General features: G+C 42.2%; 34 protein-coding genes (1 of these 34 running past the window's edge). 19 read left to right on the top strand and 15 right to left on the bottom strand.

Translation table 11 applies throughout. The annotated features are described in order from the left end of the window. The 14 genes from ACOYVE_RS02425 to pepT form a co-directional block, all read right to left on the bottom strand. On the bottom strand, nt 1-506 hold the 5' portion of the coding sequence (locus ACOYVE_RS02425) for an ABC transporter ATP-binding protein (protein ID WP_014855457.1). 202 nt of this gene lie to the left of the window's left edge; 506 of the gene's 708 nt are visible here — the first part of the coding sequence; the start codon lies at nt 504-506; its stop codon lies off the left edge, out of view. 12 nt (nt 507-518) lie between these two features. Continuing rightward, nucleotides 519-1,679, bottom strand: coding sequence for an ABC transporter permease (locus ACOYVE_RS02430; RefSeq protein WP_014855456.1), 1,161 nt, complete (start codon nt 1,677-1,679; stop codon nt 519-521). 2 nt (nt 1,680-1,681) lie between these two features. Continuing rightward, nucleotides 1,682-2,341: a DUF2318 domain-containing protein gene (locus tag ACOYVE_RS02435; protein ID WP_014855455.1), complete on the bottom strand. Its 660-nt coding sequence runs from the start codon at nt 2,339-2,341 to the stop codon at nt 1,682-1,684. A 42-nt stretch (nt 2,342-2,383) separates the two neighbouring features. Next, nucleotides 2,384-3,298: a double zinc ribbon domain-containing protein gene (locus ACOYVE_RS02440; protein WP_014855454.1), complete on the bottom strand. Its 915-nt coding sequence runs from the start codon at nt 3,296-3,298 to the stop codon at nt 2,384-2,386. A 30-nt stretch (nt 3,299-3,328) separates the two neighbouring features. Continuing rightward, the gene (locus ACOYVE_RS02445) at nt 3,329-3,727 is read right to left on the bottom strand and encodes a DUF1573 domain-containing protein (protein WP_014855453.1); all 399 of its coding nucleotides are present in this window, start codon (nt 3,725-3,727) and stop codon (nt 3,329-3,331) included. A 69-nt stretch (nt 3,728-3,796) separates the two neighbouring features. Further along, nucleotides 3,797-4,222, bottom strand: a complete 426-nt coding sequence (locus ACOYVE_RS02450) for a heavy metal-binding domain-containing protein (protein ID WP_422880655.1) — start codon at nt 4,220-4,222, stop codon at nt 3,797-3,799. Nucleotides 4,223-4,397: 175 nt separating this feature from the next. After that, nucleotides 4,398-4,730, bottom strand: coding sequence for a P-II family nitrogen regulator (locus ACOYVE_RS02455; protein ID WP_422880656.1), 333 nt, complete (start codon nt 4,728-4,730; stop codon nt 4,398-4,400). Between the two features lie 109 nt (nt 4,731-4,839). After that, nucleotides 4,840-8,022 (bottom strand): efflux RND transporter permease subunit, encoded by a 3,183-nt coding sequence (locus ACOYVE_RS02460; protein ID WP_422880657.1) that lies wholly within the window; start codon nt 8,020-8,022, stop codon nt 4,840-4,842. 14 nt (nt 8,023-8,036) lie between these two features. After that, nucleotides 8,037-9,731 (bottom strand): efflux RND transporter periplasmic adaptor subunit, encoded by a 1,695-nt coding sequence (locus ACOYVE_RS02465; RefSeq protein WP_422880658.1) that lies wholly within the window; start codon nt 9,729-9,731, stop codon nt 8,037-8,039. Next, complete coding sequence (locus tag ACOYVE_RS02470) at nt 9,731-11,005, bottom strand: TolC family protein (RefSeq protein ID WP_422880659.1); 1,275 nt, start codon at nt 11,003-11,005, stop codon at nt 9,731-9,733. Before ACOYVE_RS02470 ends, ACOYVE_RS02465 begins: the two co-directional genes overlap by 1 nt. Before the next feature lie 311 nt (nt 11,006-11,316). Beyond that, nucleotides 11,317-13,389, bottom strand: coding sequence for a carboxy terminal-processing peptidase (locus ACOYVE_RS02475; RefSeq protein ID WP_422880661.1), 2,073 nt, complete (start codon nt 13,387-13,389; stop codon nt 11,317-11,319). 61 nt (nt 13,390-13,450) lie between these two features. Continuing rightward, entirely contained in the window at nt 13,451-15,136 is a 1,686-nt protein-coding gene (locus ACOYVE_RS02480; RefSeq protein ID WP_422880662.1) for an AMP-binding protein, read from the bottom strand. A gap of 54 nt (nt 15,137-15,190) precedes the next feature. After that, nucleotides 15,191-16,039 (bottom strand): cation diffusion facilitator family transporter, encoded by an 849-nt coding sequence (locus ACOYVE_RS02485; RefSeq protein ID WP_422880663.1) that lies wholly within the window; start codon nt 16,037-16,039, stop codon nt 15,191-15,193. 68 nt (nt 16,040-16,107) lie between these two features. Continuing rightward, nucleotides 16,108-17,358: a peptidase T gene (gene pepT, locus ACOYVE_RS02490; RefSeq protein ID WP_422880664.1), complete on the bottom strand. Its 1,251-nt coding sequence runs from the start codon at nt 17,356-17,358 to the stop codon at nt 16,108-16,110. Between the two features lie 1,056 nt (nt 17,359-18,414). On the opposite strand from pepT, the gene ACOYVE_RS02495 reads away from it, so the two are divergent. The 19 genes from ACOYVE_RS02495 (at nt 18,415) to ACOYVE_RS02585 (ending at nt 56,943) form a co-directional block, all read left to right on the top strand. Beyond that, entirely contained in the window at nt 18,415-19,992 is a 1,578-nt protein-coding gene (locus ACOYVE_RS02495) for a sodium:solute symporter family transporter (protein WP_422880665.1), read from the top strand. 14 nt (nt 19,993-20,006) lie between these two features. Beyond that, nucleotides 20,007-22,400, top strand: coding sequence for a glycoside hydrolase family 31 protein (locus ACOYVE_RS02500; protein ID WP_422880666.1), 2,394 nt, complete (start codon nt 20,007-20,009; stop codon nt 22,398-22,400). Between the two features lie 7 nt (nt 22,401-22,407). Next, the gene (locus ACOYVE_RS02505; protein ID WP_422880667.1) at nt 22,408-24,204 is read left to right on the top strand and encodes a glycoside hydrolase family 13 protein; all 1,797 of its coding nucleotides are present in this window, start codon (nt 22,408-22,410) and stop codon (nt 24,202-24,204) included. 6 nt (nt 24,205-24,210) lie between these two features. Further along, nucleotides 24,211-25,863 carry a peptidylprolyl isomerase gene (locus ACOYVE_RS02510; protein WP_422880668.1) on the top strand — a complete coding sequence of 551 codons (1,653 nt, stop codon included), beginning with the start codon at nt 24,211-24,213 and terminating at the stop codon, nt 25,861-25,863. 13 nt (nt 25,864-25,876) lie between these two features. Further along, complete coding sequence (locus ACOYVE_RS02515; protein ID WP_422880669.1) at nt 25,877-28,558, top strand: TonB-dependent receptor; 2,682 nt, start codon at nt 25,877-25,879, stop codon at nt 28,556-28,558. Between the two features lie 20 nt (nt 28,559-28,578). Next, nucleotides 28,579-32,232 (top strand): hypothetical protein, encoded by a 3,654-nt coding sequence (locus ACOYVE_RS02520; protein ID WP_422880670.1) that lies wholly within the window; start codon nt 28,579-28,581, stop codon nt 32,230-32,232. A gap of 39 nt (nt 32,233-32,271) precedes the next feature. After that, complete coding sequence (locus tag ACOYVE_RS02525; RefSeq protein WP_422880671.1) at nt 32,272-33,294, top strand: PorV/PorQ family protein; 1,023 nt, start codon at nt 32,272-32,274, stop codon at nt 33,292-33,294. A 42-nt stretch (nt 33,295-33,336) separates the two neighbouring features. Beyond that, nucleotides 33,337-35,172 carry a carbohydrate-binding module family 20 domain-containing protein gene (locus ACOYVE_RS02530; RefSeq protein WP_422880672.1) on the top strand — a complete coding sequence of 612 codons (1,836 nt, stop codon included), beginning with the start codon at nt 33,337-33,339 and terminating at the stop codon, nt 35,170-35,172. Between the two features lie 157 nt (nt 35,173-35,329). Continuing rightward, on the top strand, nt 35,330-37,711 hold the full coding sequence (locus ACOYVE_RS02535) for a T9SS type A sorting domain-containing protein (RefSeq protein WP_422880673.1): 2,382 nt from the start codon (nt 35,330-35,332) through the stop codon (nt 37,709-37,711). 61 nt (nt 37,712-37,772) lie between these two features. After that, nucleotides 37,773-40,655, top strand: coding sequence for an alpha-amylase family glycosyl hydrolase (locus ACOYVE_RS02540; protein ID WP_422880674.1), 2,883 nt, complete (start codon nt 37,773-37,775; stop codon nt 40,653-40,655). 226 nt (nt 40,656-40,881) lie between these two features. Further along, nucleotides 40,882-42,564: a glycoside hydrolase family 9 protein gene (locus tag ACOYVE_RS02545; RefSeq protein WP_422880675.1), complete on the top strand. Its 1,683-nt coding sequence runs from the start codon at nt 40,882-40,884 to the stop codon at nt 42,562-42,564. Between the two features lie 62 nt (nt 42,565-42,626). After that, nucleotides 42,627-43,358 carry a hypothetical protein gene (locus tag ACOYVE_RS02550; RefSeq protein ID WP_422880676.1) on the top strand — a complete coding sequence of 244 codons (732 nt, stop codon included), beginning with the start codon at nt 42,627-42,629 and terminating at the stop codon, nt 43,356-43,358. Between the two features lie 277 nt (nt 43,359-43,635). Then, nucleotides 43,636-44,601: an ROK family protein gene (locus ACOYVE_RS02555; protein ID WP_422880736.1), complete on the top strand. Its 966-nt coding sequence runs from the start codon at nt 43,636-43,638 to the stop codon at nt 44,599-44,601. Between the two features lie 147 nt (nt 44,602-44,748). Beyond that, nucleotides 44,749-46,959, top strand: a complete 2,211-nt coding sequence (locus tag ACOYVE_RS02560) for a glycoside hydrolase family 3 N-terminal domain-containing protein (protein WP_422880677.1) — start codon at nt 44,749-44,751, stop codon at nt 46,957-46,959. Nucleotides 46,960-46,973: 14 nt separating this feature from the next. Beyond that, nucleotides 46,974-48,002 carry a glycoside hydrolase family 5 protein gene (locus ACOYVE_RS02565; protein ID WP_422880678.1) on the top strand — a complete coding sequence of 343 codons (1,029 nt, stop codon included), beginning with the start codon at nt 46,974-46,976 and terminating at the stop codon, nt 48,000-48,002. A 120-nt stretch (nt 48,003-48,122) separates the two neighbouring features. Beyond that, on the top strand, nt 48,123-51,062 hold the full coding sequence (locus ACOYVE_RS02570; protein ID WP_422880679.1) for a carbohydrate binding domain-containing protein: 2,940 nt from the start codon (nt 48,123-48,125) through the stop codon (nt 51,060-51,062). A gap of 178 nt (nt 51,063-51,240) precedes the next feature. Continuing rightward, a complete protein-coding gene (locus ACOYVE_RS02575; RefSeq protein WP_422880680.1) occupies nt 51,241-54,471 on the top strand; it encodes a type ISP restriction/modification enzyme in 3,231 nt (1,076 codons plus the stop codon). 430 nt (nt 54,472-54,901) lie between these two features. Continuing rightward, entirely contained in the window at nt 54,902-55,615 is a 714-nt protein-coding gene (locus ACOYVE_RS02580) for a hypothetical protein (RefSeq protein ID WP_014855428.1), read from the top strand. Between the two features lie 104 nt (nt 55,616-55,719). Next, nucleotides 55,720-56,943, top strand: a complete 1,224-nt coding sequence (locus ACOYVE_RS02585) for a radical SAM protein (RefSeq protein ID WP_422880681.1) — start codon at nt 55,720-55,722, stop codon at nt 56,941-56,943. Here ACOYVE_RS02585 and ACOYVE_RS02590 read toward each other — a convergent pair. Further along, entirely contained in the window at nt 56,921-57,640 is a 720-nt protein-coding gene (locus ACOYVE_RS02590; protein ID WP_422880682.1) for a hypothetical protein, read from the bottom strand. The two genes, ACOYVE_RS02585 and ACOYVE_RS02590, sit on opposite strands and share 23 nt — an antisense overlap. Nucleotides 57,641-57,671 lie beyond the last annotated feature (31 nt).

The following is a 57,671-nucleotide window of genomic DNA, read 5'->3' on the forward strand; positions in this document are numbered from 1 at the left end:
TCGTCCGCCAATATTATCAGAGGATCGTTTACGAGCGCTCTTGCTATAGCGACTCTTTGTTGTTCTCCGCCGCTTAATTCGTGGATTAATCTCTTGGATTTGCCCGTTAAACTTATTTTTTTTATTAAGGCGTCTACTCTTGCTCTTTGTTCTTCGGAACTTAATTCCGTAATTGACAAGGGCATCATAATGTTTTCTTCTACGGTCAGGTAAGGCATCAATTGGAAATTTTGGAATATGAATCCGATATATTCTTTACGGAAGTCGGCGAGACGCGAATTGTTAAGACGGTATATATCTATTTGATCGACAATAACGCTGCCGGATGTCGGTTTGTTTAGTCCTCCGATAGCCGTTAAAAGCGTGCTTTTTCCCGACCCGGATTGTCCAAGCAATATAATGAATTCATTTTTCTGAATATTCATGGAGATGCCGTTTACGGCTCGCACTTCTTCAGCGCCCGTATAATACTGTTTTACAAGATTTTTAATTTCAATAAAATTCATAACCATATTCCTTTATAATGCTCTGAATGCGGCGGTTGGGTCCAATCTCGTCGCTCTGTAGGCGGGATAAAATCCTCCGAGCATACCGAGTAAGACCGAGAAAATAAGTGATAGAAATAAGATATTAATATCGTAACCGACGCTGACGTTTGAATTCATTGAGAGTATTGGAACGATGAATTTAGCCGCTAAAATTCCGGTTATGTAGCCAAGCGCGCCCGCCGTCAGACTTATCATTATCACTTCAAGCAGAATAATCTGCATAATATGAATTCTTCTGAAACCGACAGCTTGAAAAATTCCGATTTCCCGCGTTCTTTCGTTTACCGAAGCGTTAATATTTGTGAATACAATCAACATGCTTATTATAAGTATAATTGCCGATACGCCGAGGGAAAAGTGCTCGAAGCGATGAATGGCTGTCATTTTGGATTCGATAGCTTGTTTGATGGGCGTAACGGATGCGCCCGGCAGCTTCGCAGAAATTTGGCTGACAATTTCGTCGATTGGGCAATCGTAGCATAGCGCAGCTATCTCAATAAGACTGATTTTATTGCCTTTCGAAAAAAGCGATTGAGCTTTATCGACCGACATAAAGAGCATACCGTCGTCTTGTGCCCCGGTTTTTTCTAATACGCCCGTTATTATAAATTTTTCGCCGGATATGGTAAGCGTGTCTTTGACTCTAAGGGACAATAATCCCGCCAGATTAGCCCCGATAAAGATTTCGTCTGACGCGTCTGGTTTTTTTCCGCGCAGCTTCCACCATTTTTTTAGTCTGAATTCCTCATTTGTTTTAATTCCCGCTACAATTACATTTTTCCCTGATATCTCTGTGAGTACAAAAAGTTTGGGCGCTACAATGCTTATGTTCTTTTTGTTTTTTATGTTTCTTATTTTAATAATGTCTTCGTTGTTGAGCTCGTGGGACTCGTACGACGTGCTGCTTATCGAAATGCCAGCGTAATTTAATGAAAGATTGTCCGATTTTGGCGTCACTAGTATATTTGCCCCGTATTCGTCAAGCGCCGCGGCTACATTTTCGTTGATGTTTTTGCTTACCGTCATAATTGTTATTACTGAGGCGACCGAAAGCAAAAGTCCCGCGATTAATAATATATTTTTTGACTTTTTCCTTTTTATACTCTGTAATGCAATGGAATATATTTTCATATTCAGACCCGTCTTCTCCAGTTTGTTACAAATTGTTTCTCAATCTGAATTTCATTCCCGACAATCTTGCTTGGAATGGGGTCGGGAGGATATTTCCCGCATGATCCGCTTATTGCGTCCAGATTATTAAGATCCCACGTGGTGCCGCATGAGTTGCATACGAGGTCGCCGCCTTGTATGTGAAACTCCGTAGAGTTGCAAGGCTCGCACATGCTGATTGCGGTTACTACTTTTCCGTCTTCGGTTAAGTAAGCCAGTATCGGCGGCGTTGATTCAGGCAAACCTGCCACCTGAAAACGCGCAAATTTATTCTCTTTAACGAGTTCAAGCGGTATGATTATTTTTCCGTCTTTTTCAAAGGCGACGGTTATTATATGATCGAAACGGCTCTGAGGATAGTCGACATTGTCGGTCACTCGAGGTTGTTCTTTTATAATTGAATATGCTTTGCTCGGTTCGGAATTGAAGTAATATATTAAGAATATTACGAAAAGAACTATAATTCCCGCGATGTACAGGTTGTTGCCGCGACGGCTCGTTTTACCGATAATACGATCGCGCTTGCTCTCGTCATTATGAATTTTTTTTCCGCAATTTGGGCAATAAATAACCGACTCGTTAATCTTGTTTCCGCATTCGGGACAGTAATTATTAATCGACATGGTTAACTCCGTTGTTATTCTTGATTAAAGACAAATGCGTAATTATATTTTTTTTCCGCCGTATCGTTTATCTACAAGCTCAATAATTTGATCGACGCTATATTTGTTCTCGGCAATCCTATCTCTAATGAATTTTTTGACTTCCGTCGCTCCGTTCGGATGATTGCAATTGCAATCTTTAAGTTCGTCTATGCCGCATTGACCGCAAGGACAATTAAAAGCCGAATAAATATTATTTATGTCGGCAAAAGTTGCGCTTTGCGCGCTCGCGTTAATTCCTTTAGCCGGACTTGAAGGGTATTTTATCTCCGTAGTATTCCAGACTCGCGATTTATCCACATTGTAACTTTTTGCGTATTCAGACTTAAGGTATCCGTATTTATTTGCAAGCGCCATTATTATGTCGGATGAATTCGCATTTTTTTCGACGTATTCTCTGATAAACTGCCTTTCCTCGGCGGCGCGGGGACACGTACAAAGCTCGAGCGATTCTTCGCCGCAGGTGCCGCAAGAGCAAACGAATTTAGAAGCGATCTCGTAAACTTTTGCTTCTACGGCGGGATTGCCGCTCTTAATTTCAAAATTAGCAGGCTTGTAAAGATTGTCTTTATTTATATTTTTATCGATGATAGTGTATATTGCCAGAGAGGCGACGAAAACCCCTATCGTTATTATTAATGGTTTGAAATTCAGTCTTTTCTCGATATTATAATTGTTCGAGCGATGTTTCCCTTTGATAGTCTTTGAGGGATTGCGTTTGTTTTTCTTGGGCCGAAGTTCGCCCTGCTGCACAGCCGCCTTGATTTTGGCTCCGCACGATACGCAATATGTATTTGAAGAATCGTTGTCCGCGCCGCACATGTTGCAAGAGACGGTTGCTTTTTCAAGTTTGACGCCGCAATTAGTGCAAAATTTGTTTTCGTCGTTATTATTGAGTCCGCAGTTGTTACAAATCATAAAAGACCTCTCATAAAAATTATTAAAACGTCAATTGGATGTAATGTTTGCATGTATTGTTATTTTCAGTCTCTTATTAAGAGGGTCGTCCGTTTCAAGATATACGTATTTTAGTTGCTTACCCGATTTTCCTTTTGGGTTGAAAGAAACTTTAAGACTGCTTGTTTCGCCGGGGGCAAGCTTGCGTTTATCCGGTAAAACAGCCGTACACCCGCATGAAGCTCGCGCGCTCAATATATGAAGCGTGTCTGTTCCGGCGTTTTTGATTAAGAAATATGCGGTAACGGTAGAATCGCCTCCGATATCGCCAAAATCATACGCTTGCGGTTCGACCGTTGCTCTGGGAGACGCGGTTTGAGCGACAGCATGATTATAAGAGAGAAACAAGAGAATTATTGCCGCCAGCGGTAATGTGAATTTTGTTTTCATGGTGTTTGCCTTGAATAAATTTCTATTTAAATAAACGGGCAGCCCGGCAAAACGGGCTGCCCCCTTTTTCTATTGTTTTACCTTATAGCCGTGTTCGAGTAATTTTTTCTTAGCTTGATCGAGGGTTGTCTCTTTTAATTTCATTTCGCAAATCGGGCAAAAGCCGGGGTTGTCGGATATTACGTTCCAATCCATTTGGTCCTGAAAGACTTTGCCGTCTTTGTTTTCGTCAATTGCCTCCAGGTCGATTATTCCCTCGCGAATGAGCGGGCTTTTTTTCGTCATATGATGATCGGAACCCCTCATCTTATGCATATCCATGGTTTCGGTGTGCATTGCCGAATCCTTCATCATTTCATGCATTTTATGGTTTTTGTCGTGCATCATTTTATGCTGCGATTTTGTCGAATCTGAGTTGCTTTGCGCAAAAGAAATAGATGCAAAGGCAAAAATTAGCGCCAGTATGGCAGCGTCGATAGATTTTAGTCGTTTCATTTTGTAGCTCCTTTTTTTGTTTGAAGATGAATTTTGTTTTAAAAAATCGTACGTGGATTTTGTAATCCTGGCTTGAACGGGCTTTCCGTCGCGGGCTATATAACTGCAGAAATATTCCCGTTCGCCTGTGCGCTTTTTTACTTTCGCGAATAATGTTAATAATTTATAGTTCATGTTAAATTTTGTTTTTTTCTTTTGTTTTTATTTTTATGGACGTTTCGACGGGGGAAATGAAGATCATTCCGTCGCCGGATTTTCCCGTATGTCCATAGCGTAAAATTATTTCCGAAAGTTTCTCTACTTCTTCGTCGTCGCAGACGATTTCCAGTTTTATAACTTTCGAGTACTTTTCCACGAATTCAATCGAATAACTGAAAGAATCCTGGTCAGCCCATTCGCACAGAGCGTAGACGTCGATAACTGTCATACCCTTAACTCCCGCGCTTTCGAGATTCTGAATTATTAAGTCTGCGCGCTCTCTTCTTATGTAAGCCTTTATCTCTTTCATAATAACTCCGATTTAGTGACAGCAGTCGTTTTTTTTAATGTTCCTTATTTTGATAATAACGGCGGCTATTATCGCCGCCGTCAGTATAGAAATTAATAGAGTTGACATATCAAGCCTCGGTTTTGTCTGAGGCATTCAACATTTTTCTTACTTCTCTTCTTTTAATCGTATAGTAAATTGCAGGATAAACCGTAAGTTCCATTATCATACTGGTTATAATACCGCCTACCATCGGAGCCGCAATTCTTTTCATTACGTCCGATCCGGTGCCGATTCCTATTATAATAGGAAGCAAACCGAGCAGAGTGGTCATTACGGTCATCATCTTCGGACGAATTCTTTTAACCGCGCCTTCAAAAATCGAATTGCGCAGGTCGGAAAGTGATTTCATCATTCCTTCCTTTTTATATTTTTCGTATGCCAGATCGAGATAGAGAAGCATAACAACGCCTGTCTCGGCGTCTACTCCCAGCAGCGCTATTATGCCAACCCAAACGGCAACGCTCAGATTGAAACCTGCGATGTATAAGTACCAGATGGCTCCGACCATTGAAAAAGGAAGCGCCAGCAATACCACGCCCGTTTTCCATGCGGACTTGGTATTCATGTACAGAAGCACTATTACAATTAACAAAGTAAGCGGCACAACCATCATAAGGTGTTTGGAAGATCTTTCCATGTATTCATACTGACCCGACCATTTGATCGAGTATCCCGCGGGCAATTGCAATTTATCACCGATTATTTCTTTTGCCCTGCTAATATATGTGCCCACATCGGCGTCTTGATTCAAATCGACATAAACCCACGTGTTTGGACGCGCGTTTTCGGATTTTATGCTCGGCGGTCCCTTTTTGATTTCAATCTGACCCAACTGTTCCAAAGGTATATTTCCGCCGGAAGGAAGAGGCACGAGCACCCGTTTTAAAGCGTCGATGTTTTCACGGTAATCGCGCATGTAACGGAGATTCACCGGATATCTTTCCAACCCTTCGACGGTTTTGGTAATGTTCATTCCGCCGACAGCCGACATAAATACATCCTGGACGTCACCAACCGTAAGACCGTATCTGGCGATAGCGTCGCGGTCAATCCTGAAATCGACGTAGTTGCCTCCGACCGACCTTTCGGCGTATGCAGAACGCGTGCCGGGAACTGTTTTCATGATTTCTTCAACTTCTTTTCCGAGTTTTTGCAGCACATTTAAATCGGGTCCGGCAATTTTAATTCCTACGGGAGTTTTTATCCCTGTCGAAAGCATATCGATCCGGGTTTTAATGGGCATAGTCCATGCGTTGGTAAGTCCGGGTATTTTAATAGCGGCGTCGAGTTCTTCGACTAATTTATCGGGAGTCATTCCCTCGCGCCATTGATCGCGGGGCTTCAATCGAATTGTGGTCTCCACCATAGTAAGCGGCGCAGGGTCGGTTGCCGTTTCGGCTCTTCCTATTTTGCCGAATACCGATTCGACTTCGGGAAACGACTTGATTATTTTATCGGTCTGCTGCAATAACTCCCTTGCTTTTGTAACGGATATACCGGGCAGAGTAGTCGGCATATAAAGCAAATCGCCTTCGTATAAAGGAGGCATGAATTCCGAACCTAATTTCGAATAAGGATATATTGTAAATAAAATTATTACTAACGCTCCGGACATTACCCACCATCTTCTCCGCATTACAAAATCGACTATGGGATGATACAGTCTGACGAGAACTTTTGTAATAGGATTGTCTTCTTCTTTTCGCATGCGCCCGCGCACAAAATAACCGAGCAATATAGGAACGATTGTAACTGCAAGAATTGCCGCGCCCGCCATAGCGTACGTTTTTGTAAACGCCAACGGTTTGAACAATCTTCCTTCCTGCTGTTCCAATGTAAAGACAGGCAGAAAGGAGATGGTAATTACTAGAAGCGAGTAGAATATCGAAGGTCCTACTTCTTTGGCGGACTCGGCAATAATCTTCCAGTGAGGTCTCTGCTTTTCCGGAGGCTTGTCATACTCTTCGGATAAGTGCTTCGCGGCGTTTTCAACAAGAACAATCGACGCGTCCACCATAGCGCCTATTGCAATAGCTATGCCTCCGAGCGACATTATGTTTGCGTTGATACCCTGCAGTTTCATTAGTATGAACGATACAAGAACGGCTGTGGGCAGCGTAAAAATTGCCACGAAAGAACTCCGGATATGGAGCAGAAATGCAATTATTACGAGGGCAACTATAATCGTTTCTTCAAGTAATTTCCCTTTGAGGTTGTCGATGGCGCTATTAATCAATGTAGAACGGTCGTAAGCGGTTTCTATTTTAACGTCTTCGGGCAATGATTTTTTAAGTTCATCGAGCCTTTCCTTTACTTTGTTTATAACGGTAAGAGCGTCCTCGCCGTAACGCAATACTATAATTCCTCCTACTGTTTCGCCTTCGCCGTTCCAGTCGGCAAGTCCTCTGCGAAGTTCGGGACCGATGTTTATTGTAGCTACGTCTTTAAGATAAATAGGCGTTCCTGTTGTCGGAGAAACTCCGATCGAAACGTTTTTCAGATCGTCTACGCTTTTTATATATCCGAGACCGCGCACCATAAACTCGGTTTCGCCCATTTCAAGGAGTCGTCCGCCGACGTCGTTGTTGCTGCGCTGTATCGCCGTTTTAATTTTCTGAAGCGGTATATTGTAAGAAGCAAGTTTCGTAGGGTCAACGTTGACCTGATATTGTTTTACGTATCCGCCGATACTTGCAACTTCGGATACTCCCGGAATCGAAGAAAGCTCGTACTTGAGAAAATAATCCTGAATCGAACGGAGTTCCTGAAGACTTCTTTTGTCGGAATTCAGTACGTATTGATAAATCCATCCCAAACCGGTAGCGTCCGGACCCAATTCTGGCGACACTCCCTGCGGCAGAGAACTGCGGAGACCCGACAGATATTCCAGAACCCGGCTCCTTGCCCAGTAAATATCCGTGCCGTCTTCAAATATTATATAAACCATCGAAAACCCGAAAAAAGAATAACCGCGCACGTCTTTTGCGTACGGCACAGACAGCATTTTGGTCGTAAGAGGATATGTTACCTGGTCTTCTACTATTCGCGGTCCCTGCCCCGGATATTCCGTATAGATAATAACCTGAACGTCGCTCAAATCGGGAATGGCGTCTATTTTAGTGTTTACAACAGACCAGATTCCTCCCAGGATCAAAGCCACGGTTAAAAGAATAACCAAGAACTTATTATTCAAAGACCATTCTATTAATTTGGCAATTAAACCTTCTTTTTGTTTTTCATCGGTAAACATCTGGAGCTCCTTATTTACTTAACTTGGAAACCGTGTTCGATTAAATTTTGTTTTGCTTCTTCGATAGTTACTTCGGACAGAAACATATTGCAAACCGGGCACCTTCCGGGTTCGTCCGATATAACATTCCAGTCCATCAAATCCTGATATACTTTTCCGTCTTTGTTTCTGTCGATCGCTTTCAAATCGATAACGCCTTCCCGGACAATCGATTCCTTCTTTTTCCCTTTTTCCATGCCGGCGTTGTTCATGTTATCATGCGAGTGAGCATCGTGCGTTTCGCCTCTCTTCATTTCGATATTCATATTGTGGGATGCAGTAGTATCCTGCGGGGATTTGGTTTCTTCGGCCGAACCGGATGTAAACTGGCTGACAGCCGCTCTTAGATTGCTTTCGGAATCGATGAGGAACTGAGCGGATGTAACTATAGTAGTTCCTTCTGTTAAACCGTCGAGAACCTGATAATATCCGTCTGCATATCCGCCGAGTTTTATCTCCTGCGGTTTGAATTTTCCTTCGCCCAACGCTATGATAACGATATCTTTTCTACCGCTGCGAATTACGGCATTTTCGGGCGCTACGGGCTTAATGCCCAGGTCTTTGCCGTAAATCGTTACATTTGCCAGCATGGCGGGTTTTAACAAGTCGTATTTATTAGGTATGTCGAGCCTGACTTTTGCCGTTCTTGTTTTGGGCTCGATTGTCGGATAAATAAAGCTTACTTTGCCTGTAAATATTTTATCCGGCAGAAAATTAAAACGGATTTCGGATTTCGAGCCTAACTCTATTTTTGAGAGTTCGTATTCGTAAATATCCGCGGTCAGCCACAATAACGATAAATCCGAAATCTGAAGCAGCGGCATGCCTGGCATAACTTTTTGTCCTTCGAGCGCATTTTTCGAAATTACGGTTCCGTTTTTCCGGGCGTAGAGAGTAGCGTAGGTTTTAACTTCTTTCGTCTCGATCAGTTTTTTAATGTCCGAGTCGGACATTTCAAGAAGCTCCAGTTTCCTGATAGCGTTCTTGATGAGCATATCGCCGCTTTCGAGAATATCGTTTACGTCCGTTTTGATGACGGCGTTTTTATAGGCGATAGCGGACAATAATTCCTGCTGGGCTGCGACAAGTTCGGGCGAGTAGATGTCCATCAGCCGGTCGCCTTTATGCACTTTTTGTCCGGTATAGTTAATATACAATTTCTCAATCCATCCGTTGACCCTGGTAGTCACTATGTAATCGGTTTGTTCGTTTGTCGTAAGAATTCCGTTTGTAACGACAATGTTCGAAAGTCGCGTCGATTTTACTTTTTCGGTCTTAACGTTCATGTTTTGAACTACCGCCGGGTCGATTGTAACTATCCCGGAGGAGCCGGCTTCGTCTTCGTAGACCGGAACCAGATCCATTCCCATTTTTGATTTGCCGGGACGGTCGTAAATTTCATTCGGGTCCATCGGAGCGCGCCAATAGAGAATTTTCCTTTCGCCGCTCGATTTGCCCGTTCCTTTTTTAGGAACTAATTTCATACCGCAAACCGGGCAGTCGCCCGGCTCTTCCAGAATAATTTCCGGGTGCATTCCGCACGTCCAGAGCTGCTTTTCTTCCGTTTTATTTTCGGTTGTTTGAACGCTCTTTTCCTGCGTAAACAAAAAATATCCGGCTGCCGCTATTCCAAGCGCGACCAATGCGATTAATATTATTTTCTTATTCATCAGAATTGCTCCTTATTGATTCTTTTGCCGATTAAGAATTCGAGTTGAGATATTTCCTTAAAAAAATTAGTTCTTATTTTGTAAAGATTGGTTTCGATTTCATAAACTTTATTTTGAGCGTCGAGAACGTTAATAAAATCGATTTCGCCGACCTGATAATTTGCCAGCGCGGCGTTCAATGACTGAACGGCTTGCGGCAGCAATCCGTCCTCGATTAATTTTTCTCTTTCCTTGAACTCGTTTAGTCTTGCCAGCGACGCTCCGAAATTTTTATAAAGCGTTTGAAGAGCAAGATTATACTGATCGGCATAAAGTTGCTGCATTAATCTTGCTTCTTCCACTTTGGACGATTTTTTTCCGCCGTAGTCGAGCGGAATGTTCAATCCGACTACAAAAGAAAGAAAATCGTTCAATGGCGCGTTCGTAGCAGCAATTTTGTCCCGCTGAGAGTATTGAATTGAAAAGTTGAAGTTCGGATAAAATTCGTACTCATACAAAGCTTCCGTCAGTTTCGATTTTTCTTTTGCCAGAAGAATCCCTTTTAAAAAAGGTCTGTTCTCTTCGGCGGTTTTAACCAGTCCGTTAAAATCAATTGAGTAATTATGAATTCCGGGAATTGAATCGGTCTCGATTGGAGAAGCCGGCTCTTTCAACAATAGCGAGTTTAACGCCGTTAAAGCCGAATTTTCCATGCTTTTCAACTCTTCGATTTTATCGTTTATTTTTGTTATTTCCACTTCAATTTGTATCAGGTTTTGTTGACTGGCTTTCGAAACTGCGTACTTTGTTCTTACAACCTCTGCGATTTTGTCGAGCAGATTTTTGCTTTTCTTTGCAATGCGTATGGCTTCGCGATAGAATCTGAGGTCGTAATAGTTTTTTTGAACTTCGTTGATAATTTCGTTTGCCGCGTCGTCAATTTCCTGTTGATTTATTTCGACGTCCTTAGCCTGCGCTTTTCCTGCGGCGCTCAATTTACCGGGGAACGGCACGGCTTGACTCAGACCGATAATTTTGGAAGTCATCGGCTCCTGAGTGAATTTAAATGAATTAACCGGAAGGTTCATTGCGCCGAATGTAAGCGTCGGATCGGGCAGATTGGAAACCTGCGGTATTCTCGATTCCGACACGCTTTGTTTGACGCGGAGCATTTTTAGTTTGGGACTTACCCGGATAGCCTCGTCGATAAGTTTATCGAGATTCGAGTCGTAAGATTGAGCGGCAAGTGGATAAGTAAATAATAGCAAAATTAAAAGCAATTTGGTTCTTGTCATAACAATTTCCCGTAATTATTTTTTACCGATTTTTGTTATCATAATGCATAATACCGCTATCAAAGCGATATAGAGCAGCATTAAAGAAAGTTGTATGTATTGGTCGTTAATCATAGGCGGATATAAATGCAAAAGCCGTGCCGTCCGGGAAAACGCCCAAATGAAGCAAAAATAAAAGATGAGGCGAGTCGGATTTAAAGAAATTTAAATTCTTTTAAATTTTTTTAAGAGGGAATTCGATGGAAGTTAATTTTGGAAAAGCAAGAAACGCTTTCCCGAAATATTCAATCGATTCCGGGAAAGCGTTCGGTTTAACCGACTTTGGCTAAAATGAAATCCGCCAGTATTCTGCCGGTCTCTTTTAATTCGTAGTCTTTTATCCAGGAGTCTTCCGTGGAAGTTTCTTTCTTTTCCTTTATGTCAATGCCGAGCAATTTGGCTTTTTCTTCTTCTCTTCTTTTTTTCTCGGCGTCGGCTTTTTCTTTTTCGGCTTTTCTCTTTTCGAGATTCAGAGTGAACAGTTTTTTCTGTCGGTTCTTTTTGAACTCTTTTATTTCTTCAAGAAGGAATTGATATTCGGGGTCTTTTTGAGCGCGGTTCTCGTGTTTCTGTTCCAGTAACGGAATTAAGTTCGTCAGATTATCGTACGGTTCGTACTGCACGGGATTGATTGTATCGTAGGGGAGAGCCCTGTCGTAAGCGCTTTCTCCGAAATCTTTCGATTCGTAAGGCGAAGGGAATTCCACGTCGGGTTCTACGCCTTTGTTCTGAGTCGAATTGCCGGTAACTCTGTAAAATTTTGCAATCGTTAATTTCAATTTGCCCAGTTTTTTGTCTTTGATCGGAATTTGACTGTTCAAATCGAGGAGATTTTGAACCGTGCCTTTTCCGAAAGTATTTTCTCCGATTACAAGTCCGCGTCCGTAATCCTGAATTGCGCCAGAAAGAATTTCGGACGCCGAAGCGCTGAATCGATTGACGAGCACTGCAAGCGGACCGTCGTAATAAATATTAGAATCGCGATCGCTGTTGACTTCGATTATGTTCATAATATTTTTAACCTGTACGACGGGTCCGGCTTTGATAAATAATCCTGTGAGATTAATCGCTTCCTGCAACGAGCCGCCGCCGTTGTTTCTCAAATCGAGAATTACGCCGTCGACTTTTTCTTTCTTAAATTCGTCGAGTATCTTTTTTACGTCGCGCGTGGTGCTTCTGTAGTCTTTTAATCCTTTCTGTTGCGCTTCGAAATCGCTGTAAAAGGAAGGAAGTTTTATTACGCCCAGTTTGAATTTGAGTCCCTCTTCCTCGATATTAATTATTTCGCTTTTTGCCGCCTGCTCTTCGAGTTTCACTTCGTCGCGTACAATTTTAATTTCAGTCGGTTGAGCGTTGGCTCCGTCTTCGGCTTTTAAAATCAATAAACGCACGAGAGTGCCTTTTTTACCGCGAATTAATTTAATAACGTCGTCGAGCCGCCATCCTACTACGTCGACCATTTCGCCGTCTTCGCCCTGAGCCACGCCGATAATTTTATCGTCGGCGCGCAAAAGTCCGCTTTTATCTGCGGGCCCTCCGGGCACAATGCTAACGACTACGGTGTAATCGTAGTCCTGACGCAGAGTGGCGCCGATTCCTTCGAGCGAAAGCTTCATGCTGATATCGAAATTATCCGACGCAGAAGGCGACAGATAATCGGAATGCGGGTCGTATACCTGACTTACCGAATTCATAAAAACGGAAAAAACGTCTTCGGACTCGTATTGTAAAATGATTTTATGATAGTTTCTGTAACGTTTTAACAAAACGTCGACGGCGCCTTTCCAATCTTTACCGGAAAGTATCAAATTCAACGCGTCGTTTTTTAAGCGCAGTCTCCACAATTCATTTAATTCTTCTTCTGTCAGAGCCCAGTCGGCGCTGTCCCTGTCGGGCCGGAAATATTCGTCTTTAGTAAAATCGAATTCATGCTCCAGGATTTTTTCAACGTATTTTACGCGTTCGCCCAATCTTTTTTTGTAGAGATTGAATATTTCGAACGGCACGTTCAGATTTCCGCTCTCCAGATAATTGTCGAATTCGCGGCGATATTTCTCGAATTGATTTATATCTTGTTTGAGAAAATAAAGCTTGGAATTGTCCAGGTTCTTAATGTACTGGTCGAAAATTAACGAAGAGAGAGTGTCGGAAAGAGGTTCTTTTCGAAAATGGTACCGGCTTAGAATACTCGTTATTACCTGAGCCACCCGTTCGTTTGTTTCCTCGGGAAGCAGCACTTTGTTAGAATCGATCGAATGATCTTTGTTGATAACTTCTTCAACGTTTTGAGCGTTGATAAAACCGGACAAGAATGCGAAGCTGAGCAAAAGAATTAATTTTTTCATTGAGTATTCCGAATTATTTTGTATTCATACATTGACAAATTGAAATTGTTTCTTTCTCTTTTTATGTATAGAGATATCTTTTGATTTTTTGCGTAGGAGTTTTTTCGAACGGCTCCTGTTGTTCTACGATTTTATTTAGTCGGGAAAATTTGTTGACGCGGGAATTAACGTTTGTTTTAATTTCTTCGAGTATTCCGGTAATGAATTGCCGCGATTGCGAATCGTCCATGTTTTCGGTCTCTTTGTCGATAACGTCGTAGTTGAGATAGACGCGGGCAATCAGTTGACCGTTGCTTTCCAGTACGAGCGATTCCAGCGCGTAAGTCGATTCGTTAATAAGCGCCTCGATTTCTTCCGGATAAATGTTCTTACCGTTCGGACCGATAATAACGTTTTTCGAACGACCTTTAATAAACAAGTAACCTTCTTCGTCGATATAACCCAGGTCGCCGCTCCGGAACCACCCGTCTTCGGTGAAAACTTCTTTTGTTTTCTCGGGGTCTTTATAATAACCCTTCATAACGTTCGGTCCTTTAATCAATACTTCGCCTTCTCCCGTAACAGGGTCGGGATTGTCGATCTTAACGCTTACGTTCGGCAAAGCTTTGCCTGCCGACCTGAATTTTACAAGTTCCGGTTTAGTGCCCGTTGCCAGAGGCGAGGTTTCCGTCAAACCGTAGCCTATTGCGTATGGGAAATGCGACTCTTTGAGGAAAAGCTCTACGTCCGCCGCAAGAGCGGCGCCGCCGATGCACATCATCTTCAATTCTCCGCCGAATGTTTGCATCAGTTTTTTGCCCGCAACCGTATTGATCTTTTTCCTGAAATACGGAATGCCGTACAATTTGCGCGTAATAAGTTTTTTATTTATTTCGGGCAGAACCCTCAGTTTATAAATTTTTTCGATAATAAGCGGTACCGCAAGTATAATTGTCGGTTTTACTTTTTGAAGCGCGGGAAGCAATACGGTCGCCGTCGGCGGCTTGGATAAATATGTTATCGAAGCGCCCGCTATAAACGGGGTGACGAGACCGAGAGTCGATTCGATTGTATGGAACAAAGGCAGTATCGACAACATTCTGTCTGTGGAAGTAACTTCCACAATCGAAAGCGTGTCGAGCGCATTCGAAACAATATTCTTGTGAGTTAACAATACCCCTTTGGAATGACCCGTCGTGCCCGATGTATAAAGTATCAACGCCGGCGTTTCTTCTTCAACTTCCTCGGCGATTATCCCGACGAATTTGAGAGCCGCTTCTTTGATCCTTGAAAATTCTTTTTTGCCGCTGTTGAGTATCTCTTGCAGGATATCGCTTTTGGCGTTTTCCGGTATAATCGAAAAATCGTCGATCAAAATTCGGAGGGATAAATTTTTGTTGTCGAAGTCTTCTATTTTGGAAAACTGTTTGGACGAAACAAAAATAGCTTTCGATTCGGAATGCCTGAGTACATGCTGAACTTCCGAAGCGCTGAATTCCGTCATTACGGGCACGGCTATTGCGCCCATGGTGGTAATTGCAAAATAAGTAACCGCCCAGTTCGGTTGATTCTCGCTCAAAATTGCCACTTTGTCGCCCGCTATAATGCCGTTTGATTTCAGATATGCGGAAACGGTTTCTACTTTTTCTTTGAATTGCCTGTATGTGAGCGGGGGTTGATCAATATACGCAACGGCATTGTTGCCGGCGTACTTTTCGCAGCTTGTTTTAAGTACTTCCAATAACGTTTGTTTTTTCAATTTTCTCACTTCTTTATAAATATTGACACAAATAATAACAAAAATTATCGACAAAAATTCAATTTACACGGGGTCGACGTGTACGAACACTTTTTGAATTTCGTCGAGTTCCTCGAGCGTTTGACGCACTTTATTGCCGATGTCGTGGGAAATTGAAGTCGGAATATCTTTATCTACTTCGATATGAATTTCGATGTGATATTTGTCGCCTACGAAGTGAGAGCGGAGGTCGTTAATACCTTTGACGCCGTGTATTTCCATTGTAATTTTTCTGAGTTCTGAATCGAATTCGGCCGGAGCCGATCGACCCATTAAATAATCGATGTTTTCGCGACCGACTTCGTAACCTGATTTAAAAATGAACATGGCCACCATAATGCCCGCAATGCTGTCGAAATATTCGAGGTTGTATGCGCTGCCCCCAAAACCGATCAAAGCAATGGACGACGCCAAAACGTCGTTAATGCTGTCGACCGAAGCGGCTTTTATAGCCGGACTTTTATATTTTCTGCTCACGTTTATCTGGTAACGGCTGAGTATTATTTTGGTTATTATCGTAACAATAAGCACGATATAAACTTCGGGTATCGGATCGATCGGTTGAGGTTCTATCAATCTTTTAATCGATTCTTCGACGATATTGATTCCTACTACAAACGCAAAAACCGCCAGTATGAAAGCTGCAATCGGCTGCGCCGCATTATGTCCGAATTGATGTTTTTGATCGGGTTTGTCTTTCGAAATTTTAACGGCTATTTTGATTCCGATTGAAACGAGTATGTCGGTAAAAGAATTGAGCACCTCCGAAATTACGGCTATCGAGTTCGACATTACTCCCACGACGGCTTTGATAATAAAAAGGAAAATGTTTATTCCGAGAGCAATATCGGTCGCGCGCTTGAGTTGCTTCATTTTTTCTTGTTATAAATAATTAAATGACCGCAGCCGTCTTTTTGCCAGACGGCTGCAAAGTAAAAATCTTACGATTTCTCCGCCCAGATTTGAGCGAGAGTAACAATCATTTTAACCGCAGCTTCGATATCCTGTACTGCAATATATTCTGTGTAGGCGTGGAAATTGTGTCCGCCTGCAAAAAGATTCGGCGTCGGTAGTCCCATATAACTCAACCGGGCTCCGTCGGTGCCGCCTCTGATTGCCGATTTGATCGGCTTGATTCCCAAACGATTCAACGCTTCGATAGCGTAGGCTTCGACCTGAGGATGCTGGTCTAATACGTATTTCATATTTCTGTATTGTTCTATCACTTCGAAATCGAAAGAAGAACCGGGATAATTTGCAACGGCTTTTTCCGCCAGTTCTTTCAACATAGATTCGTATTCTTTTAATTTATCGGCGTCGAAATCCCGAATGATAAATTTTATCACGGTTTCTGTTTCGTTGCCGGTAACCGATGTCGGGTGAACATAACCTTCGCGTTTTTCGGTTGTCTCGGGTGAAAGTCTGTCCTTCGGCAGCATATCGATAAAATTTGCCGCTATTTTAATAGCGTTGATCATTTTGTCTTTTGCGTATCCGGGATGCACATTTTTGCCGTGAAATTTGATAACTACGGCGTCGGCGCTGAATGTTTCAATTTCTACTTCTCCGCGCGTTGAGCCGTCGATTGTGTATGCGTACTTAGCTCCGAATTTTATAACGTCGAATTTTTCGGTTCCTCTTCCGACTTCTTCGTCGGGAGTAAAGCATACTCGTATTTTTCCGTGTTTGATTTCGGGATGTTGAATTAAATAGTTCATAGCGTCTATTATTTCGGCTATGCCCGCTTTGTCGTCGGCTCCCAGTAGGGTCGTTCCGTCGCTTGTTATAATGTCGAAACCGATCATATCTTTCAGTTCGGGATTTTCATCCGCCTTGATTATTTTCGAAGGGTCGCCCGGCAATACAATATCGCCTCCCTGATAGTTTTTGTGAATTACCGGTTTAACGTCTTTTCCGCTTACAGCCGGCGACGTGTCGACGTGAGCAATAAAACCGATTGCCGGAACGTCTTTATCGACGTTCGAGGGCAATGTAGCCATAACATAACCGTATTCGTCCATCTCTACGTCCTGCATTCCAATCTCTTTTAATTCTTCAACCAGGAGTTTTGAAAGTTCGAGTTGTTTCGGGTCGCTCGGGAATGTTGTCGATTCTTCATCGGAAGTGGTTTCGATTTTCACGTATTTCAAAAAACGATCGACCGCCGTGAATTTGTAGTTCTCGTCAAACATTTTATACCTCTTTCATTTTTCATTGAAATTTGAACTCTAAGTTAAAAGAAATTTTTTCAAAAAACGAGATTAATCAATAAATCAGAACAGAAGAATAGACAAATCTAACGTCGGGGAAAAAATATGTCACCCCCTCCGGGGTTTTGTTTCTTATTGAGAATTCGGCGCTATAATAATGTCAACCCTCCGGGTTTTTATGTTTCTCTCAGAGTTAAGACTAATCTGTAACGAAAAAAGATAAATTAATTGAGAGAGCCGATACCTGCAAAAATGTTTTTTCTTGCAATGTTAAAATGCTCTAACCCCGAAGGGGTGGCATTATTGTAAAACAACAACCGAATAACAAAACGAAACCCCGGCGGGGCGACATAACAAACATCGGGGAGCAATATGCCACCCGTCCCGGGTTCGATGCCCGTTGATAATGCCATTCTATAATAATGTCAACCCTGCGGGTTTGTTTTTTTTGTGTTGACGGTTAGTTACAAAAATGCCACGCCTCCGGCGTTTATCCTCTTGATGATTTATAATCATAACTCCGATGGAGTGATATAATTATAGAACATATGACAACGGGTGAATTAAAACCCCGAAGGGGTGTAATTATTGTAACACAGCAATCCAGCCATAAAACGAAACCCCGAAGGGGTGGCATTATTGTAAAACAACAACCGAATAACAAAACGAAACCCCGGCGGGGTGACATAACAAACATCGGGGAGCAATATGCCACCCGTCCCGGGTTCGATGCCCGTTGATAATGCCATTCTATAATAATGTCAACCCTGCGGGTCTTATTTTACAACAGGGTTTATACTATATGAAAACGAAATGAGAAAGGTATTTTCGAGCAACGTAATTTTATCAATCGCCAACCCCCGAAGGGGTGAATAATTGTAACAAAACACTGTGAAAAAACTCTCTGCCTCTTATTATTATAATAACGCCCGATTATAAATATAATAATCGATTTTAAACTCCTTTTTTGAAAAAACGCCCCTATTGCCGTTAAAGCCGTTCGTAAGTTGGTATTTAATTTGATTGTAATTGTTTCCCATGAATAATGTTATAAATATATATGACGGAATAATAATAATCGGATATCTTCTGGTAATTATAGCCGTCGGTCTTTATTCAAAATTCAAAGACAAGGGAGTAGACGATTATTTCCTGGCGGGCAGGAATTTAAATTGGGTTGTAGTCGGTTTTTCGTTGTTTGTTACGAATATTTCGAGCGAACATTTAATCGGATTGGCTGAGTCGGGCTCTCAAAGAGGACTGGCTGTAGGACAATACGAACTGATAGCCATTTTCCTTCTTGTTCTGTTGGGATGGGCGTTGGCGCCTTTGTATAAAAAGTCGGGCGCGCTGACTTCGCCTCAGTTCTTCGGAATTGTATACGGAGAAAAAAACAGGAAACTTTTTGCGGGACTGACAATTTTCTCTCACTTTTTTACTAAAATACTGGTGACACTTTTTGCCGGCGGAATTTTGTTAAATGCAGCGCTGGGATGGAGTTTGTTTTCGTCGGCAATTATAATAATCCTCGCCAGCGGAATTTATACTTTGATCGGAGGCTTTTCGGCTGTAATAAGAACGCAGATTTTTCAGGGAGTTTTGTTCCTTATAACTTCGGCAATTTTTGCCTTTGTCGGGTTGAAGGAAATAGGCGGAGTGGATCAGTTGTTCCAAAAATTACCCGCAGACTATTTTCAGATGTTTAAACCGATGGACGATCCGGAATTCCCTTGGACGGGCATTCTGTTCGGCGCGCCGATTATTGCTTTCTGGTATTGGTGCGCGGATAATTATATAGTTCAAAGGATACTTGCCGCTCGAAGCGTTGAAGACGCGCGCAAAGGCACGCTCTTTGCCGGATTTCTTAAAATCTTTCCGATTTTTCTGTTCGTAATTCCCGGTATGACGGCGGTAGTTCTTTATCCCGAATTGAAAGGGAATTATGCTTATACGTCGCTACTGGTGAGCGATATTATACCGGCAGGCGTAAAAGGATTAATAATAGCCGGATTTTTTGGCGCCATGATGTCGTCTCTGTCGGCTGCATTCAACAGTATAGCGGTTGTCTATACGATCGATTTTTATAAACCGTCTCATCCGGACGCCACGGAAAGAACTCTGGTTCTGGTTGGAAGGATGACCACCATTATTGTGGTCGTATTGACTTTGGTGCTGGTGCCCTTCGTAAAAATAATTAATAATCAGATTTATCTGTTCCTTCAGAGCGCTCAGGCTTACGTGAGCGCGCCGATTACAGCCGCATTTATAGCCGCGCTTTTTGTGAAAAATATTAATGTTAAATCGGTTTTCCTTGCTCTTGCGGCGGGCGAAATCGTCGGCTTGTTACGTTTTGCGGTCGAATCGATGGACAGAGGCGGTTATATTAGCAACGGCGCTCTGTTATTTCTGATTAATATCAACTATCTCCATTTTGCAATATTACTTTTTGTTTTCACTTTGACGCTGATGTTTCTCTTAAACGCAATTTTAAAATCGCGTTATGCAAACCCGATTTTTCAATTTACAGCCGCGAGCGGAGTTTACGATAAAAAAACAATCGTTCTCTCGGGTGTGGTTCTCTTTCTTACAATCGGCATCTGGTTTTTTTTCAGTTGAAATAAGGAGACGTAATGAAAAAATTTACAGTAATACTTTTATTATTCCTGGTTGCCGTTGAAATTACGGCGGAATTCAAATTTGCGGGCAAAATTAAAAATTATAAAAAGTTAGATAATCGCATCGAATTTACGCTGGAAAATGCAAAATTCAATCTTTACGTTCTCGACAGGAATATAATCAGATTCAGATATACCCAGAAACACGATTTTGATCCGGCGCCGTCATACGCCGTGATTTATGAAATGCCCGAAAAATCCGATTTCAGCTTTCACGAGTCGAACGATGAATTTATAATTGCCACTGCGGAATTAACCTTAAAGATTGCCAAAAATCCCTGCCGCGTTTCGATTTACGACAAAAATAATAACCTCCTCAATGCGGATCACAAAAGCTTCGGAGTGGCTTTTGACGGCGACGATATAAGATGTTTCAAAGAGTTGAACGCAAACGAAAAATTCTACGGACTCGGCGAAAAATCCGACGGACTCTTAAAAAACGGTAAACAGTATACGCTCTGGAATACCGATTTCCCTGGTTACGATACCCGTAAGGACGAATTGTATCAATCTATACCTTTCTTTATCGGAATCAATAATTACAAAGCATACGGAATATTTTTCGATAATCCTTACAAATCGCATTTCAATTTCGGCGCTAGCAACAATCGTTTTTACTGGTTCGGCGCGGAAAAGGGCGAAATGGACTACTATTTTATTTACGGTCCGGACGTTAAAAGAGTTATCTCAGATTATACGAAATTGACCGGCAGAATGGAACTGCCTCCGAAATGGGCTATCGGATACCAACAGAGCAGATACAGTTATTATCCCGAGTCGTCGGTGCGCAGAGTAGCGCAGGCGTTTCGCGATCGCAAAATCCCGTGCGACGTGCTCTATCTCGACATTCACTATATGGAGGGCTACCGCGTTTTTACGTGGAATAAGGAACGTTTTCCGCAACCCGAAAAAATGCTCTCGGACTTGGAAGATATGGGATTTAAAGTCGTTCCGATAATCGATCCCGGAGTTAAAGCCGATCCCGACTATTTTGTGGCAAAAGAAGGACTCGAAAACGATCTTTTTGCAAAGTATCCAGACGGCGAATACTATCAGGGCGAAGTATGGCCGAGCTGGTCGTACTTCCCGGATTTTACCAAGGAAGAAACACGAAAATGGTGGGGCGACAAACTCTCGCTTTTGCTTGATCAGGGAGTGGACGGTTTCTGGAACGATATGAACGAACCTGCCGTATGGGGACAAAATTTCCCGGATATCGTTCTCTTTGACGACAACGGTTTTACCGCAACACACAAAAAAATACATAACGTTTATGCATTGTCGATGGCGCGCTCCACGGCGGAAGGATTAAAAAGACATTCGAATAAAAGGCATTTTATATTAACGCGCGCCGGTTATTCCGGAATTCAAAGATATGCCGCTGTCTGGACGGGCGATAACGTCGCAAACGACGAGCATCTAATTCTTGCCTGTACAATGTCTCTCGGTATGGGCTTAAGCGGAGTTCCGTTTATCGGTTCGGACGTGGGCGGTTTTATCGGCGAGCCATCGGATAATCTTTACAGAAGATGGTATCAACTGGGAGCATTTACCCCGTTTTTCAGAGGACATTCCGCGGTCGACACGCGTCAACGCGAACCGTATAACTACAGCGAATTTGTCGAAAAAGACGTGCGCAAAGCGATCGAAACGAGGTATCGTTTGCTGCCGTTCTGGTATAACGAATTTTATAATTCGTCGGTAACGGGCTTGCCGATTATGAGGGCTATGTTCGTTAACTATCAAGACGATGCTAACGCTTACAGTCACGAAGCTCAATATCAATATATGTTGGGCGAAAATTTGCTGGTTGCGCCCGTGTTGATTTCTTACGATAAATTCAAAAAGCTTTACCTGCCCGACGGAAAGTGGTACGACTGGACGAACAACAGCGTTGTCGAAGGAGGCGGATGGATAATTAAAGAAGTTCCGCTCGATGAAATTCTGCTTTTTGTAAGAGCGGGAGGTATTATTCCGATTCAGGAAGTCGTTAATTATGTTGGCGAAAAAGAGATCGACTCGCTCCGCTTTTTGATATTCCCGGCGGCAAGCTCCGAATATAAATTCTACGAAGACGACGGCGTTTCTTACGAATATAAAAACGGCAAGTATGCTGTTACAAAGTTTATACTTGACAAGAAAGATAAAAATATCATTCTCACTACAAATAAAGAACATAAGGGCTACGAAAGCGGCGTGAAAAAATACGAGTTTCTCTTTGTGGGCGTCGAAAAACCCGCCGAGGTAATAGTCAACGGAAGCATGACGGATGAGTTTAATTTCGACAACAACCGGTTGAGTATACAAACGCTGGCTTCGGACAACATAAAAATCGAATTAAAATATTAGGCATAATATGAAAATTTTTACGACGGCATTAATCTTCATTTCGGCAGCGCTTGTGTGCGGACAAACAAAATTCAACGAGCCGCCGCAGTGGGCAAAAGAAGCGGTCTGGTATCAGATCTTTCCCGAACGTTTCAATAACGGCGACAAATCGAACGATCCGAAACCCGAAGATATGGAAGGCGCCTGGCCTTATTTTACGCCGGAAGGCTGGCAAATTCATCCGTGGACTTCCGACTGGTACAAACTTCAGCCGTGGGAAAAGAAAACCGGTTTCGACTTTTACAGAAACGCCGGCTTGAGAAGATACGGAGGCGATATTCGGGGAATTATCGACAAACTCGACTATTTGAAAGAGCTAGGCATAACGGCAATTTATCTCAATCCCGTTTTTGAATCGCCGTCGCTCCATAAATACGACGCCTCGATGTACCATCACATCGACAATAATTTCGGACCCGATCCCGAAGGCGACAAAGCAATCTGGGAGAAAGAAAATCCGGCAGATCCGTCTACATGGCAATGGACTTCGGCAGACAAGCTCTTCCTTGAATTGATTAAAGAAGCCCATAAAAGAGGCATTAAAATTATTATCGACGGAGTTTTTAACCATACCGGAAATAATTTCTGGGCTTTTAAGGATATCGTTAAGAATCAACAGAACTCCAGATATAAAGATTGGTATACGATTAAAAAGTGGGACGACCCTAACACTCCGGAAAACGAATTCGATTATGAAGGCTGGTACGGAGTAAAAGATTTGCCTGAAATAAAAGAAGACGAAAACGGTATTGTCGAAGGTCCGGCTGAACATATTCATTTAATAGTGAAAAGATGGATGGATCCGAACGGAGACGGCAATCCGGAAGACGGAATCGACGGCTGGCGGCTCGATGTGGCTGAAATGGTTAATCATAAATTCTGGATGAAATTCAGAAAATGGGTGAGAGAAATCAATCCCGACGCTTATCTGGTCGGAGAAGTATGGTGGAAAGATTGGAATAATTATGAAATGTTCAATGCCGCGCCGTGGCTTCAAACTCAATTCGACGCCGTAATGAATTACAGGTTTACAAGAGCCATTAAAGACCTCGTTTTTTCTGAAAAATATTTTACAGGCGTTCGCGGCTTTATCGACACAATCAAAACTATGATGAATCAATACGGCGTTAATTATTATGCAATGATGAATTTGATGGGAAGTCACGACACGGAGCGCCACGCTTCGTTGATTGTCAATCCCGACAACATGTACGACCATTCGGGCAATCCGGGACAAAATCCTGGCTTCGACGTAAGAAAGCCGAATGAAATCGAAAGAGAGAAACAGAAACTTGCCGTTGCTTTGCAATTTACGCTGCCGGGCGCGCCTCAAATTTATTATGGCGACGAAGCCGGCATGTGGGGCGGCGACGATCCCGACTGCCGCAAACCGATGGTATGGGAAGAGTTTAATTACGAAGTCGAAAAATCCCATCCGCTCGGAAAGGATCGTCCGGCGGATTCAGTCTTTTTCGACAAACAACTTTTCGATTGGTACAAAAAAATGGCCCGCATTAGAAACGGTAATAAAGCCTTGTCGGTCGGAAAAGTAATTTTTATGGAAGAACTTGAAACGCAAAATATACTAGCATATAAAAGAATCCTCGATGGAGAAGAGATAATTGTTATTGCCAACATTAAAGGCGAACCTGAAAAGTTTGATATCAACAAAGCGGGAACGATGAGAGACCTCGTTTCGGGAAATAAAATTAACTGCAGCGAAAAGATTTCATTAAACGGTTATCAGATAATGATATTAAAGTAAGGTGTAATGAAAAAGAAATTGATAAAATATTTAACGCTACTTGCTGTCTTATTAATAATATTCGAACAGACAGCCGCACAAACAAAAGATTCCGTCCTTGCAATTGTGGGCAAGGAGACTATTTATGCCGATGATTTTGTCGCACGTTACGAAGAATATCTGTTGGCATCTGGCATAAAAGATAATATCGTTACCCGGAAAGCCATTTTGAACAATATGATTAATGAGATAACTCTCTATCATTATGACGATAACAAATCAATATTTAATAATCCGGAATACATTAAAGAACTCGAGTGGGCGCGTAAACAGACAGTATTGGCTTTCTTAAAAGATCGTGAAGTTTATGCGAAAATTACCGCTACGGAAGAGGAATTGCGGGACGCCTTTTTAAAGACGAATCAAAAAATAGCCGCGAGACATCTTTTCGCATTTACTAAAGAAGAAGCCGATAGTTTATACAAACTCGTTCTCGCCGGCGCTAGTTTCGACTCCCTGGCAAAGGCAGTTTTTACCGACACGCTTTTGGCAAATAACGGCGGATACCTAGGGTATTTCAGTTGGGGCGACATGGACCCGGCATTTGAAGACGCTGCCTATAAAATGAAAATCGGAGAAATTTCCGCCCCGGTTAAGACAAAGTATGGATATAGTATCATTAAGCTGGAGGACAGAGTTACAGCGCCGATAATCACAGAGTGGGAATTTCAAAAAAAGAAATCGCATATGATGCAGGTAGTCAGATTACGTAAAAAGAGAGACGCAGAATTAAATTACATAAACAGTATGATCGATTTTGATAAAATAAATATGAATCAGTCTGCCGTTAATAAACTTTATAATTTAATTCTGAATCCTGATAACAAAGAGTCAATAAACGGTATGAAAGAGGATATATGCGCCGAGTATAACGGAAGAAATTACACCATTGGGCAATTATATAACGAGATAAATTCTATCCCCGGTTACCATAGGATGAAGATAACCGATGCGCATTCGCTTGAAACAGTGATTAAAGGAATTATTCTGCAGGGAATATTACTTGACGAAGCCGTTGCCAAAGGATATGATAAAGAGCCTGAAGTACTAAGCGTCGTAGAGAAATACCATAAAAATATTTTTCTTAAATATAAAAGAGAAGAAATTCACAATGCGTATAAATTTCCGGATAGCGCCGTTTATCGTTTTTATCTCGATAATCCTCAGCACTTCAAGAACGAACCGCTGTTAAAAATTCAGGAAATAGTTGTTGAAAGCAAAGCGTTGGCGGATAGCATTCGCAAAAAGCTCGATAATAACGGCGATTTTAGCGAACTTGCAAAAGCCTACTCGACTCGAAAAAGCACTGCCGCAAAAGGAGGAATAATTGATTTTACAGGCGCTTCCAATTTGGGAATGATTAAAGATTTGTTGTTAAACTCGGAGCCGGGAGACCTTTTGGGTCCGTTGAGAATCGGAGGGGGTTATGCTATTGTTAAACTTTTGGGCAAGAAAGAAGGCGGTCTTATGCCGTATGAATCGGTGAGGAAGATTGCGGAAAGATTGCTCAAAAAAGAGAAATCGAAAATAATTATGGAAGAATATATCAACGGCCAAAAGAAAGATGTCTTCGTTAAAATTAATGAAAAATTATTGAGTGAAATCGAAATTGAAATCTAACAGGAGCCACATTATGAAAAAAATATTATCAATTGTGTTACTAATGATAATATCTATGACGCAGGTTGTTCGCGGGGGAACGACCGGTAAGCTCGTAGGAAAAGTTACAGACAAAAAGACGGGGGAGCCGCTTCCGCTTGTTAATATTATTCTGGAAGGCACCACAATCGGAGGAGCGACTGATATCGAAGGGAATTATATTATCCTTAATATTCCTCCCGGAAAATACAGCGTTAAATATCAGTTCGTAGGCTATCAGACGGTAATTGTCAACGACGTTCAAATTTCAATCGACCTTACAACAGTACAAAATGTAGAAATGGAAGAATCCGCCGTTGCATTGGGCGATATCGTTGTTAGCGCGGATGTCTACGGTATTCAAAAAGATATTACTTCCAGTCAGGCTAAAGTTACTTCCGATGAAATCAGCAATTTGCCCGTGACCGAACTGAATGACGTTTTGCAGCTGCAGGCTGGAGTTACAAAAGGAGCCGGCGGCGAATTTCATATCCGCGGCGGCCGTTCTTCGGAAATTGCTTATTGGGTAAACGGTATTTCTGTTACGGACGCTTTTGATAACAGCCGCGGTATTGAAATCGACAACAGCAGCGTTCAGGAATTGCAGGTGATAAGCGGTACTTTCAACGCTGAATACGGACAGGCGCTTTCAGGTATTATTAACGTCGTTACTAAGGAAGGAGGTTCCAAGTACGATGCAAATGTAAAAGTTTACAGCAGCGACTATCTCTCCAATTTCACAGAATACTTTACCGGAATCGACAAATTCAATCCGGTAGCAAATTATAATTTCCAGGGCAGTTTGAGCGGCCCGATCCCGCTTACTAATAATAAACTAACTTTCTTTTCCAACTTGAGATATGTTTACGACGACGGCTATCTGTACGGTATCCGAAAATTTAATCCCGACGGCTCGCAAGGCGACGAAGAATTGGTGCCGATGAGCTGGAGCAAGCGTTTGATAGGCCAGTTAAATCTCAGCCTGTGGGCTTCTTCGGCAATTAAAATGAACGCCGAATTGCTCTATTCCACGGAAGATTTCAGGGATTACAACCACTTCTTTAAATTAAATCCCGACGGAGACGTAAATAAATTTTCCGACAGCTACAATGCTACTTTTACGCTTACGCACACTCTCTCAAGTAGATCGTATTATACTGTTAAAGTATCCAACTTTTATAAAGAGTTCAACGAATGGCTTTATGAAGATCCGTTAGATCCTAGATATTTGCACCCTGATTCCTTGATAACCGTTAGTTATGCCTTTGCTTCGAAAGGCACAAATCTCCACAGATTTTTCAGAAGCACAAATACGCTTATCGGCAAGTTCGATTTTACGAGCCAAATAACGGACAAGCATTTAGTAAAAATCGGAGTAGAAGGGCGCTGGCATCAAATCGATGTGGACGATTACAACTTGGAACCACTGAGAGTCAACGGCGTGCCCGTGGAACCTTTTGTTCCTTCAATACCGGCTGAGAACACTCCTAATAGAACGAAATATTCAAATAAACCGTATGAATTCTCGGCGTATATTCAGGACAAAATTGAGTATGAAAGCGTGATAATTAACATCGGTGTTCGCCTCGATTACTTTAATTCGAATGCAAAGGTTTTGGTAGATCCGACAGACCCGAATATCTATTTACCGTTAAGAGAAGAGCTTGCGTCTTTAAGCATTGAAGAAAGAGAGCCATATTTTTATAAAGATGCAACCCCTAAGTGGGCAATCGGTCCTCGTTTCGGAATTGCATATCCGATAAGCGACCAAGGAGTGTTGCACTTTTCATACGGACAATTTTTGCAGGTGCCGACGTTCCAGTATCTGTACAATCGCGGACCTTATTATGTGCCAAATACGGGCAGCGCTTACGGACCCTACGGCAATCCCGACCTGAAACCTCAAAGCACAGTAATGTATGAAATCGGGTTCAGGCAACAGTTCTTCGACGATTATACGGTTGATATTACAACATTCTATCGTGATATTCGTAATTGGATAACTGCCGGACCTCTCATAATAACCCGTAATCTTGTAAGCTATTCGACATATATTAATAAAGATTATTCCAATGTGAAAGGAATCACCTTAAATCTTAATAAACGATTCACTAATCATTACGCAATTGATCTTAATTATACATATCAGGTAGCTGAAGGTAGCAATTCGAATCCGGAAGACGAATTTTATGCACAGCTTGGCAATAATGAACCGACGTTATATTTGGTTCCTCTCGATTGGGATCAGCGCCATCTCGTTAACCTCTCTTTCTTTGTCGGAGATAATGACTGGGGAGCTTCTCTGATTGCAAGATACGGCACCGGGTTGCCTTATACTCCCGCAATCACTCAATATATAGCAGACAGGGGAATTACTTCGGGATTACAACGCAACAGCAGGCGCAGGCCGACGCAACATGTTTTCGATCTTAGATTGCATAAGACTTTTGACATAGCCGGTATTTCGGTCACTTCGTTTTTGAACGTATTCAATTTGCTCGATACTCGCGTGGTTGTTAACGTATTTGGGGATACAGGCAAACCTGATTATACTACCGAAGGAAGAAATGTAGGCGACGACCCGAATCGCCCGAATACGGTGCAGGAATATTTGCGGTACCCGACTAATTACGGTGAACCGCGTTTAATTCAATTTGGTTTAGAATTATCATTTTAATGGAAAGCAGGAGAATTGATATGAACAAGAGCATCAAAATTTTATGCATAATTGTTTCCATGATGATGACTGTTAATATTTATGCGCAATATACGCCGGGTAAAGAGAGAGGCGACCCGACCAAAAGAACTAAAGGTCAGATGGAAGGAAACCGCATCAGAACTACGGTATTTAATTTCGGAATGACCGGAAGAGAAGGCGGTCAGTATCCCATTTCCGTTCAAACTCCCTACGAATGGCCGAAAAATACCGGTCAAGTTTATTTGGCTATGCAAGGCGTTTTTGTAGGTGGCGAAGTTATTGATAATGCGGGTGAAAGACAAAGAATAATAGACGTTTTTAATTTCCGCCAGTCTCCCGAAGGCAAAACGTGGAATTTCGAACCGGTTCCGGGTTATTTTAACGAAAAGAAAAACGAAATTGCTACGAGCGTCGACGAAGAAACTTGGCCCGCATTCTGGCCGGATAAAATGAACGACGAAATTGACCCGGGTTGGCCAGGCGCCTGGAACGGCTATTTCGGTAAAAATGTATTTAACGCCGACCAGGAAATGTTCTACAGAGCCTCCGACGATAAATATGACCGTTATGTTAATTACTTTCCCGATACAACCGATTTAACACGTAAAGGTCTTGGCATTCTGCTCGACGTTCGCGCGCTTGCATGGTCGCAAGTGCTTGTTGAAGACGCTCTCTATTTATTGCATTATGTTAAAAACGACGGAACCAGAGATATCAATAAGGTCGGCGTGACGGTATGGTATGCCGATTTTGTGGGAGGTGACGGAGATTCTCAGGACGACATTTCCGAATTCGACTTGATAGAAGATATTGCATGGTCGAGAGACAACGACCATAAAGCTCCTACATTCGGTTCCAACCCTGTCGGTATTGTTGCGGTTGCTTTTCTCGAAACTCCCGGCAACGCCACAGACAGAATTGACAATGACGGCGACAGCCCCGAGTTAAATAATTTTATTACCGCCGAAATGATAGAAGGTGAAATTCCCGATAATCTTATCGACGATAACGGCAACGGACTTATAGACGAAAATCAAACTCACATTCCATTCGGGGTTCAACGCGGCGTTACCTACGCAGACCGAATAGCTCAACCGGTAGATCCTGAATTTGTAGCCAAACATCCGCGTTTCAAAGTGGAAGCTAATAGCCCGGTTGTTACTCAAGATATGATTAACGATGTATCGGGCGTAAAATGGAATATTTGGCCGCCGTTGGATGATTTCCAGAAAGGACAAATTCATTTGATTATGGTTACTCAGGATAAACTGGGGTTGCCGTATAAAGACGGTATTGACAACGATAACGACGGTGAAGAAGGCAGCCCTGTAATTACGCAACAAATGATTGACGCAGCGGCTCAGGATGCCCCATATTTCAGATACAGGGTTAATGATAAAATTATTCTTTATAACGTAGTCGCTTCTACTCTGGGAATGAAATACGCCGATGGAATTGACAATAACAACGACGGCGCTATCGATGAAGGAATAGACGACGGCATCGACGTTTTAATCGACGAAGCTCGCAACGACGGTATCGATAATGATTACGATTGGGATCCGATGAGAGACGACGTGGGATTGGACGGCGTGGCTCAATCAGGCGATGCGGGAGAAAATGATTCCCGTCCCACATCAGGCGCTCGATTCGGATTACCCGGCGAACCAAACATTGACGTAACAGACGTTACAGAAACTGACCAGATCGGTATTACAAATGCAGACTATGTTCCCGCCGGCGGGCTGAATATTAATAGCGACGCTCAAATGTGGTTCGATTTTATGATACCAGGTAAATTCTATGATCCTCAAGAAGTCGTTGCCGGCGAATATGATTTGTTCGTATCATCGAGTCTTTTCCCGCTTAAAGCAGGCCAAACCGAACCGATTTCATTGGTTGTCTTGTTGGCTAATGGTCCTGTTCCAGACCCGAACGGACAATTCCGTAAACAAGAAATTCTGCGCAAAAGAGTGCGCGCTCAGGAAACTTATAATAACGACTACCGTTTTGCTAATGCGCCGCTCATACCGACTCTTACTGCTATTCCGGGCGACAACAAAGTCACGCTATATTGGGACGATGTTGCAGAATCTTCTTTCGACCAATATATTGATGCGATTGGAGGTAACGGACACGACTTCGAAGGTTATAAACTTTACAGATCTTCAGACCCGGCTTTTCAGGATGCCGAAAATATTACAAACGGTTACGGAAACAGACAGTTTAAAACTCCAATAGCTCAATTCGACCTTGTGGACGGCATACAGGGTTTCGATCCTGTTGGAATTGACGGAGTTAGATATTTCTTGGGAACCGATTCGGGTATTAAACATTCGTTTGTGGATACAACGGTACAAAACGGATTTACGTATTATTATGCTCTTGTAGCATACGACTTCGGCTATCCGGAAGGTCAAATTATTCCTTCGGAGTCGCCCATCCGAGTTTCATTACAGCAGGACGGAAGCGTTAAACTTGGTTCGAACGTTGTAAGGGTTACTCCAGAAGCTCCGGCTGCCGGTTATGTCGAACCAACTTTGGGTACAATAACTCGAGTCGAAGGCTCTACTTCCGGAACAATATCTTATGAAATAATCGATATAAACAAAATCAAGGAGGGGCATGTTTACCACATAGTATTTGAAGACACTATCAAAGCAGCGCAGAGACCAGGACAACCGGACACATTAACAACAAAAAACTATTCGCTTATAGATTCTACTGAAAACAGAATCGTTATAAACAAGTCGACGCAAATTAGCGAAATTTACGAGCAGCCGATTGTAGACGGTTTCAGATTGAAATTTAAAAACGAAAGCAGAGTTGAATTAAACAGAACAGAGTCCAAGTGGAGCGACTCGACAATTGTGAATTATCAATTCGAAAAATTCGTTTGGCCTACAGGACTGAAAGGCGAAGAAAGGCCTAATGATTACAGGATTGAATTCGGAGACCTCGGATTCGGAATGTCAATAGAAGGCAAACTTGGCAATAACGTTTTCCCTGCAAAGCCGGTTAATTTCAAGGTGTTCAATCTAAGCCGTAATGAATACGTCGACTTTATATTTGTGGAAGTTGACGGCAACGATGGCATTTTGTCGACCAACGGCGCAAGACGCGACAGAATTATCTTTGTCGAACCCGACAAAAATAATACACCCGTATATACATGGTGGTTCTATCTGCTTGACACCCCGAATCCGGCGAACGGAACGAGACTGCCTCAAACCGGCGATTTTATTACGATCAAACTGAAAAAACCGTTCCTTTCTAGCGATAAATTTAGATTCGTAGCAAGGAAAGGATATATTGATCCCGACAAAGCAAAGATGGAACTCGATAAAATTAAAGTAGTGCCTAATCCGTATGTGGCTACGGCTTTATGGGAACCCAGAAATCCGTATTCGAGCGGAAGAGGTCCGCGTTCTATTCACTTTACTCATTTGCCCAATAAATGTACAATACGAATTTTCACGGTAAACGGCGAACTTGTCGACGTTATTGAGCATGAAAGCCCGATTAACGACGGTTCGGCAGAATGGAATTTGCTGACTAAAGACAATCTCTCGGTTTCATACGGAGTTTATATCTATCATGTGGATGCGCCGGGAATCGGCAGCATAACCGGTAAATTCGCCATAATTAAATAACTGGGAGTAAGCGAGATGAAACTTTTAAGGAGAATAAGCGTGAATATAAAATTTTTGTTGATTGCAATAATGTTAATCATGTTTGGCGTTTATCCGCTGCAAGCTCAGAAGGTTACTAAAACCGGCACAACAGCGGCTAAATTCCTTAACATCGGAATCGGACCAAGAGCGAATGCTATGGGCTCCGCATACAGCTCTGTCGCCAACGACGCTACCAGTATGTACTGGAATCCGGCAGGAATATCGTATATGAATGAAGTTCAGGCGACATTTACTTATACAAAAATGTTTGCCGATTTGAACGTGAATTATTTCGGGGTCGTTATACCGGCAGGAGATTACGGTTCTTTCGGTTTCAATGTGACGGCATTGAATATCGGCGATATGGAAGTAACGACCGAATACTATCCCGAAGGAACGGGAGAAACTTTCAGTGCGGGGAGTTACGCTTTCGGATTTTCTTACGGTAGATTTATCACACAAGATTTTGCAATCGGTGTTAATGTAAAATACATAAGAGAAAATATTTTTAACTCTTCGGCGGATGGAATCGGTTTTGATATCGGCACAATTTTCAACACTCCGTTTTACGGAATTAAATTCGCCAGCAGTATAACAAACTACGGTTCTAAAATGAAAATGGAGGGCGAAGACCTTCTAATCCGTCACGATTCCGATCCGCAACGCGCGGGCAATAATGAAACTCTGGATGCCTACTATAAAACCGAAGAATTTGAATTGCCCTTAAGATTGCAGATCGGCATTTCCAAAGAATTTGAATTTCTGAACGATCAGAAATTTGTTTTGGCGGTAGATGCAATACACCCGAATGACAATAATCAATGGGTAAATATTGGGGGAGAACTCTCGCTGTTCAATAATCTCTTCAGCCTGAGAGGTGGATATAAAGGACTCTTTCTGAAAGATAATCAGGAAGGGCTTACTTTGGGTACGGGTATTAACTATCATTTCGGAACTTTGAGAATTATGGTGGATTACTCGTATCAAAAGTATCGTTATCTCGATAATATCCACAGCTTTGGAGTAACGATTGGTTTTTAACACTAACTAAATAATTATTTCACAACGTATCATGGAGGTACAATGAAAAAACTAATTCCATTATTCTTAATGCTGTTTGTCTTTGCAACTATGAACGCTCAGACGTATAATGTAACGTTCAAAGTGGACATGAGCGTGGAAATTGCAAAAGGCAAATTCGACCCGGCCTCTAATCAAGTATCCGTAAGAGGCAGTTTCAATGAATGGGGAGAAACGCCAATGGCGGACGAAGACGGCGACAAAATTTATGAAGTCACCGCGCCTGTTCCCGCCGGAAAACTCGAATACAAATTCTTCCATAACGGCGCAGGAGCTACAAACGGCGGCTGGGAATCGGTCGATAACCGTGTGGTAGACAACGTTGCTTCCGATCTGGTCTTGGATGTAGTTTATTACGATAATGTTCCAATGCCGTCGGGCAGTCCCGCGCAGGTTACATTCAAAGCCGATATGAGATTGCCTATTAAGCAAGGCGACCTTGTGCCCGGCTCCGGACAGGTCTTCGTGGCAGGAAGTTTTAACGACTGGAGTACTACCCAAGATGAATTAATCGACGACGACAACGATTCTGTTTATACAAAAACCGTTGAAATCAATTCGGGACAAACAATCAACTATAAGTTCCTCTATACCAATAAGTCCGGCGGCACAACATGGGAAGGAGATCCGAACAGAACTTTCTTTGTTGACGACGGAGAAAACGTTATTGAAAGATTCTTTAACGATGTAAATCCAAACGTTCAACTCGCTGACGGCAATATCACCTTTAATGTGGACATGAGCGTACTGGAAGAGCTCGGCGTATACGATCCGGCAGTCGATCAGCTGCAAGTAAGAGGCGGATTCAACGGCTGGAGCGACAGCGACCCCGCGCGCTCGCATATGAACCAGGACCCGCTCTTCCCGAGCAATTGGTTCCTGCAGGTGCCGTTTGAAAAGTTCGAAGTTAACTCCGTACTTCAATTCAAATACTATGTATTTCTTGCCGATACAGCCGGAGAAATTTGGGTTGACGGCTGGGAAAGACCTCTCTCAATGGGAGGCGGAAACAGAGAAGTAGTATTCGAAGGTTCCGACAACCAAGTTCTCGATATGGTTTACTATGACGACGTTTATCCGCAATTTGTTGTTCCCGAAGGTCAGCAAATTTCTGTTACTTTCCGCGTTGACATGACCGACGCTATGGATCCCGACAAAACCGGCGAACCGATGCAATTGGGAGACAAAGTATACTGGATAAGCGAACAACCCTTGTTTAGTAAATTAATGGGCTGGAAAGACAGCGACGAACAAACCTATTTCGAATTGACAGACCCGGACGGCGATAAGATATACGAAGGAACTTTAACTGTTACAGGTCCCGGCATCGGAGCGTTCGAATACCGTTATGCATTCCAGAGAGCCAGCGACGGCACATTCAAACAGGAAACAGCCGGGTTCGGTAAAAACGCATATCGCGTTCGTTATTGCGCTATGACTGGTTCGCGCCAATTCGTTCAGCCTTATACTGCTCCGCTTGACAAATGGACTGACAAAGAAGATAAATCAGATCAGGTCGAAAGCTGGCCGGAAGGATTGCCGACTGATATTCGCGAAATTGAAACGGGTATCCCGAACAACTTTACGCTCGAACAAAATTATCCTAATCCTTTCAATCCGACTACCCGTATCAGATTTACGATACCAAACAGCGACTTTGTTACGCTGAAAGTATATAACACTTTGGGCGAAGAAGTAGCCGTGCTGGTAAATAAAGAAATGAATGCCGGAAGCTATGAAGTTGATTTCATTGCATCGAAACTCAGCAGCGGTATTTATTTCTATACACTCAAAACTTCTACATTTACCAGAACTATGAAAATGCTATTGCTTAAATAACTAAACAATTTATCGTGCTTAATAGTCAGCCGGTACATAAAGATGTACCGGCTGATTACTATGATATCGAAAGAAAATATATTCATTCGATTTTAATATTCTGCTTTTGTTAATAGCATTTGGCAAATTAAGCAAAAAATATATGGGAAGGCCGAGCATGAAAAAAAATAAGTATCACTCTATTTTTATAATGGCATTATTTTTATTAATTCTTCCAGGTCATAGCAACGCTCAAAACGATGTAATGATGCAGGCGTTCTATTGGAATGTACCTGTTGATATTGTTAATAAGAATGGCACATGGTGGGATTCTTTAAGAATTAAAATGAATTATCTTAAAAACGCTGGTTTTACAGGCTTATGGGTGCCTCCACCATCTAAAGGCAATTGGGGAATTGAAGATATGGGGTATGGACTTTATGACCACTATGATTTAGGGGCATATAATCAAAAGGGTACTATTGAAACAAGATTTGGCTCTAAACAGGAATTATTGAATATGATTTCTGAAGCTCATAATACTTCTAATGGGAAAGCATATATGAATATTTACGCTGATGTCATTCTAAACCATATCTACGGTGCCGAAGAAAATTTACAAAGTAATCCTGCTGTCAAACAGTATGTTAGAGACGAAGCCTATCGTAATGGTACTCAATATAACGCCTATCCTACTAACGAAATTACATGGGTAATTCCTAATGCTTCTGCCGGTGATTACTATATACAAATAAAAGGTTATTTGCTTGACTGGAATGCAGATTATACTCAACGAGGCTATGACGTTTATATAGATTGGACAGGTGCTGGTTATAATGGGACTGATACTTGGGAATATGAGCCGAACGACGGCAATGGTCAGTATAATGTTTTCCCAGGTTCAGGTAGAATAGTTAGAGGTCATGCAAATTATCAAGGAGATATTGATGAATATAAGGTTACTGTAAGCAGTGCACACGATATAGTGATTAAATTAACAGCGCGTAAAGAAGGTACTAATTCCGAAGGGCAGTGGGAGTGGCAATGGGAAGACCAAACTAAAGGCTACTATCCTGTTAGTATTTGGTACAACGGGAGTAACCTTGCTCTTACCAGTCTGCAGGCAAGAACTATGACTAATATTACCTATCCAACGCATACAGGAACTGAAGAGCCTAACTATAGTTGGACTTATACAGATTTTCATCCTGTAGATAATTACGATTGGTTAGGGTGGCCTGGCACTGATGAAATAATACCCAATACAAAATTTTTTGGTAATGATTTAAATACCTATAGCACTACTGTTAAAACACGGCTTAAAAACTGGGGAGTTTGGTTATCAAGCACAATCGGATTTGATGGATACAGATTAGATTTTGTGCGTGGCTTTCAGATTGATTTTGTAGCCGACTGGGTAAAAAATCTTCCTTTATTAAATGGTCAGCAGAGATTTATTGTAGGTGAATATTGGGGAGCAGATCATCGTATACGTGATTGGGTTAATGGCGTAGCATCTTACGGCGCTGATGTTGATGCTTTTGACTTTCCGTTAAAATTTACGTTAAAAGATATGTGCAATGGCAATGGTTCGTCGTTTGATATGCGTTGGCTTAATAATGCAGGCATGGTTCGAAATAATTCTGGTAATGGCTTGCCTGGCACTTCTATTGTAACATTTTTAGATAATCATGATACTGGGAAGGAACACGATAAATGGGTAACTAAAGATTTTAAGATAGGCTATGCCTACATTTTAACTCACGAAGGACGGCCATGTGTTTTTTATCCCCATTACTACTCAATTATACAATACGACGCAAATAATCCTTCGCTTTCAGTTCAAGCACCCTCTACACTAAAAGAAGATATAAATAAGTTAATTTTTGTCCGTAAAAACTATTTGGGAGGTACATTAACAGTACTAAGTCAAGTAGGAAATCCTTATCCATCAAGTGATGCTTATAATGTTTATGTTGTAAGAAGACAAGGGAATGGAGTACGCGACGGTGCAATTATTGTAATTAATAACCACGACACACAAACGATGGGACTTTGGGTTGATAGCTCACCATCTGGATTTACAAATTGGAGTAACACAACTTTAGTAAATGCTTTTGATCCTAACCAAACTACTTATGTTTACGCAGATGGCAGAGTTTATGTTTCTGCTCCTCCTCGTGGGTATGCTATTTGGGTAAAACAAAGTGATTATATAGCATATACTTCGCCATCGCCTTTGATAATTTCTAATCAACCTTATGAATTTGAAAACGTAGTAGCAGAACAACTACCTCTTGAATATAAGTTATACGATAATTTCCCAAACCCTTTTAATCCGTCAACTATAATCCATTACCAAATAAAGGAAGATGGTTTTGTATCCTTAAAGATTTATGATGTATTGGGGAATGAAATTAAGACATTAGTATATGAATTAAAATCAAAAGGTGTTTATTCTGTTACGTTTGACGCCTCTGGACTTTCCAGTGGAATTTATTTTTGTGTTCTTAATGTAAATGGATATAATTCTATTAAAAAAATGATGTTATTAAAGTAATAAGGATTTACCAGGAGCCCTGAGACAGGGCTCCTTTTTTATATAACAAATGTGAATTGATATGAAAAAAAATCTACTTGTTTTTGTTTTTTTATTAACTGGTTTGATTGTTGGGCAAAATGGAACAGGTACGGTATTTTATACAGTCCCTCAGTATCCCGTACAAACCGACACAATTACAATCACCTTCGACGTAACCAACGCAACGCACCCAAATAAGATTGCCGGATATCAGGGCGACGTTTACGCTCATACCGGCGTTACTTTGAGGGATGAAAACGGAAACGTATCGGCGTGGCAAAATGTAATCGGCGACTGGGGAAATAATTCGGTTCAACCGAAATTGAGCAGGGTCGCGGAAAATGTCTACAGGATTACTATAGAAAACCCGAGAAAGTTTTATAATGTTAATAATCCCGCCGTGGACATTACTCAACTCTGTTTTGTATTAAGGAGCAGCGACGGTTCGAAACAAACCGAGGATATATTTGTCCCGATCTACGAGCCCGGAATTACAGTAGTTTTAAATTCGCCGGCGGTGAACAATTATTACGGCGATCCGATGCGCTCGCCTTATTTCATTCCAGATAACAATCCCGTACTGATATCAGCCAGAAGCGCCGCCATTGGAACTTCGACAAAGAGGATGAGTTTGTTTATAAACGATCAGTTGCTCGCCGAATCAAACGCTGATTCCATTGTGTATTCTTTCGTTCCGGATCCGAATATTCATACAAATATAGCGCGAATAATTGCCGAAGGCATAACAGGGCTTAAGGATACCGTTGAGTTTGCCATCGTTAATGTCCCGCCAGTTCCTGTAAGCCAAATGCCCGAGGGTATTCAACACGGAATTAATTACAAAGAAGACGGAATATACCTTGCTCTTTTTGCTCCTTATAAAAAGTTTGTTTACGTGCTGGGCGATTTTAACGACTGGAAAGTCGACGACAAGTATTTGATGAATAAATATGAAGCGAGACCCGATAGTGTAATTTATTGGATTAAATTAAACGATCTTACGCCCTCAACCGAGTATGCCTTTCAATATTTGGTGGACGGCGTTATTAGAATGCCTGACCCCTACTGCGAAAAAATCCTCGATCCGTGGAACGATTCTTACATTCCGTCAACCGTTTATCCGAACCTGAAAGAATATCCTTACGGTAAAACCGAAAACATTGTGGGAATAATCAATACTACTCCGGCAAAATATAATTGGAAAGTAACGGATTTCGAGAAACCTCCGAAAGAAAAACTCGTAATCTATGAAACGCTCGTAAGAGACTTTGTAAAAACCCATAGTTTTGCTACTCTAATCGATACAATCAGCTATTTCAAAAAGCTCGGAGTAAATGCCATCGAGCTAATGCCGGTAATGGAATTCGAAGGCAATTCGAGCTGGGGATATAATTCGATGATGCATTTCGCTGTCGATAAATATTACGGAACGGCTGAAAAGTTGAAAGAATTTATCGATTCGTGCCATTCAAACGGAATTGCCGTAATACTCGACGTGGTTTTGAATCATGCGTTCGGTCTGAATCCGCTCGTCAGGATGTATTGGGATACCGCGCAGGGAAGACCGTCCGCAGACAGTCCGTGGTTTAATCAAGTTTCGCCTAATCCTGTATTTTACTGGGGCTACGATTTCAATCACGAAAGCAACAACACAAAGTATTACGTTGACAGAGTTACATCATATTGGCTTAATGAGTTTAAAGTGGACGGATTCAGATTCGACTTTACCAAAGGATTTACTAACACTCCGGGAGACGGAGGCAATTACGACGCAACGCGTATCAAAATATTAAAGAGAATGGCGGATAAAGTGTGGCAGGCCGACCCGGAAGCGTATGTGATTTTGGAACATTTTGCAGCCGATTCGGAAGAGAGGGAATTGTCCCAATACGGAATGATGCTGTGGGGCAATCTTAATCATAATTATTCGGAAGCCGCTATGGGATGGAACGACGCGGGCAAATCGAACTTTAACAGAATTTCTTATAAGGCAAGAGGATTTTCGAATCCGCATTTGGTAGGATATATGGAGAGCCACGACGAAGAGAGACTTATGTACAAAAACCTACATTGGGGAAATTCTTCGGGCGATTACGACATCAAAAAACTCAACTATGCTCTTGGAAGAATTAAACTGGCGGCGGCATTTTTTATTACCGTTCCCGGTCCCAAAATGATGTGGCAGTTTGAAGAACTGGGTTATGACTATTCGATTGATTATAACGGAAGACTGGGCGAAAAACCGGTCAGGTGGGATTATTATACCGCGCCTGAACAATCCGAACGCCAAAAACTTTTCCGTTTTTTTGCTGAATTAATAAAACTCAAAAAGAGTTTTCCGGTCTTTTCTACCGATGATTTCAACATGAATGTGACCGGACCGACAAAGGAGATTACTCTGCTGGATTCCGCGATGAATGTTAAAATAATCGGCAACTTCGACGTTGTATCCCGATCTGTAAATTTTTCTTTCCCTGAGGACGGGTATTGGTACGATTACTTTACGGGCGACAGCATATCGGTGGAAAACGGCAGTTTGTTTGTAAGTTTACAGCCGGGTGAATTTCATCTTTATACTTCGGTAAAATTGCCTGTTCCGCCGGACGGAAAGGAAATTATTACAAAAACCGAATACGAGGAAAATTTCCGGACTAATGATTTTACAGTCAGTCCCAACTATCCAAATCCGTTTAATCCGGGAACTACGCTCGAATGGCGTCTGCCGGAAAGCGGCAGAGTCGCGGTCTCGCTTTATAACATACTCGGTCAAAAGATCGCAGTGCTTCTGGACGAGTATCAATCGGCCGGAAAACACTCGTATTATCTTAATGCCGATAAATTTAATTTGTCGAGCGGAACTTATTTTGTTAATTATAACCTGAACGGATCCGTCAAAACGCAAAAGATAGTTTTAATCAAGTAATCGTTGCGGATTAACAGAGACAACCGAAATAGTTTATACTATTTATTATATTAAGTTTCGCGGCGTGTAAATAGTTTTTTCACGTTACACGCCGTACTTTTTTTAAATTACAGTCCCTTGTTTGAAAACTTTTGCCATTAAATTACTTTGCATGCGGGCGTTACTTATTATCGATATTTTTAATTATCTTTGAAAAAGTTTAACGCCAAATTTTACGGGGTTTATCATGAACAAGACGGTTTTTTTACTTTTCTTTTTTGTTTCGTTATTAGCAAAAGCCGGCGGTTTTTCGATTAATCAGGCGGGATATTTAATCGATGCGCCGAAGTATTTTTTTATAAACGAGCCGGCGGATTCGTTCTATTTGCATGACGTTGTAGACGACAAGTTAGTATTTAAAGGCGCAATTGAACTAATAACCAAAAACGATCCCGCCACCGGAATGGATGTTTATAAAGGAGATTTTTCAGGTTTTGAAACGCCGGGTAAATATTATATTGCGCTTGCCAACGGGAAAAAATCGCCGCAGTTCGAAATATCTGATACCGTTTATAATAATTTATTCAACGCGTCTTTAAAATCGTATTATTATCAAAGATGCGGCGTAGGGCTCGAAAGTAAATTTGCTGGAGTATATGCTTACGGAAAATGTCATACAAAAGACGCGCAGTTTCATCCTTTGACCGGGGAAGGCTATAAAGACGTTACAGGAGGCTGGCACGATGCGGGCGACTACGGTAAGTATGTAGTTAACGCGGGCGTTACCGTTGGAACATTGTTGATGGCATACGAATTTTTCCCCGCTAAATTTTTGAGCGACAGTTTGAATATCCCCGAAAGCGGAAATAAAATTCCGGATATTTTAGACGAAGCGTTATTCGAAATCGATTGGATGCTGAAAATGCAGAGGGAAGACGGCGCCGTTTTTACAAAAGTGACTAAAGAAAAATTCGAAGATTTTGTAATGCCCGACAAAGACGTTGAGGAAGGACGTTTGATTTATCGCGTCTCTTCGACGGCGACGGCAGACTTTGCCGCAGTTCTGGCTAAAGCGTCCAGACTAATAAAAGATTACAACAAAGATCTTGCGAAGAAATATTTGGATGCTTCAATTTTGGCATGGAAATTTTTGTCCGACAATCCGGAAATAGTCCCGGCGGGAGGATTTAAAAATCCCGATGGCACAGTTACTGGCGAGTACGGCGACGTAAACGATTCCGACGAAAGAGCGTGGGCTGCCGCCGAATTATTTATGTCCACGGGCGACAGGGAATATCTCGATTATTTTATGAAATACGCCCGCAAAAATAATTTCCATTTTAAATCGATTAGCTGGTCGCAGTTGAACGACCTGGCATATTTTACTATCCTCGTAAACAGCGCCAAAAGAAATATACCGGAGGAAATTACAGATAAGATTAAAGCCGAACTGCTGGCTTATTCGGACTATCTGGCAGCCAAAAGTAAAAAAGACGGTTACGGCGTTACTATTCTGCCGGGAGAATATCGATGGGGCTGCAACTCGGACGTTTTGAACAATTCGCTCATTTTAATTATCGGTTATGAAATAACCGGCGATAAGAATTTTTATAATCTTGCGCTCGCACAATTAAATTATATCCTGGGCGCAAACGCCCATAAAATTTCTTTCGTTACCGGAATCGGCGCGCATTACGTTCGTAATCCGCATCATCGACCGACTGCTTCCGACGGAATAGAAGAACCCGTGCCGGGATTTTTGTCAGGAGGTCCGAATCAAAACCTTCAGGATCCTGTCCTCGTAAAATTATTCGACAAAAATACTCCTCCCGCAATGTGTTACGCGGACGATACTGGCAGCTGGTCGTCAAACGAAATTGCCATCAATTGGAACGCTCCGCTGGTTTTTGTAAGCGGCTATTTCAAATAATTTATATAAACCCGGTTCGGATTTGCGTTGTCAAAAAATACAAAGACTGAACCGGGTGAATTATGAAAAGTATAAAATCAGGAATAATCGTTTTAACGCTGCTAATATCCGCGTGTTCTTCGGCTATACTTCTTGAAAAGAGCGATGTTACGGATATTACTGTCGACGCTAATCCTTCCGAATGGAACGGCAGATTTTTTAATTTCGACGACAAAAACATAGGAGTCGCCTACACGAACGACAACGAGAATCTGTATCTCTGCTTTGCCTTCAGAGATTTCAGAAGTTTTTTCCCCGTGTTAAGAGGCGGACTTACGCTGTGGATCGAATCCGATAATCGCAAAATCGGTTTGAAATTCCCGCTGGTCTACAGAGAAAGGAGACGCGAAGATTTTAACAGAGATATTCTGAGAAACAGAAACGAGATGAGGAAATTATTCGAAGAAAGGATTCAAAAATTTCTGGAGAATCAAAAAGAAGTCCAAATAATCAACGAAGAAAATTATCCTCTTGCGTTGATTAATAAATCCGATAATACTTATGGTATTAAAGCAGAGATTAACAAATACGATCCGGAGATTATTTACGAGCTGAGAATACCGATTGGAACGGGATTGATTAATCCGGGAAAAGATAAAATCGTGTCGATGAAACTTGAAACAGAGGAACAGACTCAAATGCCGGCAAGGATTGATTCGGGAATGAGGGGAAACAGGGACGGCAGCCGTATTCAGAGATTTTCAAACATAATTGAACCGATTGAACTGGAATTCTCACTGAAACTGTCCCGGTGATTTTCGTTGTAAACGACGGTTGTCTCGATACTTTTTCGTCCGTTACCGAAAAAACTCGAAAACCTTTATATTGAGGACGGTTATCGAGTAGCGAAGCGTATCGAGATAACCGGAGCCCGCCCGAAAATTTATTAAATTAATAATCATTTGTATTAATTTAATAACCGGAATTTTCTTTTTGCTCAAAATACGCCGATTTCAATACTCGCTAAAAGGCATAAAATTTGTTTAATAATTTGGTTTAACCAATACTTCGGATTACTGGAGAAATATGAAAATGAGTAAAATTCAGATGGTAATGGGAATCGACGTGGGGGGGACAAATACCGCATTCGGATTCGTCGATAGGAAAGGGAAGCTGATTTACGACGCTTCGCTGCCGACAAAAGCGGAATTGGACGCGCGTCAATTATTCGAAAGAATATTTAATGCAGCGGAAAAGGCATTTAAGAAATTTGAAAAAAAATATGAATTAGTAGGAATAGGCATCGGAGCGCCGAATGCAAATTACTATAAAGGCACGGTCGAAAAACCGCCCAATTTGAATTGGGGCAAGATCAACGTTATAAAACTTATAAAAGAATTTTCCGATTTGCCCGCTGTTATCACAAACGACGCAAATGCTGCGGCTTTGGGCGAAATGATTTTCGGAGCGGCAAGGGGAATGAAAAATTTCATAGTCATTACGCTGGGTACCGGACTCGGCAGCGGCATTGTCGTCGATGGGAAATTGGTTTACGGAAACGACGGCTTTGCCGGAGAATTGGGACACACTACTTACGACCCGAACGGCAGATTGTGCGGTTGCGGGAGACTGGGCTGTCTCGAAACATATGCCTCGGCTACGGGAATCAAAAGAACGGCTCTCGAATTAATGGCTAAGTATCCGTACCCGAGTTCGCTGAGAAAACTGAATTGCGAAAAATTATCTGCAAAGGATATCTATAATGCCGCGGTCAAAGGCGATAGACTTGCTCTCGAAGCGTTTGACTATACGGCAAAAGCTCTCGGATTCAAATTGGCAGATACGGTGGTTCATCTGAGCCCGGAAGCAATAATACTATACGGCGGACTGGCTCTTGCGGGAGACCTGATTATAAAACCGACGAAAAAGTATATGGAAAAACAGATGCTGAACATTTTCAAAAACAAGGTTAAAATTATTCCTTCGGCTCTACCCGGTAAAGGAGCGGGAATTATGGGCGCGGCGGCGCTTATCTGGAACGAATTGGAAAAAATTTAACGGGGTTTCCCGATTGCGCTTTGCGGTATGTGGTGATTTAAAGATTTTATGTAAACGGGCATTAAAAGCGAAAATAAACTTAAGCGTTAGTTTATATCCTGTTCGGAAGGATTCTATTTGTTTTAAAAAATCTATAGGATTAAAATCATGAAAAAATATCTCCTATTGTTTTTCGTCGGCGCTCTTGCCTTCGCGCAGAATAAAACTCTCGATCAAAAAGTCGATTCGGTTCTTGCTTTGATGACTCTCGACGAAAAAGTCGGTCAGCTCGTTCAATACAGCGCGGGATGGGATACGGGAACGAGAACGAGAAAACCGAAAGAAGGGCACGAAGAATTAATTAAGCAGGGAAAAATCGGTTCGTTTTTAAATATAGTGGGAGCCGAGCAAACCGAACGGCTTCAAAAAATAGCCGTCGAAGAAAGCAGGCTCGGGATTCCGTTGATTTTCGGACTCGACGTTATTCACGGATATAAAACAACATTCCCAATTCCGCTTGCTGAAGCTTGCAGCTGGAATCCGGAATTGGTCGAACTTTCGGCGCGCATGCAGGCAATTGAAACATCGGCTGCGGGCGTCCACTGGACATTCAGTCCCATGGTCGATATTGCAAGAGACCCGAGATGGGGACGTATAATGGAAGGCAGCGGCGAAGACCCGTATCTCGGAGCGGTTATGGCCGCCGCCAGAGTTAAAGGTTATCAGGGGAAAAGTTTGAGCGATATCAATACAATACTCGCTTGCGCGAAACATTTTGCCGGATACGGAGCGGTTGAAGGCGGGAAAGATTATAACACCGTCGATATATCTGAACGTACGTTGAGGGAAATTCATCTGCCCCCTTTCAAAGCCGCAGTCGACGCGGGAGTCGGTTCGTTAATGTCGGCTTTCAATGAAATTGGCGGAGTCCCTTCCTCGGCAAACAAATTATTGCTGACTCAAATACTCAGAAACGAATGGCATTCGGACGCATTTGTTTTAACCGATTGGAATACGATCGGCGAGTTTATGATTCACGGAATCGCTCATGATTTGAAAGAGGCGACTAAAATTGCAATCGAAGCCTCGGTAGATATGGACATGGAAAGCAACGGTTATCATTATCATCTGGCCGAGCTTGTTAAAGAAGGAAAAGTTGACGTTAAATACGTCGATGCGGCTGTAAGACGAATCCTAAAAGCAAAATTCAGACTCGGTTTATTTGACGATCCTTACAGATACTCCGACCCTGCGCGCGAAGCCGAAGTTACGTTGAATGACGATTTGCGAAAAGCGGCAAAGCAAGTTGCGCTTGAATCGGTGGTTCTGTTAAAGAACGAAAATAATCTTCTTCCTTTGGATAAGAATATCAAGTCGATAGCGTTAATCGGCGAGCTTGCGGCTTCGAAAGACGATCCGCTCGGTCCGTGGTCGCAGCAGGGAACGCCAGAAACGGTTGTATCGATACTGGAAGGATTGAAAAATAAAGTCGGCGAAAGGATTAAGATTAATTACGCCGAAGGGTGCAAAGTGCGCGGCGACGATAAATCGGGTTTTGCGGAAGCAGTCGAAGCGGTCAAGAAATCCGACGTGGCGATTGTGGTTGTCGGAGAAACCCGCGATATGAGCGGCGAAGCGCATTCGAGAGCCACTCTCGATCTGCCGGGAGTTCAGGAGGAACTGATAAAAGAAATACACAAAACCGGCAAACCTGTAATTGCTATATTGATGAACGGCAGACCATTGACTATTAATTGGGTCTCCGAAAACATACCTGCAATTATCGAATCGTGGTATCTCGGCTGCGAGCACGGCAATGCACTTGCCGATATTCTCTTCGGCGATTTCGTGCCGTGCGGTAAACTCACGACGACGTTCCCTAAAGGAGTCGGTCAAATTCCGCTCTATTATAATCATAAAAATTCGGGTCGTCCTTACAATCCGGAGAACCCGAGATACACTTCGTATTACATCGATTTCAGTCTGGAGCCACTCTATCCGTTCGGCTACGGTCTCAGCTATACTACATTCGAGTATTCTAATTTGAAATTGAAAACGGACAAAGTTCGAGCCGGCGAAACCGTGCGGTTCAGTGTGGATGTTACCAACGCCGGAAAATACGAAGCTAAAGAAATAGTGCAGGTTTACGTAAGAGACCTCGTGGGAAGCGTTACGCGTCCGGTTAAAGAGTTGAAAGATTTCAGGAAAATAAATTTGAAACCCGGAGAAACAAAAACGGTCGAATTCGAACTGCCGGTCGAACGTCTGAAATTTTTCGATATAAATATGAATTACGTTATTGAACCGGGTAAGTTCAAACTTATGGTAGGACCTAATTCCAAAGAATTGATGGAAACGGAATTCGAATTAATTCAATAAAATCCGGAGCGATAATGTCTATTAAAAATATCCTTCTTCTTTTAACGCTAATCTCCTTTTCCTTTTTCAATTGCAAGGATGAAAGCCAGGCGGTTACCAATCCCCCTGAGGATACGGGTCCTAAAACAATTGTCGAATTGATTGGACCGCTGAAAGTTTCGGGCAATAAAATTGTGGGCAAAGCCGATACGGCGGTTGTGCTGCGGGGCATGAGTTTATTCTGGAGTCAATGGGGCGGTAAATACTATAATGAAGAGTGCGTCAAATGGTTAAGAGACGATTGGAAATGTACGATTGTAAGAGCCTCTGTCGGAGTCGAAAGCGGCGGATACCTTTCCAATCCGGATGCGGAAATGCAAAAAGCCGAAACTGTTATAAACGCAGCGATTAATCTGGGCATTTATGTAATTGTCGACTGGCACGACCATCACGCCGAAAATCATCTTGAAGAAGCCAAGGAATTTTTCAAGGCAATCGCCCAAAAATACGGCGACAAACCGAATATCATATACGAAATTTACAACGAACCGATGCAGGTGTCGTGGAGTAAAGTCGTTAAGCCGTACGCTGTGGAAGTAATTAAAACCATCAGAGAATACGACCCGGACAATTTAATCGTCGTGGGCAATCCCACATGGTCTCAGGACGTAGACGTAGCGGCAAAAGATCCGATTGACGACGTAAACGTCGCTTATTCGCTCCATTTTTATTCCAGCACTCACAGGCAATACAACAGAACAAAAGCTTCAAACGCTCTCGCAAACGGCGCGGCTCTATTTGTAACCGAATACGGTTTGAGCGAGGCTAGCGGCAACGGCAATATCGATATGAACGAAGCAAATCTATGGTTCGACTTTATGGAACAAAATAAATTAAGCAATTGCAACTGGTCTGTAATGGATAAAAACGAGAGCTCGGCCGCTTTGGTTCCGGGCGCCTCTGCCACAGGCAATTGGAGCGATTCCGATCTTACCCTCTCCGGCAAAACTATTCGAGATTATATACGTTCCAAAAACGCGCCGCTGTTCGAACTGATAAAATAATTAAGAAATTATAAAGATCTTATTTGGGGGAATCGCGCGGCGATTCCCTTTTTGTACGTTCGGTTTTACAGGCTGATTTCTTTTTGTTAACTTGCAATAAAATAATCGGGAAGAAGTTCAATGCGTAAAAATTATTTTATAGCTCTGTTTTTAATCGCAGTTATTTCGTCTTTTGCACAAAACTTTACGGGCGGATTTAATTTTTATCTTCCTTCGGAAGATACTTCGTCGCAAAATTTTTTCCCGAAATATCCCATAAGTGAAATAAATGATTTTATTACGATAGACAACGACGGGCATTTTAGTCTCAACGGGAAACGGATACGGTTCTGGGGAACGAATCTGGGCGCGGACGCCGCATTCCCGCCGCTGGACAAATGCGAACTGCTCGCAGGAAGGATGCGCAAATTCGGAATTAATCTCGTCCGTCTGCATCATCTCGACAATCCCTGGTCAAACAGGAGCCTTGTGGGAAAAACTTCGACGCGCGAACTCAATTCCTATTACCTCGACATTCTCGAATTTCTTATCGATAAATTGAAACGCAACGGCATCTACGTCAATATGAATCTTCATGTGTCGCGCACTTTCAGAATAAACGACAACGTGCCGGCGTACGATTCGCTTCCGGAATTCGGAAAGGGGGTAAACTTTTTCGATCCTTATATAAAAAGTCTTCATAAAGAATATGCCCGACAGCTTCTTACGCATGTAAATCCTTATACGGGTTTGCCTTTGAAAGACGACCCGGTTATGGCAATGGTTGAAATTACAAACGAGAATTCGCTCTATCGTTTTTGGCGGGATGATAATCTCAAACCGATTTCCGAAGGAGGCGAACTCCCTTATGTCTATTCGAAAAAACTCGACAGTTTGTGGATAGAATTCCTTAGAGAAAAATATCAAAACGACGAAGCGTTAAAAAACGCCTGGAACAATTATACAAAAGAAGCGGGTGCGGGCGAGCAAATCGAAGACGGCGGTTTCGAATCGGGATCGAAAGGGAAATGGCAGCTCGAACAACATTCCGGCGCAACGGCTCTTTTTACGATCGATTCGAACGAGTCGTACAAAGGCGGCAAGAGCGCAAAAGTGGAAGTGACAAAATCTTCCGATCAAAACTGGCATATTCAGTTCAAATATCCGTATGCGACAGTTAAAAAGGATTCTACTTACACGGTCAAATTTGCCGCCAAATCGAGCGCTCCCGTTCAAATAAGCGTAAGCGTAATGAATGACGGCTCTCCTTATAATTATTACTCCGGAATAACAATTAATCTAACTCCGGACTGGCAGGAATTTTCGTTCAGCTTCAGAGCGCCGGAAGACAATAACGGGCGCGCACGACTTTCGTTCAACCTTGGATTGGAAAACAATACATATTGGTTCGATGATTTTAGTTTCGCTACGGCGGGAATAGAAGGGCTGCGCGAAGGCGAATCGCTTGCGTCGGGTAATGTGGGACGTATCGATTACAGCAAAGCGGTTCAATTTTCCGCGCAACGGGTTAAGGATATGTCGGAATTCTATATCAATCTGGAACGACAATATTTCAAAGAAATGACCACGTATCTTAAAGATACGATCGGCGTAAAAGTTCCGATTGTAACTACCAATTGGAATGCGGGAACGGCTGATTTAGCCGCTATGTCCGACGGCGATTATGTGGACAATCATGCTTACTGGGATCATCCTCAATTTCCGAACGAGCCGTGGTCTTCGACCGACTGGCTGATCAATAACACGCCGATGGTAAAGGATATTAACGGCGGAACTGTTCCCGGGCTTTATGCTGGCGTTCCGATTAAAGGAAAACCGTTTACGGTCAGCGAGTATAATCACTCATTCCCTAATCGTTATCAGGTTGAGTCGGTTCTATTTTCAGCCGGATACGCTTCGTTCAACGACGCCGACGGTTTTATGTATTTTGCCTACGACGAAGCTTACGACTGGGGCGTCGATAAAATCAATAATTATTTTGCAATCAACAGGAACTCCGTCTTGATGTCGTTCTTTCCTACGATTGCATACGTATTTCGTAACGGCATCGTAAGACCTTCTTCCGAGCCGGTGTATCTTTCTTACACAGCCGACACAATATACGCGCTGCCGCGCGAAGACGCTTCCGGCTGGACGGGTCCGACTTATTTCGACAGAAAACTCGCTTTGAAACATTCTGTTAAAACCGAATCGTATTTCGGGAATCATACGACCGATTTTAGAGCTCTGGAAGCCACTCCTGTAAATCCGTACAAAACCGATACGGGCGAAATCGAATGGGATGCCGATAAAGGAACGATAAGCATAATTACAGACCGCTTTGTGGGATACGGAGGTTTCTTTAACGGTTTATTGAATAAAGACGCGGGAGGCTTAAAGATTGTTGATACGCGCGGCAACAGCGACTTCGGGGTTATTACATGGCTTTCGCTCGACGGCGACTCGCTTTCCGAATCGAGAAAATCTTTGATTACGATTGCGTCCCGGATTCAAAACAGAGGAATGATCTGGTACAATAATAACACGACTCTCAAAAACAGCTGGGGCGGAAGTCCCACCGAAATTCTTCCGCTCGACTTGACGCTCGAATTGAACATCCTTGCCGATTCGATTAAAATTATTCCGCTCGATACGAAAGGAAAAGAGAATTATACGAAAGCTTTTACGGTTCTTCCTAACGCAGGCGGCAAGTTCGTTGTCGATTTGAATCAATCGGTTCTTAATACCCTCTGGTTCGGAGTCGAAGCTTACGGCGAAGGCGTTCCTACTTCAACTAAAGACGAAAGCGTAATAAATTACGATTACAATTTAATGCAGAATTATCCGAATCCGTTCAATCCTTCGACGCAAATCGAATACAGCGTGGGAAAAGAAGGCCTCGTAACGCTGAAGGTTTACGACGTGCTCGGCAGGGAAGTAAAAACTCTCGCCGAAGGATATCACAAACCGGGCGGCTATAAAATTTTATTCGACGCTTCGGAACTCTCCGCTGGAGTTTATTTCTACCGGCTCGCTGCCGGCAATGCTGAATTTACAAAATCGATGCTTCTGGTGAAATAAATATTGCGCGATTTAATTGAAATTATTAAGTTCAAACCTCAGTAAATAAATTATAGGGCAAAGAGGCATCCTAAAACGAATGATTTTATTTGTTGCGTTAAATGTAATTGGCAAATCATTTTTGAGATAAACGTAAGTATTAAAATCACAGATTCAGTATTAATTCAGGATTCGGTTAGTGAAAAGTCTTCTCGAAGAATATCTTAAAAATCTAACAAAATCCTTAGATAAGGGAGACGCCAGGGAAGAAAGCTATTATAAGCATCTCGAAAATCTAATAATACAGTTCGCTTCGCTTAAAGAAATTAAGAATGTCGATGTTACAATTCTCCCCAAAAAAACAGAGGCGGGTAATCCCGATTTTAGGATTTGGGACGGTAAAAATCATATTACCGGTTACATTGAAGCCAAAGAGCCTTCGGTTACAAATCTTGATTACATTGAGGATACTGAACAACTGAGGCGATATCTTTCTACGTTTCCCAACGTAATATTGACAAATTTTTACGAGTTTAGATTATACAGGGACGGCGAACGCATTAAGCAAGCGATGATAGGCCGTCCTGTAATTGCAAAAAAACTTAAAACGGCTCCGCCGGTTGAACAGGTAAAAGATTTTGAAGAACTATTGGAATTATTCTTTTCTTATTCTTTGCCTAAAGTTCAATCAGCGCAAACTCTTGCTGTGGAATTAGCAAAGCGCACCCGTTTTCTGAGAGATGAAATTATTTCCTTGGAAATGGAGGAATCCGGCGCAGAGAAGGGAAAAAAAGAGCAGAATAAAATTGCGGGTTTTTATGAAGCTTTTAAAAAATATCTGATAGCGTCTTTAACGGAAAAACAATTTGCTGATTTATACGCGCAAACTATTACATACGGTCTTTTTGCGGCAAGAACGAGAGCCTCGGATGAATTTAACCGCAAACTTGCATTTGATTATATTCCGCATACAATAGGAATACTCCGGGACGTCTTCCGTTTTATCTCGCTTGAAGACCCGCCAAAATCGCTCGAAATAATAGTTGACGATATTTCGGAAATTCTTAACGTTGCCGACGTATACAAAATTTTGAGAGAATATCACGGCAAAGGCAAAGATCCGCTAATACATTTTTATGAAACTTTTCTGGCTACTTACGATCCCGAAGTAAGAGAACGCCGGGGAGTTTATTATACGCCCGAACCGGTTGTAAACTATATTGTACGCGCAGTCCACTCGATTCTAAAAAGCAGGTTTCAACTAAACGACGGACTTGCAAGCGAAGAAGTAAAACTGCTTGACCCAGCCGGCGGCACTCTCACCTTTCCAGCAGAAGCCATACGTATTGCTGTCGATGAATTTAAAGCGAAATACGGCCACGGCGGTTTGCACCGCTGGATTAAAAAACACATTCTTGCCAATTTTCATGCCTTTGAACTGATGATGGCGCCTTATGCCATAGGTCATTTAAAGATAGGATTTATCTTTGAAGAACTTGGTTACAAAATGACCGATGATGAGCGCTTTAAGCTCTACCTGACCAATGCGCTGGAAATGGAAGAGATTGAGCAAATTGCCATTCCCGGACTATCCTCATTGAGTGAAGAAAGCCATCTGGCGGGCAAGGTGAAAAAAGAACATCCGGTACTGGTTATTCTGGGCAATCCGCCCTATAGCGGCATATCTGCAAATCCAAGTGAATTAAAATTGAATATAAAAAAAGGAAGAAAATATATTTCCAATTATTTTTGGAACGAACGAGAAAATTGTGTCGGAAGGAGATTTTTAATAGCAAAAAAGGACATTACTGTTAATCAGAAGACCTTTGTTGGTGATATATTAATGGATTATTATTTTGTCGACGGCGAGCCACTTGGCGAAAAGAATCCAAAATGGCTGCAGGACGATTATGTTAAATTCCTGCGCTTCGCCCAGTGGAAAATCCAGACATCCGGTTACGGCATCGTGGGCATGATTACCAATCACAGTTATCTGGACAATCCCACATTCCGCGGTATGCGCCAGAGTTTGATGAAAACTTTTGATGAGATTTACATACTCGACTTGCACGGCAACAGCCTGAAAAAGGAAACAGCGCCGGATGGCAGAAAAGATGAAAATGTGTTTGATATCCGCCAGGGCGTGGCAATTGCTCTGTTTATTAGAAACAAGAATCCTAAAGAACCAAAGGTCTATCATGCTGATTTATACGGCTTGCGGGAAGAAAAATACAATTGGCTTGAAAATACTAAGTTCAAGAAAGAAAACTATATAAAAATCGAGCCCCAAAGCCCTTATTATTTCTTTGTAAGAAGGAATACTGAAAAAATCAAAGAATATTTGAATTGGAAACAAATCAACGAGATTTTCCCTGTGAACAGCGTTGGGATTGTCACTTCACGTGATAATTTTGTTATAGCTTTTGATAAAAGAGAGTTAAAGAACAGGATAATGCAATTTCAGAACCTTTCTCAACCTGATGAAATAATTTTACAAGCATATGATTTAAAAGAAAATTCAAACTGGAAAATTAAGATAGCAAGGCAGGAGATATCTAAAGTCTCGGACCTAAATGAATATTGCAAAGAGATATTATATCGCCCATTTGATGAAAGATATATTTTTTATCATCAGGCATTAATCGAGAGAATGCGTCCCGAAGTCATGCGCCACATGCTGGAAGAGAATATTGGATTGATCACGGTAAGACAGGTTGCGGAAGGTGTTTTTAATCATTCTTTTATTACTGAAAACATTGTTGAAAGTAGAATAACATTAAGCAATAAAGGAATCGGTTATTTATTTCCATTATATCTTTATCCCGACAAAAACAAAAAAGACCTGTTCAACCAGCACCAAACTGAAAAAGAACCCAATATTCCGGCTGAAATCTTTGACAAGTTGCAGTCGGTTTACGGGCAAAAGCCCACACCGGAAGAGATTCTTTATTACATCTATGCCGTGTTTTACAGTAATATCTACCGCGAAACCTACGCCGAGTTTTTAAAAGTTGATTTTCCGCGCGTGCCCTTTACTACGGAATATAAGTTATTTAAATCGATGTCAAAATTAGGCAACGAGCTCGCCGATTTACATCTCTTAAAAAGCAAAACGCTGGATAAACCGATAGCTAAATATCAGGGAAGCGGATCAAACGATAAAATCGAAAAGGTTATTTACAAAGAGGAAGAACAACGTATTTATATAAACGACGAAAAATATTTCGAAGGCGTCGATCCGGAAGTCTGGAATTACCAGATAGGAGGCTACCAGGTTTTGAGTAAATATCTGAAAGACAGAAAAGGCAGAATAATGGACGACGCCCCGCGTTACTGCCGTATTGTCACTGCATTGAGCCGTACTATCAAATTACAAAAAGAAATAGACGAAATTTATACCGATATAGAAAAGAAGGAGAAAATAATTTAACGCGTATTACTAATCTTTCGCCTCGGCTTGATTGACATTAAAATATATTTTATGTTTGACTTCAATAAGAGAAGGCAAAATTAAAGGGCGTTATATTCGATACAAATAATAAATCCGGTTACGGCAAAACGGGATGTTTAAAAATAATTCATAAGAGAAAATTCGGGTTAACGCTCGGAGCGGTTTCCGCGCTGCTTTTGATTGCAAATCATTATTCGAATACCGAATGGCTTGACATGCTTTGCGGTTTCGTCGCCGGTGTTTTTACCGGAGCGGCGATAGGAAGCAAATTCTGGACGGGCAAAACTAAGTAACTCGAAATCAATAAATTTATTACCGGGCGCCTGGCATTCTTGCAATTAGAAAATAAACTAACCGCTCCGAATCCCGACATGACGAATTTTTTCCTTAGTCCATTAAACGGAAAGTTATGAAGCAGCATGATCAGGTAATTGAAGTAATGAGAAAAAACGGCGGCTATGCAACGTTGGGCTTCCTATATCAAAATGTCGACGTTTCGAATTGGGCTACTAAAACTCCGTATGCGTCGATACGCAGAATTGTTCAGGACGGCAGATTCTTTTTTAAAATAAGACCCGGTTTATGGGCTTTAAAAGAATGTCAGTCAGACGTATTAAACAAATTCAAACTGGAAGAATCTTCATCGGGAAACGCCGATTTTAATCATTCGTATTACCAGGGGCTGCTGCTCGAAATAGGAAATTTGAAAGGCTTCAAAACATACGTCCCTCCGCAGGATAAAAATAAAAAGTTCTTAAATACAAAACTGGGCGACATTGCGGCGTACGACAGAATATTAAATTTCTCTTATCCCGAAATTGTCAGAAGAGCCGGAACTGTCGACGTTATTTGGTTTAATTCCAGAAAACTTCCGCATTCTTTTTTCGAAGTGGAACATTCGACCGATATTCAAAACTCTTTGCTAAAATTCGCGGACCTTCAGGATTTCAATGCCGGATTTTACATCGTCGCTGCAAATGAAAGGAAAAAAGAATTCGAAGCGAAAATCGGATACTCGGCTTTCAAAGAAATTAAAGAGAGAGTCGAGTTTCTGGATTATGAATCCGTTTCCCGGATTCATTCGAAATCTTTTGAGCTGGCTGCGCTCGGTTCGCAATTATGAAGTAGGGAAAATAGTTTGCTTTTGATTTATTCTTAATCGGCGTTAGCGCTGTTCTTCGGGTATAACGAAATAGATATTGTCAAATATAAATACGGGGGTAAAAAATGAACGGTCAGGAAGTAAATCACAGGGAATTATACCGGCTGCCGTGGAATCTGGCGGACAACGCAATATCGTGGCTTGAACCGACGGCATTGTGCAATCTAGCGTGCGACGGTTGTTATCGCGATAACGAAAAAGATTCTCACAAAACGCTCGACGAAATCAAACGCGAGCTCGACGTATTCCAGTCAAAAAGAAATTCGGATTGCATTTCGATCGCCGGAGGCGACCCGCTGCTTCATCCCCGGATTGTGGAAATCGTAGCCGAAATAAAAAAGAGAGGCTTGAAACCGATACTCAATACAAACGGCGCGGCGCTCGATAAATCTTTATTAAAGGATTTGAAAAAAGCAGGCGTTTTCGGATTTACTTTTCACGTGGACAGTAAGCAGGGCAGAGGCGGAAAATGGAAAGGAAAAAATGAAATTGAACTGAACGAATTGAGATACGAATACGCGCGCATGTTAGCCGACGAGGGCGGCATCGCCTGCTCGTTCAATTCGACTGTTTACGAGGACACGCTTCAATATCTGCCCGAAATGATTAAGTGGGCGGAAGAAAATATCGACATCGTACATACAATGGTTTTCATAGCCTTCAGGCACGTAGTACCGAATTTGCCGTTCGATTGGTATGCCGGCGGACAAAAAATCGACTGGCAAGCGATTGCATACCATTCGGACAACGAACGCAAGGTCGATATCCTTTCGACCGATATGGTCGCCGAAGCGCGGAAAATCTATCCCGAATTCAGTCCTTCCGCATATCTCAACGGAACCGAAAAAGTCGATTCTTTCAAATGGCTGTTGACCGAACGCTTCGGCTCGAAAGGGAAAATTTACGGCTATGCCGGCGCTAAGTTTATGGAAATGGTGATGACTTTCCATCATCTTCTGAAAGGAACGTATCTTTCTTATGCTTCGCCGGGTCTGGCGTCGATGGGACGCTCGACAATGCTGATAAGTTTTCTTTTCGACAGGGGAGTGCGTAAAGCTTTTGCCAATTATCTCAAGAATCCGTTGAATATTTTCCGCAAAGTGCACATGCAGACAATCCTCTTCATTCAACCGGTCGATTTTATGCAGGACGGACGTCAGAGCATGTGCGACGGCTGCCCCGATATTACGGTTTGGAACGGAGACCTCGTCTGGTCGTGCCGCCTCGAGGAACAAAAGCAATTCGGAATGTTTCTCCGTTCTGTGCCTAAGCGGCAAGGAAACGAATAAATTTCCGTTTTGCCACGGGCAGCACGGTTTCGTTGAACGGAAAATCCACGTCCGTATCCAGATTGTACGTAGCCGGATTCGGCAAATCGGGATACTTCTTGATCAGTTCGAGTTTGATTGCTTCCGGCGGCACTACCGTCGCTTCTTCTTTGAAAGCTTCCAAAAAATTTGTCTTAAGCGACTGGAACGGCACATTTGAATTGACGACTTTTGCCATCGAAAATTTATAAATATAGAGCATCCGTTCCCGGTTGTCCCTTACGAAAAAATAACCCTCGTCTTTGTATATCGGAAGCAGCCCGATTTCTTTGATTTCGATATTATTTTCAACAAAGTCGTAAACGGCGGCTCCTTCCTCGAGAGTTTCTTTTATTTTAGGAAGAGCCCGTTCGATAAATGAAAATACTCGCGATATCTTTTCCTCGCTAAGATTTTCTTCCGTGTATTCGTATATCAACTGCTGATTTTCCAGATCGATGCCCGTAATCTTTTTCGAACGGAGTTTGTTGAATTCTTCTTTGCTGTTGATTAACTGATGCAGCTGGTTGCTCACTTCCACAATTTCGCCGAAGAACGGATAGAGCCTGTATTTGTGAAATTCTTCTTTATAATTTTTAAGAGCCGCCAGCAATTTATATTCCGCCAATTCGGCGTCGTCTGCGGATGTAATGAATATGTTTAAGTCCAGGTGTTCCATAAAACCTCCACCGGATAAAATTAATTTCTGA

Source organism: Melioribacter sp. (assembly GCF_049325435.1).
GTDB lineage: Bacteria > Bacteroidota > Ignavibacteria > Ignavibacteriales > Melioribacteraceae > Melioribacter > Melioribacter roseus.

Coding starts and splice junctions, on each gene's coding strand:
- ACOYVE_RS02445 (WP_014855453.1), bottom strand. CDS start 3,727: ATGAAAACAAAATTCACATTACCGCTGGCGGCAATAATTCTCTTGTTT.
- ACOYVE_RS02570 (WP_422880679.1), top strand. CDS start 48,123: ATGCGTAAAAATTATTTTATAGCTCTGTTTTTAATCGCAGTTATTTCG.
- ACOYVE_RS02475 (WP_422880661.1), bottom strand. CDS start 13,389: ATGAAAAAATTAATTCTTTTGCTCAGCTTCGCATTCTTGTCCGGTTTT.
- ACOYVE_RS02470 (WP_422880659.1), bottom strand. CDS start 11,005: ATGACAAGAACCAAATTGCTTTTAATTTTGCTATTATTTACTTATCCA.
- pepT (WP_422880664.1), bottom strand. CDS start 17,358: ATGTTTGACGAGAACTACAAATTCACGGCGGTCGATCGTTTTTTGAAA.
- ACOYVE_RS02535 (WP_422880673.1), top strand. CDS start 35,330: ATGAAAAAAAATAAGTATCACTCTATTTTTATAATGGCATTATTTTTA.
- ACOYVE_RS02580 (WP_014855428.1), top strand. CDS start 54,902: ATGAAGCAGCATGATCAGGTAATTGAAGTAATGAGAAAAAACGGCGGC.
- ACOYVE_RS02450 (WP_422880655.1), bottom strand. CDS start 4,222: ATGAAACGACTAAAATCTATCGACGCTGCCATACTGGCGCTAATTTTT.
- ACOYVE_RS02585 (WP_422880681.1), top strand. CDS start 55,720: ATGAACGGTCAGGAAGTAAATCACAGGGAATTATACCGGCTGCCGTGG.
- ACOYVE_RS02555 (WP_422880736.1), top strand. CDS start 43,636: ATGAGTAAAATTCAGATGGTAATGGGAATCGACGTGGGGGGGACAAAT.
- ACOYVE_RS02560 (WP_422880677.1), top strand. CDS start 44,749: ATGAAAAAATATCTCCTATTGTTTTTCGTCGGCGCTCTTGCCTTCGCG.
- ACOYVE_RS02440 (WP_014855454.1), bottom strand. CDS start 3,298: ATGATTTGTAACAACTGCGGACTCAATAATAACGACGAAAACAAATTT.
- ACOYVE_RS02500 (WP_422880666.1), top strand. CDS start 20,007: ATGAAAAAATTTACAGTAATACTTTTATTATTCCTGGTTGCCGTTGAA.
- ACOYVE_RS02430 (WP_014855456.1), bottom strand. CDS start 1,679: ATGAAAATATATTCCATTGCATTACAGAGTATAAAAAGGAAAAAGTCA.
- ACOYVE_RS02550 (WP_422880676.1), top strand. CDS start 42,627: ATGAAAAGTATAAAATCAGGAATAATCGTTTTAACGCTGCTAATATCC.
- ACOYVE_RS02435 (WP_014855455.1), bottom strand. CDS start 2,341: ATGTCGATTAATAATTACTGTCCCGAATGCGGAAACAAGATTAACGAG.
- ACOYVE_RS02515 (WP_422880669.1), top strand. CDS start 25,877: ATGAAAAAAATATTATCAATTGTGTTACTAATGATAATATCTATGACG.
- ACOYVE_RS02565 (WP_422880678.1), top strand. CDS start 46,974: ATGTCTATTAAAAATATCCTTCTTCTTTTAACGCTAATCTCCTTTTCC.
- ACOYVE_RS02460 (WP_422880657.1), bottom strand. CDS start 8,022: ATGTTTACCGATGAAAAACAAAAAGAAGGTTTAATTGCCAAATTAATA.
- ACOYVE_RS02455 (WP_422880656.1), bottom strand. CDS start 4,730: ATGAAAGAGATAAAGGCTTACATAAGAAGAGAGCGCGCAGACTTAATA.
- ACOYVE_RS02545 (WP_422880675.1), top strand. CDS start 40,882: ATGAACAAGACGGTTTTTTTACTTTTCTTTTTTGTTTCGTTATTAGCA.
- ACOYVE_RS02540 (WP_422880674.1), top strand. CDS start 37,773: ATGAAAAAAAATCTACTTGTTTTTGTTTTTTTATTAACTGGTTTGATT.
- ACOYVE_RS02485 (WP_422880663.1), bottom strand. CDS start 16,039: ATGAAGCAACTCAAGCGCGCGACCGATATTGCTCTCGGAATAAACATT.
- ACOYVE_RS02510 (WP_422880668.1), top strand. CDS start 24,211: ATGAAAAAGAAATTGATAAAATATTTAACGCTACTTGCTGTCTTATTA.
- ACOYVE_RS02505 (WP_422880667.1), top strand. CDS start 22,408: ATGAAAATTTTTACGACGGCATTAATCTTCATTTCGGCAGCGCTTGTG.
- ACOYVE_RS02495 (WP_422880665.1), top strand. CDS start 18,415: ATGAATAATGTTATAAATATATATGACGGAATAATAATAATCGGATAT.
- ACOYVE_RS02520 (WP_422880670.1), top strand. CDS start 28,579: ATGAACAAGAGCATCAAAATTTTATGCATAATTGTTTCCATGATGATG.
- ACOYVE_RS02530 (WP_422880672.1), top strand. CDS start 33,337: ATGAAAAAACTAATTCCATTATTCTTAATGCTGTTTGTCTTTGCAACT.
- ACOYVE_RS02465 (WP_422880658.1), bottom strand. CDS start 9,731: ATGAATAAGAAAATAATATTAATCGCATTGGTCGCGCTTGGAATAGCG.
- ACOYVE_RS02590 (WP_422880682.1), bottom strand. CDS start 57,640: ATGGAACACCTGGACTTAAACATATTCATTACATCCGCAGACGACGCC.